The following is a 42,733-nucleotide window of genomic DNA, read 5'->3' on the forward strand; positions in this document are numbered from 1 at the left end:
CCGAACGCGAACACGATGCGTCGTTCCTGCATCCGCTTGTAATTGTGGATCGTACTTTTGAGTAACGCAGTGTTGGACGTCACGATCTCTTCGCCCGAGAGGCTGCGGATGCGTGTGGTCTTGAGCCCCACGTGCTGCACCGTGCCGGCAATCGATTCGAAGACGATGAAGTCACCAATCTCGAACGGCTTGTCCAGCCCAATGGCGAGCGAGGCAAACAAGTCGCTCAGGATGTTCTGCACCGCCAGCGCAACGGCCACACCCCCCACACCCAGGCTGGCGACAAAGGCGGTGACGTTTACGCCCACATTGGCCAGGATGGCCAGCAACAGCATCGACCACAGTGCAAAGCGCAGCACCCACGCCATCATCGATGTGATGACCGGGTTGCGCGTGGTCTGGGTTTGCGCGGACAGCTTGTCACGCGCCCACAGCTTCACGCCCCGGTTGAGCCACAGCGCAATCTGGAACCCGATGATGACGAACCAGATGTGGTCCAGCTTGTTGGCCAGGCGTGTGGGCAACTCGATGAAGTACGAACCGGCCAGCAATGCCGCCAGCCCGATGAACAGCGGATGCGTATCGCGCAGCACGGCCGCAGTCAGCGTGTCGAAACGGTAGCCGGTGCGGTGCGCTCGCACGTCCAGCCGGTTGCCGATCAGGCGCAGCACGCTCATCAGCACCACATACGTGGCCACCACCGTGAGCGCCGCTGCAGCCCAGTCTCGCGCCGGTATGCGCAGGAAGGTATGGACGTTGAGCCACTCCATGGCCATGGACATCTCCGTGCAAAGTCACGGAGTGTCGCGTCGCACAAACTGTGCCGCATGGATTGATACGCGCATTGCAAATGCAACACAGTTGCGTTATCTTCTGTTGCAACATAGTTGCATAAAAGTGTGATCGCCGTGAATCTGCCCATGACTTCGTCCACCCGTCTGCCCGTTACCGTCCTGTCCGGTTTTCTGGGGGCGGGCAAGACGACACTGCTCAACCATGTCCTGAACAACCGCGAGGGGCGGCGTGTGGCGGTCATCGTCAACGACATGTCCGAGGTCAATATCGACGCCGCACTCGTGCGCGATGGCGGTGCGCAACTCTCGCGCACAGACGAGAAGCTCGTCGAGATGAGCAACGGCTGCATCTGCTGCACCTTGCGCGAAGATTTGCTGGTCGAGGTTCGTCGTCTGGCAGCGGAAGGGCGCTTTGACTACTTGCTGATTGAATCCACCGGCATCTCCGAACCGTTGCCGGTGGCCGAGACCTTCACCTTCGAGGGGGAAGACGGCACGGCGCTGGCAGACGTTGCGCGGCTCGACACCATGGTGACCGTGGTGGATGCGTACAACTTCCTGCGCGACTACGGGTCGCGTGACAGCCTGCAGGCACGCGGTGAATCGATGGGCGCGGAAGACCACCGCACGGTGGTGGACCTGTTGGTCGATCAGATCGAGTTCTGCGATGTGATCGTGCTCAACAAGACTGACCTGATGAGCGACGCCGATCTCACTCGCCTGGAGGGCATCCTGCACCGCCTCAATCCGCGCGCCCGCGTTGAACGCGCCATGTTTGGCCGGGTTCCGATCGATCGTGTGCTGGGCACGGGCCGGTTCGACTTTGACGAGGCCGCCAAGGCGCCAGGCTGGCTCAAGGCGCTGCGCGGCGAACATATGCCCGAATCCGATACCTACGGCATCGGCAGCTTCGTCTATCGGGCACGCCGGCCGTTTCATCCACAGCGCTTTTTCGACTGGGTACAAAGCGAGTGGCCGGGTGTGGTGCGATCCAAGGGCTTCTTCTGGCTGGCAAGCCATCCGGCGCATGCTGGGGCGTGGTCGCAGGCGGGTGCGATGGCACGGCATGACGTAGCGGGCTACTGGTGGGCGGCGGTGCCCCCTGAGCGCTGGCCAACCGAGCCTGAATCCGTTGCCACGATTCGCCAGCACTGGGACAGCAGCGTGGGCGACGCACGCCAGGAGATCGTCCTGATCGGCATCGGCATGGACGAAACCACATTGCGCGTGCGCTTTGACGCCTGCCTGCTGACCGACACCGAGATGGCTGCCGGCCCGCACGCCTGGAAGCGCTATGCCAACCCGTTTCCCGAGTGGCCTAACGCATGATCCGGCAGAACCCGCGCGGTGATCTGCCGCAGATTCATCCGAGTGCCTTTGTTGATCCGACCGCGATCGTGTGCGGGCGCGTGATCGTGTACGAGAACGTGTTCATTGGCCCCTATGCTGTGATTCGCGCAGACGAGGTGGACGAGGGCGGCCACATGGAGCCCATCGTCATTGGTGCGCATTCGAATATTCAGGACGGTGTGGTCATCCATTCCAAGTCAGGTGCCGCCGTCATCATTGGCGAACGGACATCGATTGCGCACCGTGCCATCGTGCACGGGCCCTGCGTGGTGGGCGATGGTGTGTTCATCGGCTTCAACAGCGTGCTGTTCAATTGCACGATCGGGCAGGGAGGCGTCGTGCGGCACAACGCCGTGGTGGACGGCTGCGACCTGCCGGATGGCTTCTATGTGCCGTCCACAGAGCGTATTGGGCCCGACACCGACCTGCGCAGCATCCGAAAGGTGTCCGCGCGCGAATCCGCATTTTCCGAAGACGTAGCGCGCACCAACAACCACCTTGTGCAGGGGTACAAGCGCATTCAGGCCACCTTCGAGGCCTGATGCAATGAGGCACGCCGATCTAATCGTTCGCGGCGGTACGCTCGCAACGCCGGGCGGGCTGCACGCAGGCGATGTTGTCTGCAGCGCTGGCCGCATCGTCGCATTCAATGCGCAAGGCTGGACGGCTGAGGAATCTGTCGATGCCCGGGGGCTGCACGTGCTGCCGGGCGTGATAGACAGCCAGGTGCATTTTCGCGAGCCCGGCCTCACGCACAAAGAGAACCTGGAAGCGGGCACGCGTGGTGCCGTGCTGGGCGGTGTGACGGCCGTGTTCGAAATGCCCAACACGCATCCGCTCACACTCAGCGCGCAGGATCTGCAGGACAAATGCGAGCGTGCCCGCGGCCGCGCATGGTGTGACTACGCCTTCTACATGGGCGGGGCTGCCGCCAATGCGGATCAGTTGCCCGCGCTGGAAAGGTTGCAGGCCTGCGCTGGCGTCAAGGTGTTCATGGGGAGTTCCTTCGGTGATCTGCTGGTCGACGATACGGCCGTCCTGCGCCGCATCCTGCGCCAGGGGCGGCGCCGCCTGGCGGTGCATGCCGAAGACGAGGCACGGCTGAGAGAGCGGCGAGCCCTGGTCGAGCATTCCGCCGACGTGCGTGACCACCCTGTCTGGCGCGACGCCGAGAGCGCACGCCTGGCGACGCGGCGTGTGGTGAACCTGGCGATGGAGGCGCGCCGCCGCCTGCACGTGCTGCACGTATCGACCGCCGAGGAGATGGCATTCCTGGCGCAGCACAAGGCCAGCATCAGCGTTGAAGTCACGCCGCATCATCTGAGTCTGGTGGCGCCCGAGTGTTACGAGCGTCTTGGCACGCTGGCCCAGATGAATCCGCCCGTGCGCGACGCCCGCCATCAGGCGGCGCTGTGGCAGGCTGTCCGCAACGGCGTGGTGGATGTGCTCGGCAGCGACCACGCCCCCCACACGCTGGATGAAAAGGCCCGACCGTACCCATCGTCGCCGAGTGGCATGACGGGTGTGCAGACGCTGCTGCCGGTCATGCTGGATCACGTGAACGCCGGACGGCTCAGCCTGCAGCGGTTGGTGGATCTGACCAGTGCCGGGCCCGCGCGCATCTTCGGCATTGAATCCAAGGGGCACCTGTCGATCGGGTACGACGCCGATCTCACGCTGGTCGATCTGAAAGCGCGGCGCGAGATCACGCATGCCTGGATTGCCAGCGTGTCGGGTTGGACGCCGTACGACGGCCTGCGCGTAACAGGCTGGCCCATCGCGACCGTCGTGCGCGGCAGGATCGTGATGAGGGAGGGCGCGGTCGTTGGTCAGCCGGAGGGGCAGCCGGTGCGCTTTGCTGAAACGGTGCCAGCACCAACGCCGGCCTGATATCAGGCGTCGGCGGTGGTGTGCTGCGCGCCGGGCGGCACACACACGCGGTTGCGCCCTTGTCGCTTCGCTTCCATCAGGCCGATGTCGGCATCTGCCAGCAGCTTGGCCAGATCCTGCCCTGGCCGCAGCGGCGCTGCACCCACGCTGATCGTGAGCGGACCGACCGGCGTTTCGCTGGCGCTCACGGCGGCTTTCAGCCGTTCCACGACGGCCAGCGCGTTGGTCAAGCCGCAGTTGGGCAGCAGCACGGCAAACTCGTCGCCGCCCAGCCGGCCGAACAGATCGTTCGGACGCAGTACGTCGGCCAGCGCATCGGACAATGAAACCAGCGCCTCGTCACCGGCCGCATGGCCCCATGCATCGTTGATGGCCTTGAAGTGGTCGACGTCGAGGTACAGCGCACACAGCGGCTCCGCATGGTGCTGGGCGCGCTCCACCGCAAAGCTGCCCAGCTCGAAGAAGCGCTGGCGCGCGAGCATACCGGTCAGGTGATCGGTGTTGGCGCGGTCGGCCAGATTGATCTCAGCGGCATAGTGCCGCGCCATCGCACGCAGCAGGTAGTGATGAATGACGGCTGAGGCGGCAATGCAGATCGGCAGGTACAGCACCAGGCCTAGCCAGCCGTGGTGCAACGTCGTGACCGGGTCCTGGGCGATCAGCAGCGCGACGACGGGCCCAGCCGTGCAGAGCGCCATCGCGATGCAGAAATCGCGTCGGGTCAGCCAGGCGGGGCTGGTGGCAAGCGGCATCAGGTAGAACGCCGGCAGCACCCATTCAAGCCCGGCCTGATAGCCAAACGCAATGATGGCCACCTCTTCTGCAAGCAGATGGGCGAGCGCCAACGGCCCCCATAGGCCGGTATGTCGATGCCGTTGCGCAGTCAGCACGATGACCATCAGCAGCACGAGCAACGCGAGCAGCGGCTCGGGCCGATGCAACAGTCCTACCGACCAGCCCAGCATGATCGCGAAGCCGTAGCCGAGCACGCCGCATTTGCTCAGCGCAAGAATCATCGGCACGAAATGGCGCGCCTGATAGTCGCGAGAGGGCGTGCGTGCGTCGGGCAGGGCGGAGGCGGTAGGCGGGTTCGCGCTCAAGGCTGGGCGAGTACGGCCTTCACACGCTGCTTGATGGTGCAAGCGCGGGCAGGGCCGGGTTGCGCAACAAAGCGCGCATTCTAATGGCGGCGCGTGTTGCCGTGCGCGGATTTTTAGTGGGGGGAATCCCTCAACCGGCCAGCACCTGCCACACCAGCCACAGATTGGCGACGCTGATGACGACGAATAAACCCCACGCCAGTACGGACGTTAATCGGCTGTTAACAAACACGCCCATCAGCGTGCGATCGTCGGTCATGCGAATCAGCGGAAACATCGCAAACGGCAACTGAAAACCGAGCACCACCTGGCTGATCACGAGCAGCTTGCCGATGGCGTGGTCGCCCAGCATGGCCACGCCGATGAATGCCGGGATCAGCGCCAGCGCGCGTGTGATCAGGCGCCGCTGCCAGCAGGGGATGCGCAGGTCCAGGAAACCCTCCATCAGGATCTGCCCGGCGATGGTGCCGGTGAAGGTAGAGCTTTGCCCCGCCGCCAGCAACGCGATGCCGAACAGCGCGCCGGCCACTGCCGTGCCGACGATGGGTTCGAGCAGGCGATGCGCATCCTGGATGTCGGCTACGTCCTGGTAGCCGTTGGCATGAAATGCCGCGGCGGCGAGTATCAGGATGGCGCCGTTTACCAGCAGCGCCAGCGAGAGCGAGATGATGGTGTCGAGCCGCGACAAGCCCACCGCCTCGCGCTTGGCGGTTTCCGTGCTGGCCGTCATGCGTGTCTGCACGATGGACGAATGCAGATACAGGTTGTGCGGCATGATCGTCGCGCCGAGGATGCCGATGGCAAGGTAAAGCGGCTCGCGCTCGCTCACGCTTTGCCACGACGGCATCAACCCGGCTGCCACCGACGGCCAGTGCGGTTTGATAAGTAGCAGCTCAACGAAGTAGCACAGGCCGATAGTGAGGATGAGGCCCAGCACGATGGCTTCAAGCTGGCGAAAGTTCTTCCCTTTCAGGCCCAGCACGATCAGCGTGTCCAGCGCGGTGAGTGCCACGCCGCCCAGTATCGGCACGCCCAGCAGCAGGTGGAACGCCAGCGCGCAGCCCAACACCTCTGCCAGATCGCACGCGATGATCGACAGCTCGGCCAGCAGCCATTGCACGCGCACGGCCCCAGGCTGGTAGCGGTCGCGCGAGGCGCGCGCCAGATCCTTGCCCGTGACGATGCCCAGTCGCGCCGACAGACACTGCAGCACCATCGCGGCCAAGCTGGAGAGCAGCACCACAAACAGCAGCGAATAACCGTAGCGTGAACCGGCCTCGATGTCGGTTGCCCAGTTGCCCGGGTCCATGTAGCCGACAGACACGAGCAACCCCGGCCCGGCAAAGCGCAGCAGCTTCTTCCACAATGGCAGGCCGGGCGGGACGGCCACGGTGCCGCGCACTTCGGATGGGCAGAACGGTGCCGTGGCAGTGGTGGGCAGGGCAGGCAGGCGGAACATGGCGCGGCCGGGAATGGGAGGGCGAAGAGGAAATCAATCGATGCGGCCTCATGATAGCCAAGTGCTGCCGCGCGTGCGGATATCCGCTGCTGGTGCCGCTTCAAGGTGATGTGTGAGGCATATTGCCGCGGCAGATTTAAGGCAAATCTCAGTCCGTTGGGGTAGATTTCCAGCTTTGCCGGCGCCTGTTTCTCAGGTGCCGGCTGTCCGTTTACCGTCGACCCGTCAAGACTCACTCGCATGAACGCCATCCTCCTCATCGAAGACGACCTGCCGTTGGGCACCGCACTGGCCCGCGCGCTGCGTCAGGCCGGCTATAACGCGACCTGGGTACGCCGCCTGGTTGACGCACAGAAATGGATCACCACCAACACGTTCGAGGCCATCGTGCTCGACCTCGGCCTGCCCGACGGTGAAGGCCACACCTTCCTCGAAGAACTGCGTGCCGCGCATAGCGATGTGCCGGTCATCATTGCCAGCGCGCGCGATGCGCTGTCCGAACGCCTCAAGGGCCTGGACTCCGGTGCCGACGACTTCCTCGTCAAGCCGTTCCCTGTCGATGAACTGGTCGCTCGATTGCGTGCCGTGCTGCGCCGCCATGCCGGGCAGAGCACCAACCAGTGGAGCGTCGGCGCCCTGGTGGTCGAGCCTTCGCAAAAGCGCGTGACGCAGGACGGGCAGATCATCGAACTCACCCCGCGTGAATACCAGTTGCTGCTTGAGCTCGTGCGCCGCGCCCATCGCTGGGTCCCGCGCGAAACGCTCATGGACGCCCTCTATCGTGAAGGCGACAGCGTCAGCGCCAACGCACTCGAAGTCGTCATCCACCACCTGCGCCGCAAGCTGGGTAACGACACCATCCAGACCATCCGGGGTGTCGGCTACATGATCGGAGGCAACCGTTGAAGCTGACGGTCCCAGCGATCCTGCGGGTCCGGTCGCTGTCGTTTCGCCTGTATGTGCTGATCCTGCTGGCACTGGTGCTGATGCTGCTGGTGCAACTGGTGATCGCCCATCTGGAAATCTCCCGCACCAACAGCCGTCAGGTGGTGAGCGATCTGCGCATGTCGGCGCAGGCGTATGCCGACCTCACCACGCTCAATATGGATGATGTGCCGCGCCGGGAGGAATTCCTGCGCCGCCTCACCGACATCAAGCTGGGCCTCTCGCTGCCCAACATCCTTCCTGGTGAATTCCGCTACGTGCTGTGCGATCGCGCCGGGCACGTCATCACCGCTTTCCCGGGCGCGCCCACCATGCCCTGTGGCAAGGCGCACGAGACCGTGGTCGAGATCATGCTCGAGGGCAAACCGTGGCGCAGCTATACGGTGGACAGCGTCGATGGCAAGCTCACGGCCACCGTGGCGCAGCCGCTTTCTGCCTATGAACGCGCCATTCGTGATCTCTTTCAGGAAGTGGCGATGGCGCTGGCCATTCTCGCGACCGCGCTGATGGTGATGGTGGGTTGGGCAGCACACGTCGGTCTCAAGCCGCTGCGCACGCTCACGCGTCAGGTGGAGTCGCGTGACTCGGCAGATCTGGACCCCGTGCAAAGCGTCGAGCATGCCGAGCTGAAGCCGCTGGTGGAAGCACTGAACGATCTTTTCGCGCGTGTGCGACGTGGCATCGAGGCAGATCGCCGCTTCTTTGCCGATGCCGCGCACGAATTGCGTACGCCGCTGGCGGCCATCCAGGCACAGGCGTATGTCGTCTCGCATTCCGACAGCGAGGACGATCGCTCCACCGCACTGCGCGAGTTTGACCGCGGCATTTCGCGTGCGACGCAATCGCTGGCCAAGTTGCTGGCCATCGCGCGGCTCGATGCACGCCGTGTGGAAGCCCAACTGGCGCAAGGTGCGCTGTCCGATCTGGCCGGTTGCGCGCGCAGCGGCGTGATTCAGCAGGCATCACGCGCGGAGCGTCGCAACGTCACGCTGTCGTACGAAGGTGCCAATCAGGCGTGGGTGTCGGTGTCACACGAAGACGCCGCCACGCTGGTTGAAAACGTGCTCGACAATGCTGTGCGCGAAACGCCCAAGGGCGGTGAGGTGCGCGTGGTGGTCAAGCGAGTTGAGCAAGGCGGGGCGGGTGCGACTGCAGGTACAGCCGTGCCGATGATCGAGCTACGCGTTGAAGATACCGGCCCGGGTATTCCGCCCGATGAGCGTGAACGTGTGTTCGAGCGCTTCTACCGCCCACGCGGCAGTCAGTCGCAAGGCAGCGGCCTGGGTTTGGCGATCGTGCGGCGCATTGTCGAACTCGGCAATGGCTCGGTCTCCATTGAGGATGGCCCGGGTGGAAAGGGCTGTGCCGTGGTGATCCGTCTTCCGGCACTGGACAGCGCCCCCGAGCCGATCGAGCCAGATGACGCGCCACCCGGCATGGCTGATACGCCCAGCCACTGACTGGCGCAGATCAAGGCTGATCGCCCTGGCACTGGTGGTGCTGGGGCATCTGGCACTGCTGGCGTGGTGGCGGGAGCATCCGCCACCCGTCGAACGCGATGAGCCGCTGCTGCAAGGGCGGTTGCTCAGCGTCGAGATTTCACCGACCCCCATGCCTTTGCCGCCAGCAAAAGCAGCGGCCCGCAGTTCGCGGGCTGCGTTACCGGCGCCAACGCAACGCACCGAGGCCGCCGAATCGGCCTCCGCGGCGCCGGCCACGGTCGACACCGTCGAGGCCCGCACGCTCGACCTCAGCGCATCGATAACACCATCTCCGCGCACACGGTCTCAGGCAGAAAACAATCTTGCGGCAAGCACAGCACGCGGTGCCGGCCACGCGTTCGGGCCGGACGCCGCATCCACGCCGCGCGTTGCCGGGCCGGTTCAGGAATCGCGCGGCACCGCTGGCCGCTGGCAAGCACGTGTTGAGGTGGGCGGTAGCGCCTACTGCCTGAACGCGCAAGACCCAAGCCTGCGCCGCGACCCCTTTGAGAAGGCGCTGGCGGTGCCGTCCACCTGCCGTTGATCAGTAGCCGATCGTGAAGCGCTGGCGCGGGTGCGCCGGCTTTTCCGCCTCGTCGAGGAAGCCGATGGCGTAGTCCTCCATCGACACCCAGGGCTTGCCGTTGGCATCCACCAGCAGCGTGTCCTTGCCGACACGGAAGTGGCCTGTGCGCTCGCCCGGTTCGAAGATTGCCGACGGCGACACGAACGTCCAGTTCAGCTCGGTTTCCGTGCGCAGCGCGTTGAGGAAGTCACGGCCTGCCGAGGCTTCGGCAAAGTACTCCTTCGGGAGTTGCGGCGTGTCGATCAGTGCCACGCCCGGCGCCACTTCCAGGCTGCCGGCGCCACCCACCACCAGCAAGCGCGGCACACCCGCCTTCTTCACCGCACCAACGATCTGGTCCGCATTGGCCTGCAGGAAGCGCACGGTGCTGAAGGCCACATCGTTGCCCGCCAGCGCAGCAACCAACGCGGCCTGGTCTGCCACATCCACGTCCTTGGCGGTCAAGCCTGCGCGTGCCGGCAATTTGGATGCGGTACGCGCAATAGCCGTCACCTGATGGCCGCGGCGCAGGGCTTCGTCGATCAGGCGGGTGCCTACGCGCCCGGTGGCGCCAATGATTGCAATCTTCATGGTTCAACTCCTTGTTAAGCGGTTATGAGGTGATATGTAATTAACGTAGTTACATATGGCGGTAAAAAAAACGCCAAGACGCTAGGCTCGGCGACGACGCTTCTGTGCGTGTCCGACTTCTTCCAGCATGCCCGCGATGGTCTGCGCGGCCAGCTCGGCTTCCATGGCGGCTTGCGCGCGTTCGGTCACGCGCTCCAGCACCCCGGTGATCTCGCGGCCCACATCACACGCCGGGTTGGGTGCGTTGGGCGGCAGCGCGATCAGAACGGAGGATTCCACCACACGAAACACATCGAGCAGGGTGATGCGATCTGCCGGCTGCGCCAGCGTTGCGCCGCCCGTTGCGCCCATCTGCGAGCTGACGAAACCAGCTTCGGCCAACTGCGCCACCAGGCGGCGGATCAACGCCGGATTGGTACCCACGCTACCCGCAATGAGCGACGATGGCACCGGCCCTTCTGCACTGGCAAGCAGGGTCAGAATATGCACGGCGACGGCGAAGCGGCTGCTGGTGGACATGGCGGTCAGATAAAGTGTAACCAGTGTAGATACACTTACGCGTGCAGTCAACCCTGTCCGCCGCTTGCGACTCAGAAGGCAGTCGCCAGTGCCGATGCCCTTGTTCTGGCGCATCGCTTAACCGCATGCCCATGGAGCTGGACGACTGGGTGAAGATGGTATTGCCCGGAAATGGAACGGATTCGCGCCGGATAGGTCGATTCCGAGTGACATCCGTGCGTTCTGCCGGAAGTTATGTGCAGATGCAGCAATTTTCCTGCTAGTATTCGGGGCCCATGTTTGTGACAAATCTTCGCCTCGCCTTGCCGACGATGCCTCGCGCTAACGCGCGTGGCGTGTTGTCGCGCGCGCGCGGCGTACGTTGGGTCGTCACGATCTGGTGTCTGCTGTTTACCGTTACGGTGTTCTCGGCCACGCATTTCCCCGATGGGCAAGCCGCTGACGATGCGCTGGAAGCCATCGAGGCCGTTGTTGACGATGCGCTGGACGACGTGCAGCCGGTTGCCCAGCCCAGCAAGGGCTTCGAGCGCGCCATCAAGGTGGCGCTCGGCAAGCTGGTCAAGCAGCCCGGCCAGTGCTTCAGCGTGGAGCACTGGGTGGCGCAGGCGCACACCGCGCCCGATGCCCCCTCCAGCAATGCCGCTGCCCCCGATCACCCCAGCGACGCGCCCGAACTCTGGCTGCCGCCGCCTCCTATGACGCTTGCGCCCGGCCTGCGTGTCGCGCGCGTCCGCGTTGCACTCCCGCCATTCCAGGCCGGCCCTGTGCCGGCACCCATGCTGCGCCCGCCCGCGCACGTCTGATCTCCTCCGGCGCTTGCCGGAAGCCACTCCCTTGAGTTCGTAGTGCGGCACCTGCCTTGTTCTTGACAGGCGGGGTGCCCGCGCTTGGCTGTTCTTCTTTTTCAGGATGATCCGGATGTTGTCCAACCAGGACGCGGCCCGACCGTGCCCCGCTGCGGGCGCGCGTGCGTCGCAACGCTTGCTTATTGCCGCCGTGCTGACGCTGTTGTCGGCATCGGCGGTTTCCGCCCCCGCTGCCTCCGCTGCACCCCCGCAGGCCAAGGTGCCTGTAACCACTCCCACCGCGCCACGTGATGAGGCGCTTCCGCTGCCGCGCTATACGCTGCCGCAATTGCTGGAACTGGCGCGCGCCAATCACCCGGCGCTCGCCGCATCGCAGGCCCAGGTGCGTGCCGCGCAGGCCGGCATGACCACCGCGCGCGCTTGGCCCAACCCCGAAGTTGAGGCGATGACCGGCCGCCAGCGCGCCCGCATGCCCGGTGCGGCTGAAGGCCGCACCAACAGCGTGTCGATCACGCAGAAGCTCGACTTGCCGTGGCAGCGTGCTGCCCGCACGCAGGCTGCGGATGCCGCCTACGAAGGCTCACAGGCCACCGCACGATCGCAAGCGCGCGACGTGGATGCCCAGCTCAAGCTGCGCTTTTATGACGTCGTACGCCGCGAGGCCGAGCAACGCAATGCGCGCGAAGACGTGACCCTGGTCGAGCAGATTCGCCGCCGTGTTGCCGTGCGTGTGGAAACCGGCGAGGCTCCGCGCTACGAATTGATCCGTGGCGATGCTGAGCTGCTCAACGCACAACGCACCGAGCAGGCTGCCGCATTGCGTGTGCAGCAGGCGTTGGCCGAACTGCGCCGCGCTGTTGGCACCGATCTCCCGCAGGCCTTTGACGTGGATGCCGGCGCCGATGCACCGCCCGTGGCCCATCTGCCGCCGCTGGCCGATCTTGTCAGCATGGTGGTGGCAACACACCCCGATCTCGAAGCCGATCGCGCCGCCGTGCGCGAAGGTGAGGCACGCCTGGCGCACGAGCGCAGCCAGCGCTGGCCGTCGCTCGCACTGCGCGGCACGGTGGATCGCGCCCCCGATTTGCAGGACAACCGCGTGGGCGTGGTGATGTCGATTCCGCTGTTCGACCGGCGCGACGGCCCGGTAGGCGAAGCGGTGGCGGCGCTTGAGCGCGCCCGCGCCGTGCTGCGTGACCGTGAGCTGCAGACCCGCCAGGCGGTGGAATCCGCTTATCGCCAGTACGAGATTGCAGAGTCGCAAGTCAGCGCGCTGGAGTCTGGCGTGGTCAAGCAGGCTGAATCTGCCTTGCGCGTAGCCGAGGCCGCCTACCGCCACGGCGAGCGCGGCATCCTCGATTTTCTCGACGCCCAGCGCGTCTTCCGCCAGGCACGCAACGACCTGATTGCCGCGCGTGCCGACTTGCGCACCGCCGCTGTTGAACTCGACCGCCTGCGCCCGGAGGCTCAATGAGCCAGCACTCCGCTTACCGAACCCAAGAATCCAGCCTGACCATGAACCCACGTTCTTCTCTCTCTTCTTCGATCCGGCTGGCCGGTGTGGCCGTGGCGGCCATGCTGTTGCTCGGCGCTTGCGGCAAGGATGCCGCGAGCGACGCCAAGTCGGCGCAACAGGCCGCCGACCCGAATTTGGTGGTGGCTCAACCCACGCTGGTGCAACGCCTGAAGGTGGCGCAGGTTGGCAAGCAGCCGATCTCTGAACGCCTGCGCGTGCCGGGTCAGATTGCCTTTGACGAACAGCGCGTTGCGCGCATCGGTGCCACCGTGACGGGCCGTGTAACGGAGCTTGTCGCCACACCGGGCCAAAGCGTCAAGGCGGGCGACATCCTCGCGCAACTGCACAGCACCGAGTTGGGGGCCGCGCAGTTGGCCTATCAGAAGGCCGCTGCGCAGCGTGACTTGCAGGCGCGTGCGCTGGAACGCGCCAAGCTGCTGCTGGCCGCTGACGTGATCGGCTCCGCAGAGCTGCAGAAGCGCCAGAGCGAATTGGCGATGGCCGACGCCGAGGTGCGCGCGGCGGTGGACCAGTTGCGCGTCATGGGCGTATCACCCGCCACGCTGGCGAAGATGCGCACGGGCGGCATGTCGTCGATTTCCCCGGTGGTGGCGAGCATCAGTGGCACGGTAGTCGAGCGCAAGGTCACGCGCGGCCAAGTGGTACAGCCTGCCGACGAGTTGTTCACCGTGGCCGACTTGTCGCGCGTGTGGGTAGTGGGCGAGGTGCCCGAGAACGCTGCTGCAGGCGTGCGTGCCGGTCAATCGGTGGAGATCGACACCGGTGCAGGTGAACGCATGGTGGGCAAGCTGATCTGGGTGTCCGATATCGTTGATCCGCAATCGCGCACGGTCACGGTGCGCACGGAAGTCGACAACGCCGAGCGCACGCTCAAGCCATCGATGCTGGCAACGCTGCTGATCCAGTCGCGCCCCGAAGAGCGCGTGGTCGTGCCGACTTCCGCCGTGGTGCGCGAAGACAACCGCGACTACGTGTTCGTGCGCGCCAGCGATTCCGACTACCGTCTCACGCCGGTCAAGCTGGGCGATGAATCCAACGGTGTGCGTCCGGTGCTCTCTGGCGTGCAAGCCGGCCAGCCCATCGTGGTTGAAGGCGGCTTCCATCTGAACAATGAGCGCAAGCGCGCTGAGATGGAGGGTGCATGATCGACGCATTGATTCGCGGCGCGCTCAAGCAGCGGCTCGTGGTGGCCGTGCTGGCCGCCGTGCTGCTGTTCTTCGGGCTGGATGCCGCACGCAAGCTGTCGCTGGACGCGTTTCCAGACGTGACCAATGTGCAAGTGCAGATCGCAACGGAAGCGCCCGGCCGATCTCCGGAAGAGGTCGAGCGCTTCGTGACCGTGCCGGTGGAAATGGCCATGACGGGTCTGCCGGCGCTCACCGAGATGCGCTCGCTCAACAAGCCGGGGCTGTCGCTCATCACGCTTGTCTTTACCGACGAGACGGACGTGTACTTCGCGCGCCAGCTCGTGATGGAGCGGTTGATCGAGGTGCAGTCGCGCATGCCGACGGGCGTGACACCGGTGCTGGGGCCTGTGTCCACGGGTTTGGGCGAGGTGTATCAGTACACGCTCGACAGGCCGGATGACGGCGACAAGGAGCTCTCCGTCGAGGAGCTCACCCAGCGCCGCATTGCGCAGGACTGGGTGGTACGTCCGCTGCTGCGCTCCATTCCGGGCGTGGCGGAAATCAACTCGCAGGGCGGTTACGAGAAGCAGTACCAGGTACTGGTCAACCCCGAGCGGCTGCGCCACCACAACGTGACAGTCAAGCAGGTGTTCGAGGCGCTGGCCGCCAACAACGCCAACTCGGGCGGCGGTGTGCTGCCGCACTTTGCGGAGCAGTACCTGATCCGCGGTGTGGGTCTGGTGCGTGATACCAACGACATTGGCGCCATCGTGCTCAAGGAGGTCAACGGTACGCCGCTCAATATCCGCGATGTGGCGGAGGTGAAGATCGGCACGGCAGTGCGTGCGGGGGCGGTGGTCAAGAACGGCGTGACGGAATCCGTCGGCGGCGTGGTGATGATGATGCGCGGCGGCAACGCCAAGGAAGTCGTCGCCCGCATCCAGGATCGCGTCAAGGCCATCAACGACAACGGCATGCTGCCCGGCGGCCTGAAGATCGTGCCGTACTACGAGCGTTCGGACCTGGTTGATTCGGCACTCAAGACCGTCATCAAGGTGCTGGCCGAAGGTGTGGTTCTGGTGGTGATCGTGCTGCTGCTGTTCCTGGGGGACATCCGCTCGTCGTTGATCGTCGTTGGCACGCTGATCCTGACGCCGCTGCTGACGTTCATCGCAATGAACAAGCTCGGTATCTCGGCCAACCTGATGTCGTTGGGTGGGCTGGCGATTGCCATTGGCTTGATGGTGGATGGCTCGGTGGTGGTGGTGGAGAACGCCTTTGCGCACCTTGCGAAGCCGCGTGACCCGAATGAAAGCCGCGCACGCATCATCCTGCATGCGGTGACGGAGGTGGCGACGCCCGTGATCTTTGGCGTGGGCATCATCATCCTGGTGTTCCTGCCGCTGATGACGCTGGAGGGCATGGAAGGCAAGATGTTTGCGCCGCTGGCCTTCACGATTGCGATTGCGCTGTTCTTCTCGCTGGTGCTGTCGCTCACGCTCACGCCGGTGCTGTCTTCGTATCTGTTGAAGCCCAAGGCGCACAAGCACGTGGAAGGCGAGCATAGCGATGACCCGCACGCGGAGCACGATGCGCATGACACGTGGCTGATCCGCAAGATGAAGAAGCCGTATCTGCGCATGCTGGAGTTCAGCCTGAACAACGGTCGAAAGACTGTCGCGGTGGCGGTGGCGGTGTTCCTGGCTACCGGCGCGCTGATGCCGTTCCTGGGCACGGCGTTCATCCCCGAGATGAAGGAAGGTTCGGTGGTGCCCGGCATCAACCGCGCGCCGAACATCTCGCTGGAAGAGTCGATCCGCATGGAGATGGAAGCCATGCGCCTGGTGATGCAGGTGCCGGGTGTGAAGTCGGCCGTGTCCGGCGTGGGCCGTGGCGAATCCCCGGCCGACCCGCAGGGCCAGAACGAATCGACCCCGATCGTATCGCTCAAGCCGCGTGACGAGTGGCCGAAGGGCTGGAACCAGGACGACATTGCCGAGGCCATGCGCCGCGCGTTGCAAGTGCTGCCCGGCGTGCAGATCGTCATGGCCCAGCCCATCTCTGACCGCGTGGACGAGATGGTGACGGGCGTGCGTTCGGACGTGGCCATCAAGGTGTTTGGCGATGATCTGAACGTGCTGCGCGAGAAGGCTGAGGCAATTGCCAAGGTGGCGCAGGGCATTCAGGGCGCGCAGGACATGCGTGTGGAGCGCATCACCGGCCAGCAGTACCTGCAGATTGCCATTGACCGTCAGGCCATTGCGCGCCATGGCCTGAACGCGGCCGACGTGCACAACGTGATCGAAACCGCCATCGGCGGCAAAGAGGCCACGGAAATCTTCGAAGGCGAGCGCCGCTTCAGCGCAGTGGTGCGCCTGCCGGAGACGTATCGCGGCAGTGTGGAGGCCATCCGCAACCTGATCGTGGCGGCACCCAACGGCGCGCAGGTGCCGATGGAGAGCATCGCCCGCATCGAGGTGACCGACGGCCCCGCACAGATCAGCCGCGAACTGGGCAAGCGCCGCGTGGTGGTGGGCGTAAACGTGCGTGACCGCGATCTGGGCGGCTTCGTGGCCGAGCTGCAAGGTGCCGTGGCGCAGAAGGTGAAGCTGCCCGAGGGCTACTACCTGGAGTGGGGTGGCCAGTTCCAGAACATGGAACGTGCCATGGGCCACCTGAAGGTGATCGTGCCGATTACGGTGGCAGCCATCTTCTTCCTGCTATTCCTGCTGTTCAACTCCGTGCGCTACGCCACGCTGATCATCCTGGTGCTGCCGTTTGCCTCTGTGGGCGGGATCATCGGGTTGTTCGTCACCGGGGAGTATCTGTCGGTGCCAGCCTCGGTGGGCTTTGTCGCGCTATGGGGCATTGCGGTGCTCAACGGCGTGGTGCTGGTCAGCACGATCCGCAGCCTGCGCGAGCAGGGCATGTCGGTGGAGGAATCTGTGCGGTTGGGTTCGCGCATGCGCTTCCGCCCGGTGATGATGACGGCCACCGTGGCCATGCTGGGGTTGATTCCGTTCCTGTTTGCCACGGGCCCGGGTTCGGAAGTGCAACGGCCGCTGGCCATCGTGGTGATCGGCGGTCTGCTGACCTGCACGCTGCTCACGCTGGTGATGCTGCCCACCCTGTACAAATGGTTTGATGAGGAGAGCAAGGCATGAAGGAAATCCGCATCGTAGTGCGCCCGCAATTGCTGGAGCGCTTGCATGAGGCGCTGCGCGGTTGCCCGGGGTTTCCGGGCATGACGGTGGGTGAGGTGAACGGCTACCCGCCGGTGGCTTCGCAGGCCGGTGCACATTCCATCAAGGAAGACCTGACGGAGTTCGTGCCGCGCGTGCGGATCGAGTTGGTCGTGTCGGATGCGCTGGCCAGCATGTTGTTCGATGCCGCCGTCAAGGTGCTCGAACACGGGCAGACCGGTGAGAGCGCGATCTGGATGACCGACGTCGTGCAGGCCACGTTTCTGCATCGCACGGGGTGATGATGGTGTGATGCGCGCATGAAAAACGGCGGACTGTGTCCGCCGAAAATCAGGAGACAACGTTGCAGCGGGCCGCTTTCCAGAGCACACGGAAAGCGGCCCGTTTGCCTTGGCGCTTACCGCTTCAGGTCGGTCAGGTGCTTCATGACGCCCTCGTAGCGGAACTTGTGGATTGGGCGATCCATCGACTGCATCTCCTGCAGCTGCACCGCTTGCGGACGCAGCGAGCCGGTCGGCTTCACTGCCTGCGTGGCCAGCGTGGCCACAGCAGGCTGGAAGTTCTTGATGCCGACGATCTGGTCGTACTGCGCCTTGGTGATGAGCTGCGCGTTGTACAGCTGCGTGGCATCGCCCGCGATGTTGGTCTTGGTGGCGTCGGTGGTAATGGCACCGGCCTGCGCCAGCAGGTTGCTCCACAGCGTCGGGCTGTAGTTGGTCACGTAGTAGTCCAGGCCCGACGGGTTGGCCAGCACGGCCGAGCACGTCGGCAGCGTGACCTGCGCAGTCTGCTGATCCAGCACGATGGTCTGCGTCTGGCCGAAGTTGTCACCATACGCCAGCGTGAGCGGCACATTCCACTGGTAGCCGGAGTAGACGTTCTTGTTCGGGAACGCCTTTTGCGTGATGGTCAGCACGTTCTGGTTGGTGGCCGGATTGCACTGCGCATCAATGGTGACGAGCGGCAGGCCCGTCTGACGCACAAAGCTGTCGCCCACCTTGCCCACCGGCTTGCCGCTGGCGGCTTCCAGTTCTGCCCACAGGCGCGGCGGCGTACCGTTGCCGAACTTGTACTTGTTCAGGTAGCTCTGCAAGCCCTTGCGCATGGCATCTTTGCCGACGTAGTTCTCGATCATCTGCAGAACGTGGCCGCCCTTGTTGTAGGCAAAGCTGTCGAGGAAATCCATCGAGCCGGCGTCGCTCAGGTTGTGCTGCACCGGCACGGCCGTCGGCTGCAGGTCCAGCGTGATCACGCGCTGCTTGACCGCCGCATAATTGGCCCACGTGTTGCCCGGGAACTCCGGATGGATGGTGATCTTCGTGACGTTCTCGAACCAGTTGGCGAAGGATTCGTTCAGCCAGATGTCATCCCACCAGTCCAGCGTGACCAGATCGCCAAACCATTGGTGCGCCAGCTCATGCGATACCACTACGAACGAGCGCGCCTTGCCCATCGAGTGAACGGTCGTGGGTGCGCCATCGGGCGGTACCAGCACCTGGTCGGCAAATTCGAAGATGGCGCCCCAGTTCTCCATGCCGCCAAAGCCGGCATTCTTGTTGTTGTAGCTGTCGTTGGCGACGATGGTGTCCATCTTGTCGAACGGCAGCGGGATCTGGAAGTAGTTGTAGTAGTGGTTCAGCGCTTCCTTCGTGAACTGCATGCCGGCCACCGCCGAGTGTGCCTCGCCAGGCGGCACCCACCAGCGCAGGCGCATGCTGCTGCCATCGAGCGGGTTGGTGAACTTGTCTTCCAGGATGTCGAACTTGCCGCCGCCGAAGAACAGCAGGTACGCCGGCATCGAAGGCGTCTTGGCAAACGAGACCTGCTGGTAGCCGTCCGGCAGCTTGGTCGCGCCGGTCTGGCGGCCGTTGGCCACGGCCTTCCAGTCGCCCGGGATTTCTGCCGTCACCTCAAAGGTGTTGCGGAAGGCGGGCTCATCCCAGCTCGGGAACCATTCACGCGCAAAGTTGGATTCGCCCTGCGTGACGATGGCGTCGGAACTTTCCCCCGTTGCTGCCTGCAGGCCCAGCTTGAAGATGCCCTCGGCCTTGGTGAAGTTGATCGTGCCCGTCCACTCCATGTGCAGCACGTAGTTGCCGGGCTTGATGTCGCCGGTCGGGTCACGCAGGTCGTAGAAGGCGCCCTGCGACTGCGGAATCGGCACCAGCACGCGCGATGCGCCGCTGCCGGAAGTGGGGGTAAGCGTCAGGCGCGAGGCGTCGAGCTTCAGGTCACGGACGGCCAGCGTGACAGCGCCGGTCTGCTTGGTGACCTTGATCTCCACGTCGGCGCGGCCCGAGAAGCTGTTGAGGTCTGCGCTCGGACGGAACCACAGCTTGTAGTTGACGGGTTTGATGTAGTCCGGCAATTCCACGGGCGGCACGGATGCATCGACGGCAGGTGCCGGTGCATTGGTGTTGCCGGTATTGGCATTGCCCTGCTGCTCCGAACCGTTGGCGCCAAGCTTGCCGCCCGCCGGGCTGAGCGTGTCGTCGCCGCCGCCGCCGCAAGCCGCCAGAATCATCATCGCCGCCGTAGCCTGGGCTACCAGGGCAAGCTTGAACGCGCGGCGCGTGTGACGGTTGCCTGCGCTGCCGGTTGCTGCGCCATTGGCATATGTCGCGGCCGTACGACGGGTGGTGGTCGAATCCCGCATTGCCTTTCTCCTCAGATGGAAACGAATCGGCAGCCCAGGGCTCGAAAAGATTGGGGGGGAAGGACCGCCGAATCAGGACAGGAATAACCCCGCAGTCGCAGGACATAAAACGACGACATGGCGTGACAGTGTCGTCACAGCCCTGCTCAGGGATGCACGCATTCTGGAGGAAAAGTTCTCTGAATCGAGACGAAGTTTTTTAATTCACACGCGGCAAAGAATTGCCCGGTTTCTTGTAGATTTTGACCCGGAAAGACTCGCGCCGGTGGCTCAAACCGGGTGCTGCGCGTGAGTTTTGCAAAGCGCATTGAAAAATAGAAATGCAGCACGCGATTCTTGAATGTTTCGTAAAAATTCGGGGGCGATTTATTACAACATTAGATAAAGAAAAACTGTACACGCAGCGCCCGTCGATAATGCGGAATAAAAACGCGCTGAATATAGTCTGACGATTTGCTGACGACGGTTGGCGGCCGGAGCCGAGGCAGGGGTAATTCTTCCGGATGAGGCAAGCATTGCGCGCGACAGTGTGCAAAGCCTGTACGCTCGCAACGTTGGTTAACTTGTTCTCTCGTTGAGCGTTTCATGCAATCCGCGTCCGATAGCGTCAGCAGCCCGGCTGCCGTCGGGGTCGACCTGATCGACTTCTTCGATGTCACTCCCACCTCGCTCTGGCTGGAGGATTACAGCGATCTCCATCGCTTGTTCGCCAAGTGGCGAGAAGCCGGGGTGACCGACCTGCAGCGCTTTCTGGAAGAGGACGTATCGCGCGTGGCGGCGTGTTCTGCCTGTATCAAGGTGCTGCGTGTGAACCAGCGCACGCTGTCGATGTACGCCGCCCCGGACGCCGCGACCCTGACCGCCCGTTTGGCCGACGTCCTGCGCGACGACATGCTTGAGGCCCACGTGGGTGAACTGGTGCAGATGTGGTCTGGCGAGCGATCGTTCGAGAGCCGCAGCGTCAACTACACGCTGGACGGCCGTCGCCTCGATATCCTGCTCAAGGGCGTGCTGCTGCCCGACCACGACCAGCCGTGGGACCGCGTGCTCGTGGCCGTAGACGACATCACCGAGCTGGAAGAGGCCCGCCGCCGCGTCGCCGCCAGCCAGCTCTATGCGCAGGGCGTGTTCGAGCACGCCCCTGTTTCGCTCTGGGTTGAGAACTTCAGCACCATCAAGACCCTGCTGGATGACGTGCGCATGCAGGGCATCACGGATTTCCGCACCTTTACCGACGTGCACCCCGAGTTTGTCGAGCGCTGCATGCAGGAGATTCAGGTGCTGGACGTCAACGGCTTCACGCTGGAGATGTTCAAGGCGCGCAACCGCAACGATTTGCTCAGTCGCTTGCCCGAAGTGTTTCGCGACGACATGCGCCCGCACTTTCGCGAGCAGTTGATCGACCTGTGGGAGGGCAAGCTCTTCCAGCAGCGCGAGGTGGTCAACTACGCGTTGGACGGCAACCCCCTGAACATCCACCTGCAGTTTTCCGTGTTTCCGGGGCGCGAGCAGGATTGGAACAAGGTGCTGCTGGCGCTGACCGACATCACCGCCCGCAAGAAAGCCGAGTCCTACCTGGAATACCTCGGCAAGCACGACGTTCTGACCAAGCTGAAGAATCGCTCGTTCTACGTGGACGAGGTCAACCGGCTGGAGCGCAAGGGGCCGTTCCCCGTGACGGTCATCATGATCGACCTGAACGATCTGAAGACTGTGAACGACCAACTCGGCCACGCCGCGGGTGATGCACTGCTGCGCCGCGCCGGCGAGGTGCTCGGCAAGGCCGTTGACAAGCCGTCATATGCCGCACGAATCGGCGGCGACGAGTTTGCCGTGCTCATGCCCGGTGCGGACACCCATGCCGGCCTGACGTTGATGGAAAGCCTGCGCAAGCTGGTCGAACTCAACAACCAGTTCTATTCAGGCTCGGCGCTGGGCTTCTCGATGGGCTGCGCGACATGTCACGAGGCGGGCCGCCTGGAAGACGCCCTGCGCGAGGCCGATGCCGCCATGTACGAAGACAAGCGCGTTCAGCACGAGGGCGGCCGGCCGGCGTAGGGCGCGCGTCAGAAACTCCAGGCGATGCCTGCGCGCAACGTGCGCGGCTCGGCGGGGTGGATGTGGTGGTCCTGGATGCCGGTCGGTACGCCGTCGGCATCAACGGGTGAGGGCTCCCCCTTCAGGCGCGATGCATAGTAGTAGTCGATGTCGTTCGCGCGCTTGTTGAACACGTTGAGCACTTCCACGAACACGCGCACGTCTTTGCGAATGCGATAACCCGCCTTCAGGTTGACCAGGAACGACGACGCCGAGCGCACGCTGTTGTCTTCAATGAGCGGGCGCGGGCCGAAGTAGCGCAGCCGCGTTCCCAGCGTCCAGCGGCCAACCGCCCAGGACACGCCTGCCGATGCCGTAGTTTGAATGGCTTCGGGAATGTAGTCCCCCACGGCTTCATGGTCCCGGTACCGGGCGCGCGAGAACGCCGCATCGGCATCGATGATGAGATCAGGCCGGGGTGTGTAGTACGCGGCCAGTTCAATGCCCGTGCGCCGGCTCGGGCGGCTGGGCTCGGTGGTGCCGCTGTCGCCCGAAAAGACCAGCTCCGAGCCGATATCCAGCCGCCATAGCGACGCCGAAAGCTGCAGGCCCGGCAGCACGTTGCGCGTGCGCACGCCGGCCTCATACCCCACTGCAGGCACCAGTACGCTCACCTTCTGCACTGGGCCACCCGTGCTCGGGTCGACTGTGGTGGTGGCGCCGCGCACGTCGTTGCTGTGGTATCCGCGTCCCCAGTTGAAGAACACGTCGGTCTGCGTGGTGGGCGACAGGATGACGCTCAGCTTGGGGCTGAGGATGTGATCGTTACCGCGTCCGGAGTTGCTGGCATTGCTGCTGCCTACGTCGTACCAGAACTGGTCGGCACGCAGGCCGGCCACGGTGCGCAGCCAGGGAGTCCACTGCGTGCTGTTGCGCGCGTAGAGTGCTGCGCTGGTTTCGTTCACGGTGTCGCTGCGCACCAGCGCATACGGCGTGCGTGCTTCAGTCTGCGACAGGCTGATCGGGTCCAGCCGGTCATAGCGGACTTGCGTACCGATCTCGGTTTCGCTATCGCGCCCGGCCAGGGTGCCGAACCATGTGCGTGCGGCGTTGGCACCGGCCGTAGTGCGGTTCTCGAACTGCATGAACTGGTCGCCGCGTTCCGGGTTGTTCAGCGCGTAGGTGAAGTTGGAGAACAGCGTGAGCCGGCTCTTGATGACGTAGGCGTTGGCGGTGACGGACCCATCGCCCAGCGGCCGCAACCAATCGGCCGATAGGCTGTAGCGCGATGCTGCACCGCCGTCCGTCGGGTCAATGGCGCCAAAGCGGGAGATCAGCCCCTGGTCGATCGCGCGCTGCGGCACCTGGTCGGTGGATTGCCACGCGTTCTTGTAGGCCATGCCGGTCAAGCGCAAGCGCTCGCCGCCGCCCAGCGGTACGGCGTAGCGCAGCACGCCGTTGAGCTTGTGCACGCCTTCGGGTACCACCCACGGGCCGTTCTCGGTCAGCCATTCCAAGCCGTAGAGCAGGCTGCCCGTTGGCAAATCCGTCGACCCAGCCAGCAGCCCGCGCTTGTAGCCGTGCTCGCCAAGTTCTGCCTGCGCAATGCCGTGCTGCCCATCAGGAAAGCGGTCGATGTAGTCCATGCGTACCGAACCTGCCGCTGAGAAATCGCCTTCCTCCGCAAAGTACGGCCCCTTGCGGTACGCAATACCGTTCAGCAGCTCCGGGATGACGAAGTTCAAATCGGTATAGCCCTGCCCATGCGCGTGCGTGCGCATGTTGACGGGCATGCCCGCCACGGTGGTCGACAGATCCGTGCCGTGGTCCAGGTTGAAGCCGCGCAGGAAGTACTGGTTGGCTTTGCCATCGCCGCTGTGCTGCGTGACGATCAGGCCGGGCACCGTTTCCAGCAGCTCGCCGGGGCGCAGCAGCGGGCGGCTCTCCAGCTGCGCGCGCGACACGTAACCTGTATTGGCCGTGTCGACATCGGTGCGCGTGCCGCTTTGTGGTGCATGTACGACGGTGGCATCCAGCGCCAGGTCGTTCTGCTGTGTGCCGCCCGCCATCACGGCCAGCGGTTGCAGAAGGGCGGTGCCCAACAAGGTGTGCAGCAGGCGCGGCGATCGCAGCCGTGCCGAAAACGTGATTCCCATGCGCCGCATGTCGCGCAGTCTCCCCGGGTGTTGGGTTGTGATGGTTGAAGCGGGTGCCGGGTATGCAAGGCATATGCCGGTCCGCTGTGCTTGTCTGAGGGGTGGCTTATGTGGATACCAGAAGGCGTATCAGAGGTATAGGAACGGTGGCGGCACCGGAAGTGGGGTAGAGCGGAGTCAGAATTCTCAACATAATGGCGCCCGCGCCGGCCGAGTGAAAGGTCTTGACTTGGGCAGGCGCTGCCGTAGGACCGTTTGGCAAGCGGCGCCCACGTGTTCCAACCATGCCGGTGCGGGCGGCGACTTGTGCAGACCGCGCACAAATCCTGTCGCCCAGGTGGTCTGGTCCTGAGCGACGCACGCTGACAGACTGCGCTCCTGACTTTCTCCTCAGGAGCCGCCATGAACTTCCGCCTCTTCCATTTCATCAAAACGCTCGCCACCGGCATGTCGCTCACGGCTGCCGTGGTTGCCAACGCTTCTGCCGCGCAACCCAACCCGCATCCGACCATCCGCGCCATGGCGGGCGTGGGCACGCTGGATCATCTGGACCCGAAGACGACGGCGCTGATCGTGATCGACTTCCAGAAGGAATACTCAACCGGCAAGATGCCGATTCCGGACGGGGCCAAGGCCGCTGAAAATGCCAAGAAGCTGATTGCCTTTGCCGACCAGAACAAGATGCCGGTGTTCCAGGTGCAGCACGTCACCCCCGCCGGCTCTGCCGTGTTTGCCGCGGACGGCGACACCGTGAAGTTCCAGCCCGGCATGGAGCCGCGCGCGAACGACATCCTGGTCAAGAAGGACACCGTGAGCGTGTTTGCCAGCTCCGATATCGACAAGCAGCTGAAGGCTCGCGGCATCAAGACCCTTGTGATTGCCGGCCTGATGACCCACGCTTGCGTGGCCGGAGCCGCGCGTGACGCAGCGCCGCTGGGCTACAACGTCGTGGTAGCATCCGACGCCTCCGCCACGCGCGACATCACCCGTGCGAATGGCGACAAGATCAACAAGGATGACCTCCACCGCGCTGCACTGACTGAAGTCGAAGACACGTTCGGCTATGTCATGAAGACGGCGGAGATCGAGCGTCTGCCGCTGCGCTAATCCACTTTCTTGATGCACAAAGCGGGCGCAGGCCCGCTTGCTGCATTCGCGCCTATGGACCAGTTGCTTGCAATGCGCGTGTTTTGCGCCATCGTCGAGGCACAAGGGTTTTCCGCCGCAGCGGAGCGCCTCGACAGCACGCATTCCTCCGTCTCACGGCAACTGAAGAATCTTGAAGCTGCGCTGGGCGTGCAATTGCTCAACCGTACAACGCGGCGCTTTTCGCTGACCGCCGCGGGGCAGCGCTACTACGAAGCCTGCATCGACATCCTCGCGCGTGTGGAGGCCGCCACGCAGGCCATGGCACATGAGCACCAGCGTGTGGCCGGCACATTGCGCGTGAGCGTGCCGCTGGCCATCGGCACCCTGGAGCTTGACGATTGGCTGCCGGCCTTCCAGACGCGTTACCCCGACATCCGCCTCGATTTGTCGTGCAGCGACGAGATGGTCGACCTCGTTGCCGACGGCTTTGACCTTGCGCTGCGGATCAGCCAACCCTTGGGCGACAGCAGCCTCGTCGCGAGAACCCTGGTCGAATCCGATATCGTGTTGGTCGCCTCACCGGTCTATCTGGCCCGGCATGGGTTGCCGGCCACGCCGCACGCACTCGCACAGCACGAGCTGATCGCCTTTTCCGGCTCGCAGACAGCCACCGAGTGGGTGATCGAACCCGCGCGGGGCGAGGCAGTCCACCTCCCACTGGAAGGGCGCCTCATGACCGATGCCATTACCGCCGCCTATTCGGCCACGCTGGCGGGCGTCGGCATTGCCGCTTTTACGTGGAATACCGTACGACCGGCGCTGGCGCGTGGGCACTTGGTCCATGTTCTGCCGGGCTGCACGCTCGGCAAGCGCTTCTATTACGCGCTCTATCCACACACGCGTCATGTGGCCCCCAAGGTGCGGGCCTTTGTCGACTACATGAGCGAGCACTACCGCGCACGCTAGCCGGCACCCGGCTCGCCGCAACCATGCGGAATCAGACCTTTCCGATTCGCCCAGCCACAGCCGGTCGGTACATTCGCACGCGTGTCGAACTGTGACGCGGGGCCGGCCACGGTCGCGGGCGCAACCTGATGCTCCGTTTCGATGCTTCTGCATGTGAAGACGCCGTGCGGTTTGTCCGCCTTGCCAGGCGAATGACGGCCACCGTCCGATTGCCATCCTCGTCGTGATACGAAGGATGAACCCGCGTGCGTTGCGCGGCGCGCACCTTGCGGCCAGAGGGCTGAATCCTGGGGGCACCGTGGCCAAGACGGCGAGCAACACCAGCTAACTCCCATCCCACCCATGAAAATTCCCGCCCGCGCCATCCTGTTACTGGCCTGGCTTGCATTGAGCCTGGCGGGCATGGCGCTGATCATCTCGCGCGCCGCTTCAGAGGCATACAACCGCTTTTTCCAGGACTCCAGCATCGCCATCCGGCAACTCGGCCAGCGGGCCGCGCAACACGAGGCGATCCTGGCGACGCTGGGGGCGACACCGCTTTCGGCACCTCCGAGAAACATGTTGGACAGCCTGCGCGAGCGCATGCCACAAGTCACAGCCATCGCCCATTGGACCCCCGGTGCAGGATGGAAAGGGGTGGGCGGCGTCATGCCGACGGCCGCGCCCGCCCATGCCAGCAATGGGAAGTTCGCGCTGGAATTTGATGGTTTGCAGGCGTACTGGGTCGTCGCTGAGCGTGGCTGGGCGGTGCGTGTCGAGCCGTCGCAGATGCTTGACGCGGGTGACTGGCCGGATTCGGTGTCGTCCGCCGCGCTGCGTTTGCGAGATCACACATTCAGGTTGTTGCAACGTGCCCGTTCAGAGGCACAGCCGGGCTGGACGCTCCACCTCGAAAAGCACCTCCCCACGCAACCGCAGGCCTTCGTGCTGGATACCACACGCACCCTGACGCTTGCCGATCTGCCGTGGCTCCCGATCGCGCTCTGGAATGCCGTTGCGGTGCTGATCGCGCTGGGCGCAGCGGGCATGTGGCGGCTGCGGGAAGTCCATCGACGCGAGCACGCGCGGGCCCGTATTGATCGCTTTGGCCGACTGGATACGTTTGGCGAGATGGCCGCTGGCCTCGCGCACGAACTCAACCAACCGTTGACTGCCATCATCACGCACACCCGCGCTGCCGAACGCATGCTCGACATGCCGGCCGAGCGGGACAGCGTGCGCCGGGCGCTGCAGACCAGTGTCGCGCAGGCCAAGCGGGCGGCAGCCATTCTGGATCGGCTGCGCGCTGGCGTCGCATCCACGCAGGCGGGAAAACGCAGCGCCATCGACACCGATACGTTGATGGGCACGCTGCTGTTCCTGTTTCGCGATGAACTGGCGCGCGACAACATCCACCTCGTGTGGAACAACACCGCACCGCGCGCGCAACCACTCGGCGAGCAGGTCGCCGTGGAGCAGATTCTGTACAACCTGATCCGCAATGCGCGCGATGCCCTTGCGGCCACGGTGCGCAATGGCACGCGCGGCGAGATTCGCGTCAGTGGCGGCGCTGTCGGGCAGCGTTACCGCTTCAGCGTTGTCGACAACGGCCCGGGTGTGCCCGCGGATGTGGCACCGCGCCTGTTCGAACCCTTCTTCACGACCCGCTCCGGCGGGCTGGGCCTTGGCCTGCCGCTGTGCGACACGCTTGCGCAGCGCCTGGACGGCGCCCTGACCCTGCAGAACTTGCCATCCGGCGGTGCCGAGGCGGTACTGACACTTCCACTCGCAGAGGCGTCCGCATGAAAGCCACCCCCAACACGCAGATCGAGACATCCGTCGTCGCCATCGTTGACGACGACGCGGCCGTGCGTGAAGGCCTTGCACTGCTGCTGCGCACGGTCGGCCTGCAGACCCGTTGCTACCTTGATGCCAACGCCTTCCTGGCGGATGCGGGCGATAGCGTGCTCGGCTGCGCGCTGTTCGACATTCGCATGCCGGGCATGAGCGGTCTCGATCTGCTGGATCAAGTGAGCGGCCGCTACGACTTGCCGATCATCGTCATGAGCGGCCACGGCAACATCGATTCTTGCCGCCGCGCATTCAAAGGCGGCGCGCTCGATTTTTTGCGCAAGCCTGTTGATGACGACGAATTGATCGGCGTGGTCCAGCAGGCGATCCGCACGCGACGCCGGCAAAGCGATAGCCACGACGCCCAGCAGGTACGGGCCGAGCGCATTGCGACATTGAGCATGCGCGAGAGAGAGGTATTCAACGGCATCGTGAATGGCCTGAGCAACAAGGAGATTGCCCGTCATCTTGGCGGCCTGTCGCCACGCACCGTGGAGACCTATCGTGCCAATGTGTTCGACAAGCTGCAGACGCGTTCCGTGGTTGAGCTTGTGCGTACCTACGCCATGGGGCAGGACGCGGCCGCTGCACGGTAAGGGCCAGCGTCGTCCTCGCGCGACCACCAGGTTGCAGGAAGGCACACAGTTCTCAATGCAAATTAGGCCGATTCCGATGGCCTGTTACCCCCGTCGTTCCTAACATGCGCCAACACGTCAGGCAGTGTGCTGACAGCGTCCAGATATCAGACAAATCTCATTCGCTATGAGGGCTGTCATCAATAAGCTTGTGTCTGTTGATCGCTGCCTATCACACAGTTTGTCGTGGGGCTGTGAACACAGGTCTCATCGCGTTGATGAGTAAACATGTTTATTTATAAGTAGGAAATCATTCTCATGAAGAGCATCAAGTTTGCTTCCGCCATCGCACTGGCCGCAGGCGTTCTGGTGATGGGTAACGCTCAAGCTCAAGCTGCCAACGGCGGCACGATCCGTGTCACCGGTTCCGTGACCGACGCAACCTGCACGATCACCGGCGGTCCTGGCACCGACGGTGGCACGGGTAACGTTGGCGTGGCGCTGGATCCGGTTGCTGCAACCGCCCTGCAAAACCCTGGCGACCACGCCAACCACAAGCCATTCACCCTGATCATCGGCGGCCCGGGCCAAGGCTCGTGCGTCAACGGCAAGGTTGCCAAGCTGTCGTTCAACGTTGCCAGCCCGCGTATCGACGCCGCTACCGGCACGCTGACCAACGCACTGGCGGATCAGGCTACCAACACCAACATCCAGATGACGAACGGCACCGCTGCTGGTGTGCTCAATCTGGCCAGCCCGGCGACTGTGGTCGATAGCCCGGCAATCGCCAACAACACGTCCGAAATCAAGCTGGGCGCTCAGTACTACGCCACGGGCGCAGCAACGCCTGGTCTGGTTGACACCAGCGTGCAATACGGCGTGACTTACAACTAAGTCGCCGCTGTAAAGGTACCGGTGTTGCATGCAACACCGGTGCTGTTATCAACGAATCGAGGTACCAAAGATGAACAATGTGTTGCGTAATGTTGTAGCCAGTGTGGCGGTTGTGGCTGGGTTGTTCGCGGCGCGCGCTGACGCTACCGTTGTCATTGGTGGTACGCGCATCGTCTACCCTGCCGATGAAAAAGAAGTCACGGTCAAACTGAGCAACGAGGCCAAGATCCCCGCACTGGTTCAGGTTTGGCTGGATGACGGCGACGAAAAATCAACACCTGATTCGGCCAAGGTTCCATTTACGGTGACACCGCCCATCTTCCGCATGGACGGAGGAAAAGGGCAGGCTGTGCGCCTGGTGTACACCGGAGAACCACTGCCGACAGATAAGGAATCGCTGTTTTGGGTGAACGTATTGGAAGTTCCGCCCAAGGCAGATAACAAGGACGGACGCAACAGGCTGCAGTTTGCATTCCGTACGCGTATCAAGCTGTTTTTCCGCCCTGTCAAGCTGGCAGGTGACGTTGACCAGGCTGCAGACAAGCTCAGCTGGAAGCTGATGCCCGCTGAGGCAGGTAAAGAACTGGCGCTGCAGGTGACCAATCCCACGCCATACCATGTCAACTTTGCGCGGGTTGGCATTGATGCCGACGGTAAAACCATGGAGGGCGACGGCGGCATGGTGGCGCCTGGGCAGAGCACGGTGCTTCCGCTCAAGGGCGTAACGCATACCCCATCCGGCGAAATCAAGGCCGATTTCACGGTCATTACTGACTACGGCTCGCTGGTCCAGAAGCAAGCACCGCTCACACGCTGATCGTTTCTCGGTAGTCATCGAGGGGGCCGCTTCTGACGAGGCGGTTACGCCGGTAGCTGTTTCCGCGTGTCGGGCAGCAACAAACGCCGGCAATTCCCCCAACATTTCCCCCAAAGTTTTATGGCTCAAGCCGCCTCTGATGAGGCGGTAAGGCCGCCTGCTGCTTTTTATCTGGAGAAGGTAAGAATGTTGTCTCGTGACGCCATGACAAAACATGCGCGAGCGTTGGGCCTGCCGCGTGGCTACGTGCTGTCTGCGATGATCGCTGCGGCACTGGCACCGAAGGCCTATGCCGAGCCAACAGAGACCGACGCGGCTCCCGCAGCCTCGGGCACCGTGACGTTCGACCCTGACTTCTTTCCAAAGGGGACAACCAGCCAGGTCGACATCTCTCGCTTCGAGAAGAGCGGCTACATCACGCCCGGTACCTATCGTGCCGACGTGGTCCTGAATCAGCAATGGCGCGCCCGTGAAGACGTGACGTTTGCAACGGAGCCCGGATCGCAGGAAACGCAGCTGTGCCTCGACGCGCAATCGCTGTCGCGTTACGGCGTAGACGTCTGGAAAGTCGCAATGGCGGCGGCAGAAGGTAAGGCCGAGCGGCTGCCGGAAGGGCGTTTTTGCGCACCCCTGAGTCGCTATATTCCCGATGCGACAGTGAGCTTCGATATGGGCAGTCAGGAGTTGACGCTCACGGTTCCCCAGATCTACGAGCAACGCAATGCCCGCGGCTATGTCGACCCATCGCAATGGGATGCCGGCACGACGGCCGCAACCGTCAGCTACAACGCAAACGCCTACACGAACAATGGCGGCACCAACTATTCCAGCGGGTACCTGGGGCTCAATGCCGCCCTGCACAAAGGGTCTTGGCATGTCTATCACCAGGGCGCGCTGAATGTATCGTCTCAAGGTGGGTCCGGCTACCAATCCGCCGCGACTTACCTTCAACACGACCTGCCGGCATGGCGAGAGCAGCTCACGGCTGGTGACCTGTTTACCTCCGGAGAACTGTTTGACAGCGTGCGCGTGCGTGGCGTGCGCCTGGCGACGGAAGACCGCATGCTGCCGCAGTCGCAGCGTGGCTTTGCCCCGGTTGTGCGCGGCGTTGCCGAGACCAACGCGCGCGTGGTGGTTCGCCAGAATGGGTATCTGATCTACGAGACCAATGCGGCCCCGGGGCCGTTCGTGATTGACGACCTGTACCCCACCGGGTACGGCGGTGATTTTCATGTAGAAGTGATCGAGGCCGATGGGCGCGTCAAGCGCTTCGTCGTCCCGTTCTCAACGGTTACCCAGTTGCTCCGTCCGGGCATCGACCGGTGGAGCGCCACCGTCGGTAAAGTCAACGGGTTGAACCTGCAGGACGCGCCCAATATTCTGCAGGGTACGTACCAGCGCGGCCTCTCGAACATCCTGACGGCCTACGGTGGTGTCACGTTGGCCTCGGGTTATCGTTCGGTGCTCGCGGGTAGTGCCGTGAACACCGATGTTGGTGCGTTCTCGCTGGACGTCACGCAGGCGCATCAGTCGGTATCGGGGCAGCCTTCGTCCGATGGCGTCTCGGTGCGCGTGGGTTACAACAAGAACATTGTCAATACCGGCACGAACCTGGCAGTCGCGGCCTATCGCTATTCCACCAGCGGATTCGTGGGGTTGAGCGATATGGTCGCCGTTCGTGACGCAGCGGCACGTGGCTTGCCGACGGATACCGTGCTGCGTCAGCGCAGCCGTGTCGACTTGAACCTCGCCCAGTCTCTGGGCGATAAGGCGGGCTCGCTCAACGTGTCGGCCTCCATGCGCAACTACTGGGCGGGTGGCGGCAGTCAGTTGGACTACACCATTGGATATTCAAACCGGTGGCGTAACCTGACCTACAGCATTACCGCGCAACGTACGCGTGAGTCGATTGCCAACGTGGGGCGTTGGGGCGATTTCAACCAGATTCCCGGTGCGATTGACTCGCCCTCGCCAACGATCGATTCCCGCTGGGATACGCGGCTCTTCTTTACCGTGAGCATCCCGCTCGGCTCCAAGCCGACTTCGCCAACACTCTCGGGCACCTACAACCAGTCGCATCGAGACGGCAACAGCAGCCAGGTCAGCCTGTCTGGCAACGCCGGTGAAGACCAGCGCATCGGCTACGGTTTGACCGCGGGCCGCAACGACGGCAGCTCGGCATTGAGCGCCAATACCCGATACAACGGCGCCTACGGCCAGGTCGGGGCCAACTACAGCCAAGGCAACGGGTATCGCCAGGTTGGCGTTGGTGCGTCGGGTGGTCTCGTTGTCCACGGTGGTGGCGTGACGTTCGCCCCGACGCTGGGTGACACCATTGGTTTGGTGTATGCCCCCGATGCTGCCGGGGCGCGTGTGCAAAACGGCCAGGGCGCCGTTGTCGACCGTAAAGGCTACGCCGTTGTCTCGAACCTGAATCCGTACGAGCTCAATACGATCACGCTTGACCCCAAGGGGATGGCCGCTGGTGCGGAATTGAAGTCAACCACGGTGAGCGTCGCGCCGCGCGCGGGCTCGGTGGTCAAGCTGACGTATGAGACCAAGGCCGGACGTGCCGTGATTATCGACAGCCAGAAGCCAGACGGGCAGCCGCTGCCTTTCGGTGCGGAAGTGGTGGACGATCAAGGTACGAACGTTGGCGTGGTCGGGCAGGCCAGTCGCGTGATCGCCACAGGCTTGCTGGCTTCGGGGGCACTGACGGTGCGTTGGGGCGAAGGGGCGGAAAACAGCTGTCGAATCAACGTGACACTGCCAGACAAGCCGGCAGCGAGCGGGTTTGAGCGCTTTGATGCGGTTTGCGAGCCTGCTGCTCCCGTGGTGCAGCCAGTGAATCTTTCCAAGGCCTTCAGTCAGGCACCGCAGCCCCATGGCGCGATGCTGACAAAGGCACGTTTCTCTTCCATGCGGTCGACGCCGTCACCGCGCACTGAAATGCAGGGCTAACCATGCGACAAAGCTATTCGTCGATCCGTACGTTGTGGCTCCGATTGGCGGTGTTGGCGCTGTGCGGCGGCGCGTCTTCGGCCGCCTTGGCGCAGTCCGCCGTGAGTGTGACCGGGAGTTTGACTGCGGGAACGTGCCAATGGGGCATCGATGGTCCCGACCACGCTGTCCTCTTGGATCCGATCAACGTTTCCCAACTCAGGCAGGGGCAGGTGGCCGGGCTCAAGACCTTCAGCCTTTCTCTAACCAACTGCGCCGTCCGGATGGTCAGCGCAACGTTCACCTTTTCAGGAACGCCCGACGCCACCGATAGATTGCGCTACCACAACCTTGGTAATGCACCCGGCGTGGCCATCGAGCTGCAATCGAGCGATGGCAGAACGATCGGTGCCGATGGCACCAACAACCAACGGACAGCCACCGTCACAGGCGATCAGATAACGCTCCCCCTGCGGGCGGGTTATTGGCAGGTTGGAGAGCGCGCTTCAAGTGGCTCCGTCGAATCCAATATCACATTTGCGATCCAGTACAACTAGGAAGGGCGGCTAGGGAAGCACGCGTGCGGGCGATTTGTGTCGCCCCTTCGTTTCAGCGGTTCGGATGCGCCGGCGTTGGCCTTCAACGCCGGCGCTTTTCTTTTTGGGTGCGCCTTGTGCTTCCGATCATGGTGTGGCGCGTCGTGGCGCTACACAGGCGCTACACAGGCGCTACACAGGCGCTACACAGGCGCTACACAGGCGCTACACAGGCGCTACACAGGCGCTACACAGGCGCAACCCGCTGGCATCTGCGCAGCGGGTTGCTTGCTTTAGGCTCACGTAAGATAGCGCGCAATATCTCGCGCCGCTAAAGGGTCGCCACGCCATGCCTAACGCCCAATCGTCCACCGTGCTCTCGGCCATGCGCCGCTTTCGGCGTTCTGCGCTGTTTGGCGGCGGCATCGTCCTCACTGTCATGGCGCTGCTCACGTTCGGCATTGCGGTGGCGTCCATCATTCGTGCACACATTGACGGCGAACGTCGCAACTTGCAGGTCGAGGGCGAGCGCATGGCCAGTGAGGTCATGAAGGCAGAGGCCATTGTGCGCAGCACGGTCTACCTGGCTGAGCTGGTGTGGAACCAGCGTGCAACCACCTCAACCGATGAAGCTGCACGTTTTCGTGCCGGCGGGGGGCAGTTGGTGCAGCAACACAGCGGTGGGCTGCATGCTGTTTTGTTCGCCAGCATCACGCCGCAAACGCCTGTGCCCGAGCTTGACCGACTGATCGCCATGACAAACGGCGTGTCGCGCACACTGGCCGCCACCGCCAGCATTCAGGGCTACCGGCTCAGCACCTACTTCTATACGCCGTCGAACGACTTCATTGCGGTGTCGCCGTTTCCCTGGCCGGATCAGGCAAGGCTCGACACGGCAACGGCAAACCGCCAGGCACTCTTTGGGGCGCTGACGCAAGACGCCGATGGGCCGATCGCGCCCGCCACCTTGCACGACCCCGGCACCGGCCTGCACACCGTGCGCTGGCTCACGCCGTATCGCAACCCGCTGACAGGGGTAATGTCGACCCGCATGTCGATCTATGGGTTGGATGATCGTGGCAAGCCCTTTGCCGTGTTTGTGTGCGAGATCCCGACATCTGCCGTGCTGGGCCGGCTTTCGACGCAGCGATTCCACGGCACGTTCGTGGTGCTCAGCCGCAACGGAACCCCCATCACGACCAGCAACGGCGACGATCCACGCCCGGATGTACTGGCCGCCGTGCGCGAGACCGCTGCCGCGAAAGCGATGACCTTGCAGCGCGCAAGCAACGGCATCTTCACGATCAGCTCACCGCCTGGGCTGGCGGGAGGCCGGATCGTGTATGCCATTACCCTGCAGGATGTGTTGGCCGGCATCTGGCCGCAGATCCGCGCCACGACCCTGCTCACGGCGGGGTTGATCGCCGCGCTGTGGGGCCTGCTGTGGTGGTTCAACCGCCGTGTGTTCGTGCCGATGCTTGAACGCTCCGAGAGCGTGGTTGAAACCGAGCGCCTGAACCGGATGCTGGTTGAGTTGGCGCCGATCGGCCTGGGTGTGATCGACGCCCGTACCGGCGAGCCCATGCTGAGCAGCCCCGTCATGGACGAGGTGGCCAGCAAGACCATCGCCCACGCACCCTCCCTGTCCGCGGAGATTGCACAGCGCTATGCCCAGCGTGGCGGCGCGGGCGTGGTGCGAGACGACGACCTGGCCTTCACCACAACAGATGGTGGCCACGTCGACCTGGCCGTCAGCCTGGCGCCCGCGCGCTATCGCAACACCAACGTGCTGGTGACCGCCTTTACCGACGTCACCGACAAGAAGCGCACCGAGCTGGCATTGCGAGAGGCCAAGCAGGCGGCGGACAACGCCAACCGCGCCAAGTCCGTTTTCCTGGCAACGATGAGCCACGAAATCCGCACGCCACTCAACGCGATTCTCGGCAACCTGGAACTGGTTGGCCGCATGCCATTGCAGCCCGCCGTGAGCGACCGGCTGCAGACCGTCGCCGCGTCGTCGAACGCGCTGCTGGGCATCATCAACGACGTGCTGGATTTCTCGAAGATCGAAGCCGGGCAGTTGTCGATTGAGTCCATCCCGTTTGACCCGGTGGCAGTGGTGCGCGAGGTTGCGGCCATCTTCGCGCCCATTGCGCAGGAAAAGGGCCTGCAGTTCGACTGCGTGATTGACGACAGCGTCACGCCCGCGTACCTGGGCGACCCGACGCGCGTGCGCCAGATTGCCTCCAACCTGCTCAGCAACGCCATCAAGTTCACTGACAAGGGCGCGGTGCGGATCGAGCTGCGCGCCAATGACAAAGCCGCAGGCAAGACCGGTATCACCATTGGCGTGATCGACAGCGGCATCGGCATCAACGCCGAGCAGCAAGCGCGCCTGTTCGAGCCCTTCGTGCAAGCGGATTCCACCATCACGCGCCGGTTTGGTGGCAGCGGCCTCGGGCTTGCGCTGTGCCGCCGGTTGGTGGATGCGATGGGCGGCACCATTGCGCTGGAAAGCACGCCCGGAGTGGGCAGCCGGTTTGCCGTCACCCTGCCGTTTGCCACTACCGCCACTGCCGCCACCGCTGCTGACGCCGGTGCCGAAGCCGGCAACGACGCAGCGCCCGCGGCAAGCACCGACAGCCTGCCGGCCAACGTACGGGTATTGGCCGTTGACGACCAGGCTGCCAACCGTGAACTGATCCGCATGCAGATGGAAGCGCTCGGCTACCGCGTTGACATGGCCGATAGCGGTGGCCATGCATTGCGCCGCTTTGTCGAGCAGCCCTATGACATCGTGGTGACCGACCTCAACATGCCCGGCATGGACGGCTACGGGCTGGCGCGTTGTCTGCGTGCGCAGGGCGCGAAGATACCGATCATCGCCCTGACCGCCCATGCTGAAGTGGAAGAGCACCGCCGCTGCATGCGAGAGGGTATCGATGCTGTGCTCGTCAAGCCGGTGCTGCTCAACACGCTTGACGCCACGCTGCGCCGCATGCTGCGCACCAGGGCGGTCGCGGCTCAGGCGCCCAAGACAGCACCGCGTGCCGGCATTGGTGAAGGGCGCTTGCCGGACGCCGTCCTCACCGCGCTCACCCGGTCAACGCAGGAGCAACTCACCGCCCTGCGCGTGGCGCTTTCGGCCGACGATCGCAACGCCGTGCTGCGTGACCTGCACGCCATGAAAGGCACGTACGCGATGATTCACGAACCGGCGGTTTCCGATGCCTGCGCAGAGATGGAGCAGCAGGCCCAGCGCGGTGACGACCTGATCGCCCTCCAGCCCGCACTGGAAAAGCTCGCCGCGCTGACACAAGACGTACTCACAATGCGCAGCGTATAAGCACGGCTGGGTGGGGGTGGCTCAAACGTTGGCGGGCGAGGGCGGCAGCGCCGCGCGGCCCGCTTCCCTCGCTTCCCCGCCCGCTTGATGCATGCGACGCGCCGTTACGAATCGCCCAAAGGCCCGTCGACTGAGCCGCGCGATACCGCCGGAATGATCCCCGTCTCCATGCCATAACGCACCAGATCCACATCGCGCGCGATATTGAGCTTGCGCATGGCCGTGTTCTTCTGCGTGCTGACCGTCTTCTTGCTGCGATGCAGCTGTGCGGCAATCTCGGTGACTGTCAGCCCCGACACAAACAGCCGCACCACTTCCAGCTCGCGCCCCGACAGCGTTGCCGCATCGCACGTACCGCGCCGGGGCGGCTTGATGGTGCGCAAGAGCTTCTCGATGGCGGGCGAGGCATAGCGGCCGTTGACAAACGCCGCATGCACTGCCAGCGACAAGTGGCTCATCAAGTCAGACTTGCTCACGATGCAGCGCACCTCCGCCATGAGCGACTGCAGGATCGCGGGGTTTTCAAGCATCGTCAGCACCACGATGCGCACATGCGGATAGCGCTGCCGGATCAACGTGAGCAGCGCCATACCGTCGCCATAGCGGCCACCGGGCATGGCGTAGTCACACACCAGCACGTCGATGGGGGCGCGGTCGAGCAGGTCGATCAGACCCGTCGAATCGCGCGCCAGGCCATCGACCGAAATCGCCATGCTGGCTGCAAATTCATGTTTGACGCCGAAGAGAATGGCCGAATGGTCATCCGCCACCGCAACACGTATCAGGACAGGATTCATGAGGCAGATCGCCAATTGTCGGATCGCCGCAGCGCGTGCGAAGGGACGGGCCTTGAGGAGGGAGCCTCGACTCTATGGCGTGGGGCAGGGCGTGCCTAGCGGAAGCGTCTGAAAACCATGTCAAACGTGGTGCACAAAAAAAGGGCCCCGGTTGCCCGGAGCCCTTCCCTCATGTGAACGTCCACCCGCCGCGCCGGCCTCCCCTCTGGAGGCGGAACATGAACAAGCCCGGAGGCCAGCGCGGTTTCTGTGCGTTCTAGAGCTGGTTGTGCGGCTTACCAGTAGAAGCCACCACCCACCACCGCGCCAACTTCACCGCGGCTGCTGGTGTTCACCGCACCCTTGACAACCCACTTGCCGTCCTTGGTCATGTAAGACGCACCGATGGCCGTGCCGTACTCACTGCCGTACGTGCTGCCCGAGATGGCCATGAACGTGCGGCCCGGCATGGACGACTGCGGCAAGCCTGCCACCGCCATCGCGGCAGCCACACCACCCATTGCATCCTGGCGTGCGCTGTACACGGCGTTGTTCATCTGGCGCACGTTCACCGCATCGGTCGGGGCCGTACCGGCCGCAACGTTGGTGATCTGACGCTCAGCACCGGCAGAACCCACCGACACCGAGTTGTCGCGATCCGTGGTCGAGCCTGCACCCAATGCCACCGAGTTGTTGTGCGTTGCAGACGAACCCTGGCCGATAGCCGTGCCGCTCGAACCCGAAGCGCTGGAACCTTGGCCGATAGCCGTGCCGCCCGAACCCGAAGCGCTCGAACCCTGACCAACGGCGCTGCTGTTGCTACCCGAAGCAGTTGAACCGTTGCCGATGGCCGAGCTGTTGCTGCCCGACGCATCTGCGCCCGCGCCCAGCTGCGTGCTGCCCGTGCCCGAGCCGCTGGAGTCACCGGGGCCCTTACCGCCGCCGCCGGAGCCGCCATCAGCGCCACCGGCTTCGATGGCACCCACGCGGCCGTCCAGGCTGGAGTAATAGCCTTCGAGCTTCTGGTCCAGATCGAACAACTGGCTACCGTTGACTGCCTGCATGCTGCCCGCAGCGATCAGACCCGGTGCAACGTTGTTCAGGTACGTACCGCCTGTGCCGCCCAACGTCACGTTCTTCAGGTCGATGCCGTCATACACCACCGCAGCCAGCGCACGGCCATCGTTCGGGTCGAACAGGCCCATGGCCCTGAGCTGTGCGATCGAGGCCGCATCGTTGTCGGCCGTGCCGTTGGCAACGCCAGTCAGCCTGCGGTCGCCCGCCGTGCCAGCAAAGTTCACGACGGTGCCATCGGTGTTCTTGCCCACCGTCAGTTCAGCGCCTGCGCCCGCTTGCTGCACCAGCCCGATCGACCCGCTGTTCATGTCGTTGCGGATGTTGGTGATGTCGCCTTCGTTGGTCGTCACGCGGTCATTGAGGTTCGCCACCGCACCGCCCACGGTGCCGACGGTGGTCGTGCCGCCGTGGCCATCACCCACGGTAAAGCTCGGGGCCGAGATCGAACCATCGGGGTTGACTGTCGAGCCCGAGCCGATGACCGAAGCCACGCTGTCAGACACGGTACGCAGTTGCGAACCATTGATCGCTTCCTTGCTGATGGTCGACACCGCACCATCGGCCACGCCGATCAGCTTGCGCTGTTCGCCCGCGTTGTTGGTGAGGTCGACGGCTGCGCCATCGGTGTTCTTGCCCACCGTCAGGTTTGCACCGGCACCTGCTTGCTGCACCAGCCCGATCGAGCCGCTGCTCATTTCGTTGCGGATGTCCGTGATGGACGTTTCGTTGCCCGTCACGCGGTCATTGAGGTTCGCCACCGCACCGCCCACGGTGCCGACGGTGGTCGTGCCGCCGTGGCCATCACCCACGGTAAATCCCGGGGTCGAGATCGAACCATCGGGGTTGACCGTTGTGCCTGGGCCAATGATCGAAGCCACGCTGTCCGACACGGTACGCAGTTGCGAACCATTGATCGCTTCCTTGCTGATGGTCGAGACCGCACCATCGGCCACGTTGATCAGCTTGCGGGCGCCTGCCGTGCCGGCAAAGTCGACGGCTGCGCCATCGGTGTTCTTGCCCACCGTCAGGTTTGCACCTGGGGCGGCTTGCTGCACCAGACCAATCGAGCCGCTGTCCATGTCGTTGCGGATGTTGGTGATGTCAGCCGTGTTGCGTGCGATGTTGCCGTTGGCCGTGGTCAACGCACCATCGAGCGCATTCAGCGCACCGTCCACGGTGGTTTGCGTACCGCCGTTGGCGAGCGTGTAGGTCGGGCCGGTTACCGAGCCATCCGGGTTGATGGTGGCGCCGCCGCCCAGTGCCGCCACCACAGGCGAGAGCTGGCTCACGTTCACGGCATCGGTGTCTTGCGTACCGGCGGCCATGTTGACGATCTGCCGGGTGAAGGTGTTCCCATCACGGTTGTTGACCGCACCTACGGACACCGTATTGTCGCGATCAGCGAGGCTGTTGGCGCCCAAGGCGACGGAGTTGCGACCTCGCGCTTCACTCACCACGCCAATGGCGACGCTATTGGCTCCGTTGGCAAAAGCACCACGCCCACCGTTTGCGTCGGAACCTAGCGCACCGCCGATTGCGATGGAGTAATTACCTGTGGCGCGCGTGTTGGCGCCGAGAGCAGTAGAGGCGGCGGCAGTTGCCGATGCGTACGCACCGCCGGCAAATGTGCTGTCGGCAGAGGCCTTTGTGCTCATCCCCACCCCAGTGGAACTGGCTCCCGAGGCTACTGAACCCGTACCCAGTGCCGTTGCGTAGCTTTTTGTATTGCCCGTTTCCGCACCGGCTTTAGCGCTAGCCCCGATCGCCACACCATAGGAGTTCCCAACGGATGCGTCGGGGCCAATTGCAATAGATCCGCTACCAACGGCGTCGGCCGCTCTAACAGGGGGGGTGATGAGATTATTCACCTTGATGAGGGTGTCATCCAGCGCGGCTGCGGTGCCGATCGATTGTGTGCCGATCGATTGGGTCCCCATCGATTGCATGCCAGTCGTACCAGGGCTCTGCACTTGACGCAGGCTCACGGTCGCCTGGGTCCTTTCTTCCTCTTCGGTGGCGTCCACTTCCGTAGCAAACGCGCCGCTCATCGAAGCACCGCCCAGCACCAGGGCTGCCACGGCAGTACGCGCAACGCGCGCCGAGCCCTTCGAGCGCGACTTGGCCGTTTCGGCCGCCGCTGCCCACGTATTGGTGGTGGCGTTCCAGACGCTGCGATAAACCTTGTTCATATCCCTGTTCCTTTGAGGTTGGTGTAGGTGACAAGGTCATGCTAGGGAGCGGGCGGGTTTGGCAGAATGAGAATTGTCTTAAAACTTGTGCATGTGCACATTCGGGCGGCTGGTTTTGCGTTACGCGCAACGCACCGATAGGCACGGGCCCAAAGCAATAGCCCTCGCGCTGGGGCGAGGGCCTTGGGGTGCCAATGCGGCGCTAGTGCAGTGCCGGCGCTGCGTTACAGGGCTGCGGCCTCTTCCTTCTTCACCGCGCGGCTGCTAAAGCGCACCGATAGGGCTTTACGCGCGGTATCCAGCGCTTCACCCTTGCCCGCCACCTTCAGCAGGGCGTAGCCCTCCAGCGCGGCGCTCATCACATCGCTGCCGAGTGCGAGCTGCGAGTCGCGCATCTTTTCGTAGAGCTTTTCAAAGCGGACCATGCGCGGGCGCAGCGTATCGAAGCCTGCCAGGTCACGCCGCATTTCTGCCACGTTGAAGTTGGGCGGCAGCACGTTGGGGTTGGCGGCAAGCACTTCGACCGCTTTGCGGCAGAAGGCTTCGGACTTGTCGCCCATCTTGACGAGCGCGCCGCGCTGCTCGGTCGACAGATCAATCAGGCTGACGAACTTGTCTTCCAGCGTTTTGAGCGCGCCGTCAATGGCGGCGAGGTCTGCGGTGCTGGGCGCAAATGAGATCAGGTTTTGTGGCATTGGATTCCTTGGTGAAATGCAGATACGCCATGCCAACCGGCATGACCGCGCGAGAGTGGCGGGCAACGCGGCGTATCGCAAGGCCTGGGGCCGGTTTCGGGCGCATTTTCCGAAAACTCCTATGCCGGTGGCGCCCGAGGGCGCGCCTGCGGAGGTCAGAGGTCCGGCGACGCAGCGCAAAGCTCTGGTGATGGAGTCCAAGAGGTCCGGCGCTCCACCTAAAAGGTGCATGCGCGCAGGTTGAAGGTCCGGCGCCGGGGGTTAAAGGTCCGACGCCGGAGGTCTGAACGTCCGCCTTCGCACCTAAAAGGTGTGTGCACGGAGGTCAGAGGTCCGACGCTGGAGCTAAAAGGTCCGACGCTGGAGCTAAAAGGTCCGACGCCGGAGGTGCGGAGGTCCGGCTGCGGAGGTTTTAGGTGCGGCATTGGAGGTTGGAGGTCCAGCGCCGGAGGGTGGCGGGGCGACGTCGGGCCGCGTCCGTGTGGCATCGAAGAATCGGAATCCGAGCGGCGCGTGCATCGCTATAATTGCGATCGCTGCCGCACCAACGGTAGCCGGGCGTGGAAACCCGACCATACTCAAGGCGGACAGTTGCTGTCCGAGAACGCTCACGCGCGTCTTCTTTACGGCGGGCCGGGCGGAGCAGCCTTCGGGCTGGCTGGGCCTGTCAGTAATTTCGTGTTCAAGGCATAACATGCCCTCAAGGAGGGTTTATGCCTCGCGAACCGAAGACCAAGCCGGTCGAGCTGCCGGCGATTCCAGCCAAGCTGCTTGAGCAGTTCGGCAA

Annotated in this window: 31 protein-coding genes; 21 read left to right on the forward strand and 10 right to left on the reverse strand. The window is 63.8% G+C overall.

What is annotated here, in order from left to right; all coding sequences use genetic code 11:
• A partial coding sequence (locus tag JHD73_RS10375; protein WP_199030237.1) for a mechanosensitive ion channel family protein occupies positions 1-770 on the reverse strand: 770 nt, incomplete at its 3' end.
• Positions 771-920: 150 nt separating this feature from the next.
• On the opposite strand from JHD73_RS10375, the gene zigA reads away from it, so the two are divergent.
• From zigA to JHD73_RS10390, 3 genes are read left to right on the forward strand one after another with little or no spacing between them, the layout of a single operon-like run.
• Positions 921-2,123: a zinc metallochaperone GTPase ZigA gene (gene zigA, locus JHD73_RS10380; protein WP_199030208.1), complete on the forward strand. Its 1,203-nt coding sequence runs from the start codon at positions 921-923 to the stop codon at positions 2,121-2,123.
• Positions 2,120-2,686: a carbonate dehydratase gene (locus tag JHD73_RS10385; RefSeq protein WP_199030209.1), complete on the forward strand. Its 567-nt coding sequence runs from the start codon at positions 2,120-2,122 to the stop codon at positions 2,684-2,686. The genes zigA and JHD73_RS10385 overlap by 4 nt, the downstream gene beginning before the upstream one ends.
• 4 nt (positions 2,687-2,690) lie before the next feature.
• Complete coding sequence (locus JHD73_RS10390) at positions 2,691-4,034, forward strand: dihydroorotase (RefSeq protein WP_199030210.1); 1,344 nt, start codon at positions 2,691-2,693, stop codon at positions 4,032-4,034.
• A 2-nt stretch (positions 4,035-4,036) separates the two neighbouring features.
• On the opposite strand, the gene JHD73_RS10395 is transcribed toward JHD73_RS10390, so the two are convergent.
• The gene (locus JHD73_RS10395) at positions 4,037-5,134 is read right to left on the reverse strand and encodes a GGDEF domain-containing protein (protein WP_199030211.1); all 1,098 of its coding nucleotides are present in this window, start codon (positions 5,132-5,134) and stop codon (positions 4,037-4,039) included.
• Positions 5,135-5,264: 130 nt separating this feature from the next.
• Positions 5,265-6,593 (reverse strand): Nramp family divalent metal transporter, encoded by a 1,329-nt coding sequence (locus tag JHD73_RS10400; RefSeq protein ID WP_199030212.1) that lies wholly within the window; start codon positions 6,591-6,593, stop codon positions 5,265-5,267.
• Positions 6,594-6,833: 240 nt separating this feature from the next.
• Between JHD73_RS10400 and JHD73_RS10405 the strand changes: the two genes are divergently transcribed.
• Genes JHD73_RS10405 through JHD73_RS10415 form a run of 3 tightly spaced genes read left to right on the forward strand, consistent with a single transcriptional unit; the run spans position 6,834 to position 9,563 of the window.
• Positions 6,834-7,499, forward strand: coding sequence for a response regulator (locus JHD73_RS10405; RefSeq protein ID WP_199030213.1), 666 nt, complete (start codon positions 6,834-6,836; stop codon positions 7,497-7,499).
• A complete protein-coding gene (locus tag JHD73_RS10410) occupies positions 7,496-8,998 on the forward strand; it encodes an ATP-binding protein (protein WP_199030214.1) in 1,503 nt (500 codons plus the stop codon). Before JHD73_RS10405 ends, JHD73_RS10410 begins: the two co-directional genes overlap by 4 nt.
• Complete coding sequence (locus tag JHD73_RS10415; RefSeq protein ID WP_199030215.1) at positions 8,958-9,563, forward strand: hypothetical protein; 606 nt, start codon at positions 8,958-8,960, stop codon at positions 9,561-9,563. Before JHD73_RS10410 ends, JHD73_RS10415 begins: the two co-directional genes overlap by 41 nt.
• Here the strand turns inward: JHD73_RS10415 and JHD73_RS10420 are convergent, their stop codons facing one another.
• Positions 9,564-10,175 (reverse strand): NAD(P)-dependent oxidoreductase, encoded by a 612-nt coding sequence (locus JHD73_RS10420; protein WP_199030216.1) that lies wholly within the window; start codon positions 10,173-10,175, stop codon positions 9,564-9,566. It lies immediately after the preceding gene.
• Between the two features lie 81 nt (positions 10,176-10,256).
• Positions 10,257-10,694, reverse strand: a complete 438-nt coding sequence (locus JHD73_RS10425) for an Rrf2 family transcriptional regulator (protein WP_199030217.1) — start codon at positions 10,692-10,694, stop codon at positions 10,257-10,259.
• A gap of 275 nt (positions 10,695-10,969) precedes the next feature.
• Between JHD73_RS10425 and JHD73_RS10430 the strand changes: the two genes are divergently transcribed.
• The 5 genes from JHD73_RS10430 (at position 10,970) to JHD73_RS10450 (ending at position 17,648) form a co-directional block, all read left to right on the forward strand.
• Positions 10,970-11,497, forward strand: a complete 528-nt coding sequence (locus tag JHD73_RS10430) for a hypothetical protein (protein ID WP_199030218.1) — start codon at positions 10,970-10,972, stop codon at positions 11,495-11,497.
• Between the two features lie 115 nt (positions 11,498-11,612).
• Positions 11,613-12,974 (forward strand): TolC family protein, encoded by a 1,362-nt coding sequence (locus tag JHD73_RS10435; protein WP_199030219.1) that lies wholly within the window; start codon positions 11,613-11,615, stop codon positions 12,972-12,974.
• On the forward strand, positions 12,971-14,182 hold the full coding sequence (locus tag JHD73_RS10440; protein ID WP_199030220.1) for an efflux RND transporter periplasmic adaptor subunit: 1,212 nt from the start codon (positions 12,971-12,973) through the stop codon (positions 14,180-14,182). Before JHD73_RS10435 ends, JHD73_RS10440 begins: the two co-directional genes overlap by 4 nt.
• Positions 14,179-17,328: an efflux RND transporter permease subunit gene (locus JHD73_RS10445; protein WP_199030221.1), complete on the forward strand. Its 3,150-nt coding sequence runs from the start codon at positions 14,179-14,181 to the stop codon at positions 17,326-17,328. Before JHD73_RS10440 ends, JHD73_RS10445 begins: the two co-directional genes overlap by 4 nt.
• Entirely contained in the window at positions 17,325-17,648 is a 324-nt protein-coding gene (locus tag JHD73_RS10450) for a P-II family nitrogen regulator (protein ID WP_199030222.1), read from the forward strand. The genes JHD73_RS10445 and JHD73_RS10450 overlap by 4 nt, the downstream gene beginning before the upstream one ends.
• 116 nt (positions 17,649-17,764) lie before the next feature.
• Here JHD73_RS10450 and JHD73_RS10455 read toward each other — a convergent pair whose 3' ends face one another.
• Positions 17,765-20,023, reverse strand: coding sequence for a M1 family metallopeptidase (locus JHD73_RS10455; protein ID WP_199030223.1), 2,259 nt, complete (start codon positions 20,021-20,023; stop codon positions 17,765-17,767).
• Positions 20,024-20,608: 585 nt separating this feature from the next.
• Here JHD73_RS10455 and JHD73_RS10460 point away from each other — a divergent pair.
• Positions 20,609-22,081: a sensor domain-containing diguanylate cyclase gene (locus JHD73_RS10460; RefSeq protein ID WP_199030224.1), complete on the forward strand. Its 1,473-nt coding sequence runs from the start codon at positions 20,609-20,611 to the stop codon at positions 22,079-22,081.
• A gap of 8 nt (positions 22,082-22,089) precedes the next feature.
• On the opposite strand, the gene JHD73_RS10465 is transcribed toward JHD73_RS10460, so the two are convergent.
• Positions 22,090-24,129, reverse strand: coding sequence for a TonB-dependent receptor (locus JHD73_RS10465; RefSeq protein ID WP_233176884.1), 2,040 nt, complete (start codon positions 24,127-24,129; stop codon positions 22,090-22,092).
• Positions 24,130-24,663: 534 nt separating this feature from the next.
• Between JHD73_RS10465 and JHD73_RS10470 the strand changes: the two genes are divergently transcribed.
• The 9 genes from JHD73_RS10470 to JHD73_RS10510 all read left to right on the forward strand — a co-directional run bounded on the left by JHD73_RS10470 (position 24,664) and on the right by JHD73_RS10510 (position 37,209).
• The gene (locus JHD73_RS10470) at positions 24,664-25,323 is read left to right on the forward strand and encodes a cysteine hydrolase family protein (RefSeq protein WP_233176885.1); all 660 of its coding nucleotides are present in this window, start codon (positions 24,664-24,666) and stop codon (positions 25,321-25,323) included.
• Between the two features lie 54 nt (positions 25,324-25,377).
• Positions 25,378-26,271 carry a LysR family transcriptional regulator gene (locus JHD73_RS10475; protein WP_199030226.1) on the forward strand — a complete coding sequence of 298 codons (894 nt, stop codon included), beginning with the start codon at positions 25,378-25,380 and terminating at the stop codon, positions 26,269-26,271.
• Positions 26,272-26,613: 342 nt separating this feature from the next.
• Complete coding sequence (locus JHD73_RS10480; RefSeq protein ID WP_199030227.1) at positions 26,614-28,056, forward strand: sensor histidine kinase; 1,443 nt, start codon at positions 26,614-26,616, stop codon at positions 28,054-28,056.
• Positions 28,053-28,697 (forward strand): response regulator transcription factor, encoded by a 645-nt coding sequence (locus JHD73_RS10485; protein WP_199030228.1) that lies wholly within the window; start codon positions 28,053-28,055, stop codon positions 28,695-28,697. The genes JHD73_RS10480 and JHD73_RS10485 overlap by 4 nt, the downstream gene beginning before the upstream one ends.
• Before the next feature lie 297 nt (positions 28,698-28,994).
• The gene (locus JHD73_RS10490; RefSeq protein WP_199030229.1) at positions 28,995-29,570 is read left to right on the forward strand and encodes a fimbrial protein; all 576 of its coding nucleotides are present in this window, start codon (positions 28,995-28,997) and stop codon (positions 29,568-29,570) included.
• Positions 29,571-29,640: 70 nt separating this feature from the next.
• On the forward strand, positions 29,641-30,387 hold the full coding sequence (locus JHD73_RS10495; RefSeq protein ID WP_199030230.1) for a molecular chaperone: 747 nt from the start codon (positions 29,641-29,643) through the stop codon (positions 30,385-30,387).
• A 186-nt stretch (positions 30,388-30,573) separates the two neighbouring features.
• A complete protein-coding gene (locus JHD73_RS10500; protein WP_199030231.1) occupies positions 30,574-33,348 on the forward strand; it encodes a fimbria/pilus outer membrane usher protein in 2,775 nt (924 codons plus the stop codon).
• 2 nt (positions 33,349-33,350) lie between these two features.
• A complete protein-coding gene (locus tag JHD73_RS10505; RefSeq protein WP_199030232.1) occupies positions 33,351-33,884 on the forward strand; it encodes a fimbrial protein in 534 nt (177 codons plus the stop codon).
• A 328-nt stretch (positions 33,885-34,212) separates the two neighbouring features.
• Positions 34,213-37,209 (forward strand): hybrid sensor histidine kinase/response regulator, encoded by a 2,997-nt coding sequence (locus JHD73_RS10510; protein WP_199030233.1) that lies wholly within the window; start codon positions 34,213-34,215, stop codon positions 37,207-37,209.
• Positions 37,210-37,313: 104 nt separating this feature from the next.
• Here the strand turns inward: JHD73_RS10510 and JHD73_RS10515 are convergent, their stop codons facing one another.
• From JHD73_RS10515 to JHD73_RS10525, 3 genes are all read right to left on the reverse strand, one after another.
• The gene (locus JHD73_RS10515) at positions 37,314-38,006 is read right to left on the reverse strand and encodes a response regulator transcription factor (protein WP_199030234.1); all 693 of its coding nucleotides are present in this window, start codon (positions 38,004-38,006) and stop codon (positions 37,314-37,316) included.
• 275 nt (positions 38,007-38,281) lie between these two features.
• Positions 38,282-41,251 (reverse strand): ESPR-type extended signal peptide-containing protein, encoded by a 2,970-nt coding sequence (locus JHD73_RS10520; protein ID WP_199030235.1) that lies wholly within the window; start codon positions 41,249-41,251, stop codon positions 38,282-38,284.
• 224 nt (positions 41,252-41,475) lie between these two features.
• Positions 41,476-41,946 (reverse strand): hypothetical protein, encoded by a 471-nt coding sequence (locus JHD73_RS10525; RefSeq protein WP_199030236.1) that lies wholly within the window; start codon positions 41,944-41,946, stop codon positions 41,476-41,478.
• Between the last annotated feature and the right edge of the window lie 787 nt (positions 41,947-42,733).

This window comes from Ralstonia sp. ASV6, assembly GCF_016429285.1.
Lineage (GTDB): Bacteria > Pseudomonadota > Gammaproteobacteria > Burkholderiales > Burkholderiaceae > Ralstonia > Ralstonia flaminis.

Excerpts from the sequence above, each read along its gene's own strand:
- JHD73_RS10510 (WP_199030233.1), top strand. The coding sequence starts at position 34,213 with ATGCCTAACGCCCAATCGTCCACCGTGCTCTCGGCCATGCGCCGCTTT.
- JHD73_RS10440 (WP_199030220.1), top strand. The coding sequence starts at position 12,971 with ATGAGCCAGCACTCCGCTTACCGAACCCAAGAATCCAGCCTGACCATG.
- JHD73_RS10405 (WP_199030213.1), top strand. The coding sequence starts at position 6,834 with ATGAACGCCATCCTCCTCATCGAAGACGACCTGCCGTTGGGCACCGCA.
- JHD73_RS10425 (WP_199030217.1), bottom strand. The coding sequence starts at position 10,694 with ATGTCCACCAGCAGCCGCTTCGCCGTCGCCGTGCATATTCTGACCCTG.
- JHD73_RS10525 (WP_199030236.1), bottom strand. The coding sequence starts at position 41,946 with ATGCCACAAAACCTGATCTCATTTGCGCCCAGCACCGCAGACCTCGCC.
- JHD73_RS10455 (WP_199030223.1), bottom strand. The coding sequence starts at position 20,023 with ATGCGGGATTCGACCACCACCCGTCGTACGGCCGCGACATATGCCAAT.
- JHD73_RS10480 (WP_199030227.1), top strand. The coding sequence starts at position 26,614 with ATGAAAATTCCCGCCCGCGCCATCCTGTTACTGGCCTGGCTTGCATTG.
- JHD73_RS10505 (WP_199030232.1), top strand. The coding sequence starts at position 33,351 with ATGCGACAAAGCTATTCGTCGATCCGTACGTTGTGGCTCCGATTGGCG.
- JHD73_RS10445 (WP_199030221.1), top strand. The coding sequence starts at position 14,179 with ATGATCGACGCATTGATTCGCGGCGCGCTCAAGCAGCGGCTCGTGGTG.
- JHD73_RS10430 (WP_199030218.1), top strand. The coding sequence starts at position 10,970 with ATGTTTGTGACAAATCTTCGCCTCGCCTTGCCGACGATGCCTCGCGCT.
- JHD73_RS10495 (WP_199030230.1), top strand. The coding sequence starts at position 29,641 with ATGAACAATGTGTTGCGTAATGTTGTAGCCAGTGTGGCGGTTGTGGCT.
- JHD73_RS10415 (WP_199030215.1), top strand. The coding sequence starts at position 8,958 with ATGACGCGCCACCCGGCATGGCTGATACGCCCAGCCACTGACTGGCGC.
- JHD73_RS10485 (WP_199030228.1), top strand. The coding sequence starts at position 28,053 with ATGAAAGCCACCCCCAACACGCAGATCGAGACATCCGTCGTCGCCATC.
- JHD73_RS10470 (WP_233176885.1), top strand. The coding sequence starts at position 24,664 with ATGTCGCTCACGGCTGCCGTGGTTGCCAACGCTTCTGCCGCGCAACCC.
- JHD73_RS10420 (WP_199030216.1), bottom strand. The coding sequence starts at position 10,175 with ATGAAGATTGCAATCATTGGCGCCACCGGGCGCGTAGGCACCCGCCTG.
- JHD73_RS10450 (WP_199030222.1), top strand. The coding sequence starts at position 17,325 with ATGAAGGAAATCCGCATCGTAGTGCGCCCGCAATTGCTGGAGCGCTTG.
- JHD73_RS10460 (WP_199030224.1), top strand. The coding sequence starts at position 20,609 with ATGCAATCCGCGTCCGATAGCGTCAGCAGCCCGGCTGCCGTCGGGGTC.
- JHD73_RS10435 (WP_199030219.1), top strand. The coding sequence starts at position 11,613 with ATGTTGTCCAACCAGGACGCGGCCCGACCGTGCCCCGCTGCGGGCGCG.
- zigA (WP_199030208.1), top strand. The coding sequence starts at position 921 with ATGACTTCGTCCACCCGTCTGCCCGTTACCGTCCTGTCCGGTTTTCTG.
- JHD73_RS10465 (WP_233176884.1), bottom strand. The coding sequence starts at position 24,129 with ATGGCGGGCGGCACACAGCAGAACGACCTGGCGCTGGATGCCACCGTC.
- JHD73_RS10490 (WP_199030229.1), top strand. The coding sequence starts at position 28,995 with ATGAAGAGCATCAAGTTTGCTTCCGCCATCGCACTGGCCGCAGGCGTT.
- JHD73_RS10390 (WP_199030210.1), top strand. The coding sequence starts at position 2,691 with ATGAGGCACGCCGATCTAATCGTTCGCGGCGGTACGCTCGCAACGCCG.
- JHD73_RS10475 (WP_199030226.1), top strand. The coding sequence starts at position 25,378 with ATGGACCAGTTGCTTGCAATGCGCGTGTTTTGCGCCATCGTCGAGGCA.
- JHD73_RS10515 (WP_199030234.1), bottom strand. The coding sequence starts at position 38,006 with ATGAATCCTGTCCTGATACGTGTTGCGGTGGCGGATGACCATTCGGCC.
- JHD73_RS10385 (WP_199030209.1), top strand. The coding sequence starts at position 2,120 with ATGATCCGGCAGAACCCGCGCGGTGATCTGCCGCAGATTCATCCGAGT.
- JHD73_RS10400 (WP_199030212.1), bottom strand. The coding sequence starts at position 6,593 with ATGTTCCGCCTGCCTGCCCTGCCCACCACTGCCACGGCACCGTTCTGC.
- JHD73_RS10520 (WP_199030235.1), bottom strand. The coding sequence starts at position 41,251 with ATGAACAAGGTTTATCGCAGCGTCTGGAACGCCACCACCAATACGTGG.
- JHD73_RS10500 (WP_199030231.1), top strand. The coding sequence starts at position 30,574 with ATGTTGTCTCGTGACGCCATGACAAAACATGCGCGAGCGTTGGGCCTG.